This is a genomic window from Cyanothece sp. BG0011 (assembly GCF_003013815.1).
In the GTDB taxonomy this organism is placed as follows: domain Bacteria; phylum Cyanobacteriota; class Cyanobacteriia; order Cyanobacteriales; family Microcystaceae; genus Crocosphaera.
In genome coordinates this window covers 1-57,671 of record NZ_PRLH01000004.1, presented here as the reverse complement: position 1 = coordinate 57,671, position 57,671 = coordinate 1, and the positions used below count along the sequence as shown (strand labels likewise).

Annotated in this window: 55 protein-coding genes, 1 tRNA gene and 2 pseudogenes (1 of these 58 running past the window's edge); 33 read left to right on the top strand and 25 right to left on the bottom strand. The window is 38.7% G+C overall.

Going from position 1 to position 57,671, the window contains the following annotated elements:
• Positions 1 to 617: the 5' portion of an adenosine kinase gene (locus C4E06_RS01620; RefSeq protein ID WP_107666481.1), read on the bottom strand. The gene continues 373 nt to the left of window position 1, outside the view; 617 of the gene's 990 nt are visible here — the first part of the coding sequence; its start codon is at positions 615 to 617; the stop codon falls past the left edge of the window.
• 205 nt (positions 618 to 822) lie between these two features.
• Between C4E06_RS01620 and C4E06_RS01615 the strand changes: the two genes are divergently transcribed.
• From C4E06_RS01615 to C4E06_RS01600, 4 genes are all read left to right on the top strand, one after another.
• Entirely contained in the window at positions 823 to 1,506 is a 684-nt protein-coding gene (locus C4E06_RS01615) for a Crp/Fnr family transcriptional regulator (protein WP_107666480.1), read from the top strand.
• A gap of 2 nt (positions 1,507 to 1,508) precedes the next feature.
• Positions 1,509 to 3,287 (top strand): M61 family metallopeptidase, encoded by a 1,779-nt coding sequence (locus C4E06_RS01610; protein WP_107666479.1) that lies wholly within the window; start codon positions 1,509 to 1,511, stop codon positions 3,285 to 3,287.
• Positions 3,288 to 3,460: 173 nt separating this feature from the next.
• Positions 3,461 to 5,710: a glycoside hydrolase gene (locus tag C4E06_RS01605; protein WP_107666478.1), complete on the top strand. Its 2,250-nt coding sequence runs from the start codon at positions 3,461 to 3,463 to the stop codon at positions 5,708 to 5,710.
• A 75-nt stretch (positions 5,711 to 5,785) separates the two neighbouring features.
• Positions 5,786 to 6,472 (top strand): glutathione binding-like protein, encoded by a 687-nt coding sequence (locus C4E06_RS01600; RefSeq protein ID WP_107666477.1) that lies wholly within the window; start codon positions 5,786 to 5,788, stop codon positions 6,470 to 6,472.
• 11 nt (positions 6,473 to 6,483) lie between these two features.
• On the opposite strand, the gene C4E06_RS01595 is transcribed toward C4E06_RS01600, so the two are convergent.
• Positions 6,484 to 7,026, bottom strand: coding sequence for a DUF4126 domain-containing protein (locus tag C4E06_RS01595; protein ID WP_107666476.1), 543 nt, complete (start codon positions 7,024 to 7,026; stop codon positions 6,484 to 6,486).
• 83 nt (positions 7,027 to 7,109) lie between these two features.
• On the opposite strand from C4E06_RS01595, the gene C4E06_RS01590 reads away from it, so the two are divergent.
• Positions 7,110 to 7,850 (top strand): DUF1995 family protein, encoded by a 741-nt coding sequence (locus C4E06_RS01590; protein ID WP_107666475.1) that lies wholly within the window; start codon positions 7,110 to 7,112, stop codon positions 7,848 to 7,850.
• 192 nt (positions 7,851 to 8,042) lie between these two features.
• Here C4E06_RS01590 and C4E06_RS01585 read toward each other — a convergent pair whose 3' ends face one another.
• The 4 genes from C4E06_RS01585 to C4E06_RS01570 form a co-directional block, all read right to left on the bottom strand.
• Positions 8,043 to 8,864 carry a hypothetical protein gene (locus tag C4E06_RS01585; RefSeq protein WP_198648214.1) on the bottom strand — a complete coding sequence of 274 codons (822 nt, stop codon included), beginning with the start codon at positions 8,862 to 8,864 and terminating at the stop codon, positions 8,043 to 8,045.
• A 655-nt stretch (positions 8,865 to 9,519) separates the two neighbouring features.
• A complete protein-coding gene (tadA, locus tag C4E06_RS01580) occupies positions 9,520 to 10,011 on the bottom strand; it encodes a tRNA adenosine(34) deaminase TadA (RefSeq protein ID WP_107666473.1) in 492 nt (163 codons plus the stop codon).
• Between the two features lie 60 nt (positions 10,012 to 10,071).
• The gene (locus C4E06_RS01575) at positions 10,072 to 11,199 is read right to left on the bottom strand and encodes a 5-(carboxyamino)imidazole ribonucleotide synthase (protein WP_107666472.1); all 1,128 of its coding nucleotides are present in this window, start codon (positions 11,197 to 11,199) and stop codon (positions 10,072 to 10,074) included.
• A 62-nt stretch (positions 11,200 to 11,261) separates the two neighbouring features.
• Positions 11,262 to 11,765: a pentapeptide repeat-containing protein gene (locus C4E06_RS01570; protein WP_198648213.1), complete on the bottom strand. Its 504-nt coding sequence runs from the start codon at positions 11,763 to 11,765 to the stop codon at positions 11,262 to 11,264.
• 254 nt (positions 11,766 to 12,019) lie between these two features.
• Here C4E06_RS01570 and ftsH2 point away from each other — a divergent pair, with 254 nt between their 5' ends.
• Both ftsH2 and C4E06_RS01560 read left to right on the top strand, forming a co-directional pair.
• The gene (gene ftsH2, locus C4E06_RS01565; protein ID WP_107666471.1) at positions 12,020 to 13,906 is read left to right on the top strand and encodes an ATP-dependent zinc metalloprotease FtsH2; all 1,887 of its coding nucleotides are present in this window, start codon (positions 12,020 to 12,022) and stop codon (positions 13,904 to 13,906) included.
• 128 nt (positions 13,907 to 14,034) lie between these two features.
• Entirely contained in the window at positions 14,035 to 14,346 is a 312-nt protein-coding gene (locus C4E06_RS01560; protein WP_107666470.1) for a hypothetical protein, read from the top strand.
• A 9-nt stretch (positions 14,347 to 14,355) separates the two neighbouring features.
• Here C4E06_RS01560 and C4E06_RS01555 read toward each other — a convergent pair whose 3' ends face one another.
• Positions 14,356 to 15,399 carry an AI-2E family transporter gene (locus C4E06_RS01555; protein ID WP_107666469.1) on the bottom strand — a complete coding sequence of 348 codons (1,044 nt, stop codon included), beginning with the start codon at positions 15,397 to 15,399 and terminating at the stop codon, positions 14,356 to 14,358.
• Positions 15,400 to 16,154: 755 nt separating this feature from the next.
• On the opposite strand from C4E06_RS01555, the gene nth reads away from it, so the two are divergent.
• Entirely contained in the window at positions 16,155 to 16,793 is a 639-nt protein-coding gene (nth, locus tag C4E06_RS01550; RefSeq protein WP_107666468.1) for an endonuclease III, read from the top strand.
• A gap of 21 nt (positions 16,794 to 16,814) precedes the next feature.
• Complete coding sequence (locus tag C4E06_RS01545; RefSeq protein WP_107666467.1) at positions 16,815 to 17,579, top strand: SDR family NAD(P)-dependent oxidoreductase; 765 nt, start codon at positions 16,815 to 16,817, stop codon at positions 17,577 to 17,579.
• 450 nt (positions 17,580 to 18,029) lie between these two features.
• Here C4E06_RS01545 and C4E06_RS01540 read toward each other — a convergent pair whose 3' ends face one another.
• Positions 18,030 to 18,257, bottom strand: a complete 228-nt coding sequence (locus C4E06_RS01540; RefSeq protein ID WP_198648212.1) for a phosphatase PAP2 family protein — start codon at positions 18,255 to 18,257, stop codon at positions 18,030 to 18,032.
• Positions 18,258 to 18,347: 90 nt separating this feature from the next.
• Between C4E06_RS01540 and C4E06_RS01535 the strand changes: the two genes are divergently transcribed.
• Entirely contained in the window at positions 18,348 to 19,109 is a 762-nt protein-coding gene (locus tag C4E06_RS01535; protein WP_107666466.1) for a histidine kinase, read from the top strand.
• A 23-nt stretch (positions 19,110 to 19,132) separates the two neighbouring features.
• On the opposite strand, the gene C4E06_RS01530 is transcribed toward C4E06_RS01535, so the two are convergent.
• Positions 19,133 to 20,695 (bottom strand): metallophosphoesterase, encoded by a 1,563-nt coding sequence (locus C4E06_RS01530; RefSeq protein ID WP_107666465.1) that lies wholly within the window; start codon positions 20,693 to 20,695, stop codon positions 19,133 to 19,135.
• Positions 20,696 to 21,020: 325 nt separating this feature from the next.
• On the opposite strand from C4E06_RS01530, the gene C4E06_RS01525 reads away from it, so the two are divergent.
• Positions 21,021 to 21,857, top strand: a complete 837-nt coding sequence (locus tag C4E06_RS01525; RefSeq protein ID WP_107666464.1) for a DUF1206 domain-containing protein — start codon at positions 21,021 to 21,023, stop codon at positions 21,855 to 21,857.
• The gene (locus tag C4E06_RS01520; RefSeq protein WP_232826115.1) at positions 21,844 to 22,659 is read left to right on the top strand and encodes a hypothetical protein; all 816 of its coding nucleotides are present in this window, start codon (positions 21,844 to 21,846) and stop codon (positions 22,657 to 22,659) included. Before C4E06_RS01525 ends, C4E06_RS01520 begins: the two co-directional genes overlap by 14 nt.
• Before the next feature lie 121 nt (positions 22,660 to 22,780).
• Here the strand turns inward: C4E06_RS01520 and C4E06_RS01515 are convergent, their stop codons facing one another.
• Complete coding sequence (locus C4E06_RS01515) at positions 22,781 to 24,109, bottom strand: alpha-amylase family glycosyl hydrolase (protein ID WP_107666463.1); 1,329 nt, start codon at positions 24,107 to 24,109, stop codon at positions 22,781 to 22,783.
• A 146-nt stretch (positions 24,110 to 24,255) separates the two neighbouring features.
• Between C4E06_RS01515 and petL the strand changes: the two genes are divergently transcribed.
• Positions 24,256 to 24,357: a cytochrome b6-f complex subunit PetL gene (petL, locus tag C4E06_RS01510; protein ID WP_008276699.1), complete on the top strand. Its 102-nt coding sequence runs from the start codon at positions 24,256 to 24,258 to the stop codon at positions 24,355 to 24,357.
• Between the two features lie 165 nt (positions 24,358 to 24,522).
• Here the strand turns inward: petL and C4E06_RS01505 are convergent, their stop codons facing one another.
• The 7 genes from C4E06_RS01505 to C4E06_RS01475 form a co-directional block, all read right to left on the bottom strand.
• The gene (locus tag C4E06_RS01505; protein ID WP_107666462.1) at positions 24,523 to 25,881 is read right to left on the bottom strand and encodes an MFS transporter; all 1,359 of its coding nucleotides are present in this window, start codon (positions 25,879 to 25,881) and stop codon (positions 24,523 to 24,525) included.
• A gap of 179 nt (positions 25,882 to 26,060) precedes the next feature.
• Positions 26,061 to 27,008, bottom strand: a complete 948-nt coding sequence (locus C4E06_RS01500) for an NAD(P)H-dependent glycerol-3-phosphate dehydrogenase (protein ID WP_107666461.1) — start codon at positions 27,006 to 27,008, stop codon at positions 26,061 to 26,063.
• 196 nt (positions 27,009 to 27,204) lie between these two features.
• Complete coding sequence (locus C4E06_RS01495; protein WP_107666460.1) at positions 27,205 to 28,533, bottom strand: cytochrome P450; 1,329 nt, start codon at positions 28,531 to 28,533, stop codon at positions 27,205 to 27,207.
• An 88-nt stretch (positions 28,534 to 28,621) separates the two neighbouring features.
• A complete protein-coding gene (locus C4E06_RS01490; RefSeq protein WP_107666459.1) occupies positions 28,622 to 30,670 on the bottom strand; it encodes an NAD(P)H-quinone oxidoreductase subunit 5 in 2,049 nt (682 codons plus the stop codon).
• A 227-nt stretch (positions 30,671 to 30,897) separates the two neighbouring features.
• A complete protein-coding gene (locus C4E06_RS01485; protein ID WP_107666458.1) occupies positions 30,898 to 31,188 on the bottom strand; it encodes a hypothetical protein in 291 nt (96 codons plus the stop codon).
• A gap of 258 nt (positions 31,189 to 31,446) precedes the next feature.
• Positions 31,447 to 32,496 carry an ABC transporter permease gene (locus tag C4E06_RS01480; RefSeq protein WP_107666457.1) on the bottom strand — a complete coding sequence of 350 codons (1,050 nt, stop codon included), beginning with the start codon at positions 32,494 to 32,496 and terminating at the stop codon, positions 31,447 to 31,449.
• 170 nt (positions 32,497 to 32,666) lie between these two features.
• Complete coding sequence (locus C4E06_RS01475; RefSeq protein WP_107666456.1) at positions 32,667 to 33,185, bottom strand: adenine phosphoribosyltransferase; 519 nt, start codon at positions 33,183 to 33,185, stop codon at positions 32,667 to 32,669.
• 234 nt (positions 33,186 to 33,419) lie between these two features.
• On the opposite strand from C4E06_RS01475, the gene C4E06_RS01470 reads away from it, so the two are divergent.
• From C4E06_RS01470 to C4E06_RS29415, 3 genes and pseudogenes are all read left to right on the top strand, one after another.
• Complete coding sequence (locus tag C4E06_RS01470; protein WP_107666502.1) at positions 33,420 to 34,463, top strand: dipeptide epimerase; 1,044 nt, start codon at positions 33,420 to 33,422, stop codon at positions 34,461 to 34,463.
• A gap of 46 nt (positions 34,464 to 34,509) precedes the next feature.
• A complete protein-coding gene (locus C4E06_RS29420) occupies positions 34,510 to 34,641 on the top strand; it encodes a hypothetical protein (protein WP_198648210.1) in 132 nt (43 codons plus the stop codon).
• Positions 34,631 to 34,753, top strand: a pseudogene (locus tag C4E06_RS29415) (Mut7-C RNAse domain-containing protein); the annotation flags it as partial. The gene C4E06_RS29420 and the pseudogene C4E06_RS29415, both read left to right, overlap by 11 nt.
• Here C4E06_RS29415 and C4E06_RS01455 read toward each other — a convergent pair.
• Together C4E06_RS01455 and cbiT are read right to left on the bottom strand one after the other, a co-directional pair.
• Positions 34,717 to 35,604, bottom strand: a complete 888-nt coding sequence (locus tag C4E06_RS01455) for a phosphatidate cytidylyltransferase (RefSeq protein WP_107666501.1) — start codon at positions 35,602 to 35,604, stop codon at positions 34,717 to 34,719. The pseudogene C4E06_RS29415 and the gene C4E06_RS01455 sit on opposite strands and share 37 nt — an antisense overlap.
• A gap of 200 nt (positions 35,605 to 35,804) precedes the next feature.
• Positions 35,805 to 36,395, bottom strand: a complete 591-nt coding sequence (cbiT, locus tag C4E06_RS01450) for a precorrin-6Y C5,15-methyltransferase subunit CbiT (RefSeq protein ID WP_107666455.1) — start codon at positions 36,393 to 36,395, stop codon at positions 35,805 to 35,807.
• 133 nt (positions 36,396 to 36,528) lie between these two features.
• On the opposite strand from cbiT, the gene C4E06_RS01445 reads away from it, so the two are divergent.
• On the top strand, positions 36,529 to 37,083 hold the full coding sequence (locus tag C4E06_RS01445; RefSeq protein WP_107666500.1) for a Uma2 family endonuclease: 555 nt from the start codon (positions 36,529 to 36,531) through the stop codon (positions 37,081 to 37,083).
• Between the two features lie 8 nt (positions 37,084 to 37,091).
• On the opposite strand, the gene C4E06_RS01440 is transcribed toward C4E06_RS01445, so the two are convergent.
• Together C4E06_RS01440 and C4E06_RS01435 are read right to left on the bottom strand one after the other, a co-directional pair.
• Positions 37,092 to 37,946 (bottom strand): sulfotransferase domain-containing protein, encoded by an 855-nt coding sequence (locus tag C4E06_RS01440; protein ID WP_107666454.1) that lies wholly within the window; start codon positions 37,944 to 37,946, stop codon positions 37,092 to 37,094.
• Positions 37,947 to 37,960: 14 nt separating this feature from the next.
• On the bottom strand, positions 37,961 to 38,506 hold the full coding sequence (locus C4E06_RS01435; protein WP_107666453.1) for a Uma2 family endonuclease: 546 nt from the start codon (positions 38,504 to 38,506) through the stop codon (positions 37,961 to 37,963).
• 169 nt (positions 38,507 to 38,675) lie between these two features.
• On the opposite strand from C4E06_RS01435, the gene C4E06_RS01430 reads away from it, so the two are divergent.
• The 4 genes from C4E06_RS01430 (at position 38,676) to C4E06_RS01415 (ending at position 41,129) form a co-directional block, all read left to right on the top strand.
• Complete coding sequence (locus C4E06_RS01430; protein WP_107666499.1) at positions 38,676 to 39,476, top strand: pentapeptide repeat-containing protein; 801 nt, start codon at positions 38,676 to 38,678, stop codon at positions 39,474 to 39,476.
• An 85-nt stretch (positions 39,477 to 39,561) separates the two neighbouring features.
• Entirely contained in the window at positions 39,562 to 40,416 is an 855-nt protein-coding gene (locus C4E06_RS01425; protein ID WP_107666452.1) for a universal stress protein, read from the top strand.
• A gap of 175 nt (positions 40,417 to 40,591) precedes the next feature.
• Positions 40,592 to 40,684 carry a photosystem I reaction center subunit XII gene (gene psaM, locus C4E06_RS01420; RefSeq protein WP_008278427.1) on the top strand — a complete coding sequence of 31 codons (93 nt, stop codon included), beginning with the start codon at positions 40,592 to 40,594 and terminating at the stop codon, positions 40,682 to 40,684.
• Between the two features lie 112 nt (positions 40,685 to 40,796).
• Positions 40,797 to 41,129, top strand: a complete 333-nt coding sequence (locus C4E06_RS01415; RefSeq protein WP_107666451.1) for a hypothetical protein — start codon at positions 40,797 to 40,799, stop codon at positions 41,127 to 41,129.
• A gap of 188 nt (positions 41,130 to 41,317) precedes the next feature.
• On the opposite strand, the pseudogene ccsB reads toward C4E06_RS01415, so the two are convergent.
• Positions 41,318 to 42,324 (bottom strand): annotated as a pseudogene (gene ccsB / locus C4E06_RS01410) (c-type cytochrome biogenesis protein CcsB).
• A 103-nt stretch (positions 42,325 to 42,427) separates the two neighbouring features.
• Between ccsB and C4E06_RS01405 the strand changes: the two are divergent.
• Together C4E06_RS01405 and C4E06_RS01400 are read left to right on the top strand one after the other, a co-directional pair.
• A complete protein-coding gene (locus tag C4E06_RS01405) occupies positions 42,428 to 43,873 on the top strand; it encodes a bifunctional orotidine-5'-phosphate decarboxylase/orotate phosphoribosyltransferase (RefSeq protein WP_107666450.1) in 1,446 nt (481 codons plus the stop codon).
• 94 nt (positions 43,874 to 43,967) lie between these two features.
• Entirely contained in the window at positions 43,968 to 45,515 is a 1,548-nt protein-coding gene (locus tag C4E06_RS01400; RefSeq protein ID WP_198648208.1) for an NAD(P)/FAD-dependent oxidoreductase, read from the top strand.
• Here C4E06_RS01400 and C4E06_RS01395 read toward each other — a convergent pair.
• Positions 45,487 to 47,244, bottom strand: a complete 1,758-nt coding sequence (locus C4E06_RS01395; protein WP_107666449.1) for a chemotaxis protein CheA — start codon at positions 47,242 to 47,244, stop codon at positions 45,487 to 45,489. The two genes, C4E06_RS01400 and C4E06_RS01395, sit on opposite strands and share 29 nt — an antisense overlap.
• 244 nt (positions 47,245 to 47,488) lie before the next feature.
• Between C4E06_RS01395 and psbP the strand changes: the two genes are divergently transcribed.
• From psbP to C4E06_RS01360, 7 genes are all read left to right on the top strand, one after another.
• Positions 47,489 to 48,040, top strand: coding sequence for a photosystem II reaction center PsbP (gene psbP / locus C4E06_RS01390; protein ID WP_107666448.1), 552 nt, complete (start codon positions 47,489 to 47,491; stop codon positions 48,038 to 48,040).
• A gap of 94 nt (positions 48,041 to 48,134) precedes the next feature.
• Positions 48,135 to 48,758, top strand: a complete 624-nt coding sequence (locus C4E06_RS01385) for a nucleoside triphosphate pyrophosphatase (RefSeq protein ID WP_107666447.1) — start codon at positions 48,135 to 48,137, stop codon at positions 48,756 to 48,758.
• A gap of 111 nt (positions 48,759 to 48,869) precedes the next feature.
• Positions 48,870 to 49,718, top strand: a complete 849-nt coding sequence (locus C4E06_RS01380; protein WP_107666446.1) for a DUF4231 domain-containing protein — start codon at positions 48,870 to 48,872, stop codon at positions 49,716 to 49,718.
• Positions 49,719 to 49,801: 83 nt separating this feature from the next.
• The gene (gene cobO / locus C4E06_RS01375; RefSeq protein ID WP_107666445.1) at positions 49,802 to 50,419 is read left to right on the top strand and encodes a cob(I)yrinic acid a,c-diamide adenosyltransferase; all 618 of its coding nucleotides are present in this window, start codon (positions 49,802 to 49,804) and stop codon (positions 50,417 to 50,419) included.
• Between the two features lie 60 nt (positions 50,420 to 50,479).
• A complete protein-coding gene (rplS, locus tag C4E06_RS01370) occupies positions 50,480 to 50,842 on the top strand; it encodes a 50S ribosomal protein L19 (RefSeq protein ID WP_107666444.1) in 363 nt (120 codons plus the stop codon).
• Positions 50,843 to 50,943: 101 nt separating this feature from the next.
• Positions 50,944 to 51,016 (top strand) — tRNA-Trp (locus C4E06_RS01365).
• 54 nt (positions 51,017 to 51,070) lie between these two features.
• A complete protein-coding gene (locus C4E06_RS01360) occupies positions 51,071 to 52,282 on the top strand; it encodes an acetate kinase (RefSeq protein ID WP_107666443.1) in 1,212 nt (403 codons plus the stop codon).
• A gap of 20 nt (positions 52,283 to 52,302) precedes the next feature.
• Here the strand turns inward: C4E06_RS01360 and C4E06_RS01355 are convergent, their stop codons facing one another.
• Entirely contained in the window at positions 52,303 to 52,869 is a 567-nt protein-coding gene (locus C4E06_RS01355; RefSeq protein ID WP_107666442.1) for a DUF3611 family protein, read from the bottom strand.
• Between the two features lie 510 nt (positions 52,870 to 53,379).
• Here C4E06_RS01355 and C4E06_RS01350 point away from each other — a divergent pair.
• Positions 53,380 to 54,450 carry a Gfo/Idh/MocA family protein gene (locus tag C4E06_RS01350; protein WP_107666441.1) on the top strand — a complete coding sequence of 357 codons (1,071 nt, stop codon included), beginning with the start codon at positions 53,380 to 53,382 and terminating at the stop codon, positions 54,448 to 54,450.
• 92 nt (positions 54,451 to 54,542) lie between these two features.
• Here the strand turns inward: C4E06_RS01350 and rpe are convergent, their stop codons facing one another.
• On the bottom strand, positions 54,543 to 55,244 hold the full coding sequence (gene rpe, locus C4E06_RS01345) for a ribulose-phosphate 3-epimerase (RefSeq protein WP_107666440.1): 702 nt from the start codon (positions 55,242 to 55,244) through the stop codon (positions 54,543 to 54,545).
• 176 nt (positions 55,245 to 55,420) lie between these two features.
• Here rpe and C4E06_RS01340 point away from each other — a divergent pair, with 176 nt between their 5' ends.
• The gene (locus C4E06_RS01340) at positions 55,421 to 57,166 is read left to right on the top strand and encodes an ABC transporter ATP-binding protein (protein ID WP_107666439.1); all 1,746 of its coding nucleotides are present in this window, start codon (positions 55,421 to 55,423) and stop codon (positions 57,164 to 57,166) included.
• 120 nt (positions 57,167 to 57,286) lie between these two features.
• The gene (locus tag C4E06_RS01335) at positions 57,287 to 57,604 is read left to right on the top strand and encodes a 2Fe-2S iron-sulfur cluster-binding protein (protein WP_107666438.1); all 318 of its coding nucleotides are present in this window, start codon (positions 57,287 to 57,289) and stop codon (positions 57,602 to 57,604) included.
• Positions 57,605 to 57,671 lie beyond the last annotated feature (67 nt).

Sequence of the window (57,671 nt, the reverse complement as noted above, 5' to 3'; positions counted from 1 at the left end):
TCTAATAATCCCTCTTTAAAGAAGTCCACCATATTGGGATCAGAGAGAGAAAATGTAATTTTGACCCCCGAATTTTCAGCAATTTCCCTAGCTTTGATCGCTGCAGCTTTACCAGTTGGAGAGGGAACTAAATAACCTTCCATGTAAAGGTATTCAGAATCAGCAATTGCCTCTGGAACTAATTCCGCTTCTGATAAACTGCCACTAATTCCTAAGAAAGTGTTCATGGTGCGATCAGCATCAGGAGTGACCATTACTAAGCATTTTCCGGTGCTTCCTCCGACTTCTTTTTCATCATGAACATTGGTATCTAAACCACAGTTTTGTAAGTCTTCTAAATAGAAAAATCCCGCTTCATCTTTAGCCACTTTACAAGAGTAAAAACCCTTCGCCCCAAATTGACTTAAAGCAACCATGGTATTAGCAGCAGAACCCCCACCACTTTGTTTACAAAGATTACCATTAAATTTGGCAATAATGTCTCCTTGACGGACTTCATCCACCAACGTCATTACCCCTTTATCAATGTTTAATTCTTGTAATAATTCTGGAGTGACTTGAAACTCCATATCAACTAAAGCATTACCGACACCGTAAACGTGATACTTTCTACCCATGAAAATTTTCTAGCTGTGCTTGTGATCTTCACGATAATATAACAATTGTTTAGGTTTAGACAATTTACAACAGTTAACGATGCGCTAACCTAGACTTATAGTGTCTGTGGGGTTTATCATTAAAAGAAATGGTTGAACCATAAGGAAAAGTCAATCCATTGATATTCCTTAACCCCTTATTTAATGCCGTCCGAAAACCCCTTTAATGGAAACTCAAGCAATTGTCGAGCTATTCCCCCTGTTTAGTGTAGCGAATCCCGAAACCTTAGAATGGATACTGTCTGTGGTCGATGAAGAAAATTATGGTCAGTATGAAGAAATTATAAAAGAAAATGACTGGGGAAAGGCGGTTTACTTTATCGTGTCGGGTTGGGTTAAAATTCGTTCCCGTTATAACCATCAAGAAACAGTGTTAGAAATTCTGGGTAAAGGAGATTTCTTCGGAGAAATGGAGGTTTTGGACGAATCTCTTAAGGGTATAGACGTGATTGCCCTTTCTGATGTTCAATTACTCAGTATTTCAGCCCAACGTTTTTTACAAATGCTGTTTAAAGACCCCCAAGTTCATCATAAAATGTTGCAACTCAGTGTTAAGCGATTTCGTCATCTGTATCGTCGTTTTCAATTACATCAACAAACCCCGAAAATTAAACTCATTAAAACTTTAATTAAATTGGCAGAAGCTTATGGTAAATTGAGTGAGGAAGGGGCAGAAATTTTACAAATTCCTGCTCAAGATTTGGCAGACATTGCTGATATTTCTCTCGATGACTGTCAACAGATTATGACTCAATTACAACATCAAGGTTGTCTAGAAAGTGATCATTCTCGCCAGATTTTATTATTAACGAATCTTAAACAGTTAAATCATTTTGCTAAACAAATTTAATAATGACTAAATCAACGATTACTGAGAGTAAAAAACTCAATTATCCTGCACCCAGTTTAACTTATTTTGTGAAAATGCCCCATCCTAATTCCCATTTATTTGAGGTGGGTTTACAGATTGAATACTGGTCAAATCCTATCCTTGATTTAAAAATGCCAGTGTGGACACCGGGGTCTTATTTAGTGAGAGAATATGCTAGACATATTCAAGATTTTAAAGCCATTTCTAAAGATAAGCAAACCAAGCTACTCAGTCAAAAAGTGAGTAAAAATCATTGGCAAGTAGAAACCAAAGAAGTGGACAATCTTTTAATTACCTATCGCGTTTATGCCAATGAATTAACCGTCAGAACGAACCATTTAGACGATACTCATGGTTATTTTAATGGGGCTGCTTTATTTTATTATATTCCAGGGTTAGAAGCGACCCCCATCACCGTCGAAATTATTCCCCCCAATTCAACTTGGAAAGTTAGCACAGCTTTACCAGCAATTCCTGAAAAAGTCAACCAATTTTATGCCAAAGATTTCGACACCTTGGTAGATAGTCCTTTTGAAATTGGTAACCATGGCATTTATTCTTTTGAAGTATTAGGAAAACCCCATCAATATGCCATTTGGGGAACCGGTAATATTCAACCGAAGAAAGTGATAGAAGACACCAAAAAAATTATAGAAACAGAAGCTAAATTATTCAACGGATTACCCTACGACGATTATTTATTTATCCTTCATCTAACCCAAAATAATTTTGGAGGATTAGAACACAAAAATTCCTGTTCATTAATCTATTCTCGTTTTTATTTTAGAGATACAGATAAATATAACCGTTTTCTACAATTAGTTGCCCATGAATTCTTTCATTTATGGAATATAAAACGCATTCGTCCAAAAGCATTAGAAACCTTTGATTACGAACAAGAAAATTATACCCCTTCCTTATGGTTTTCTGAAGGAACCACCAGTTATTATGATATGGTAATTCCCATGAGAGCCGGAATTTATAATGCTCAAAAGTTCTTAGAAATTTTAGGTAAAGAAATAACTCGCTTTTTAAGCATTCCAGGCCGTAAAGTTCAACCCCTCAGTGAGTCTAGTTTTGACGCTTGGATTAAACTCTATCGACGAGATAATAATAGTGATAACTGTCAAATTTCCTATTATTTAAAAGGTGAATTAGTTTCCCTGCTGTTAGACTTATTGATTCGAGCTAAACATGAAAATAAACGCTCTTTAGATAACGTTATGGTTCAGATGTGGGAACAATTCGGAAAATCCGAAACTGGGTTTACCCCCCATCAACTTCAACGAGTGATCGAATCGGTCGCGGATATGGACTTACAAAGCTTTTTTAACCTATACGTTGATAGCACAGAAGAATTACCCTTTAATAAGTATTTAAACCCCTTCGGTCTCCAACTGAAAGCCATTATGGACGACGATAGTGTTCCCCACTTAGGGATTAAAGTTCAATCAGAAAATAACAAGCAAATCATTAAATTTGTTGAAAAAGGATCACCCGCTTTTGTGGAAGGAATTGACCCCGAAGATGAATTATTAGCCATTAATGGTATTCGCGTAACCGCCGATGACTTAAATCAACGTCTCAAAGATCATCAAGCTGATGAAATTGTCTCAGTCACCGTATTTCATCAAGACGAATTAAAAACCTTTTCCGTTACCTTAGGAAAGCCTCAACCGAGTCGATATGAAGTGGTTCAAATTGATAACCCATCACCCCGACAACAAGAAAATTTAAAGGGTTGGTTAGGAAAGATTTAAGACAGTAAAAAAGTCAAACTCTATAAGGGGAGCTTTCGGGGTAATCTATAAGGTATAGCAGTTCAAGTCTGGGTATTTAAGCAAGGTTGGTTCTGCAATTTTAGGTAAAAATACCTTCATGAATCCCTCACTTTTGCTACTACTCATCACAATTAAAGAGATTAAAACTGATAATGGCTCATCCTCTATACGTTGCATTTATTTGGCATCAACATCAACCTTTGTATAAATCCCGTGAAGCAATTGATGATCCTAATGGACAGTATCGTATGCCCTGGGCCCGCTTACACGGTATCAAAGATTATTTAGACCTAATTCTTGTTTTAGAAGAGTTTCCTAAGCTACATCAAACCGTTAACCTCGTTCCTTCTTTAATTCTACAACTAGAAGATTATAGCCAAGGAACCGCCCTCGATCGCTACATGGCCCTCACCTTAACCTCTGCTATTGATCTAACAGACGAAGACAAAGGATTTATTTTTGACCACTTTTTTGATGCTCACCATCGCACCTTAATTGATCCCTATTATCGCTATTCTGAATTGAATTTACAGAAGCATGATAAGGGCCGAGACTGGTGTATGGAAAATTGGACTGTCCATGACTATAGCGATCTTTTAGCTTGGCATAACTTAGCCTGGATCGATCCCATTTTTAGAGAAAAAGATCCCGAAATTGCAGCCTGGTTTGAAAAAGGGAAAGGCTTTTCTTTAAGCGATCGCCAAAAAATCATCGCCAAACACCGGGAAATTATCGGTCAAATTATCCCCCAACACAAAAAAATGCAGGATTCGGGGCAGTTAGAATTAATGACAACCCCCTACACTCACCCCATTCTGCCGTTACTGGCCGATACCGATTCGGGACGGGTGGCCATTCCTGAGATGCAGTTACCGGAAAAACGGTTCCAATATCCTCAAGATATTCCCCTCCATCTCCGCAAAGCCAAAGAAATGTATCGCGATCGCTTTGGCTGCGAACCCAAAGGACTCTGGCCCTCAGAACAGTCCGTTAGCCCTGCTATTTTACCCTATGTTGCCCAAGAAAAGTTTAATTGGTTATGTTCCGATGAGTCCGTCTTAGGGTGGAGTGTGGAACATTATTTCTATCGCGACGAAACCGGGAACGTTTGTGATCCCCATCGGATGTATCTCCCCTACCGTCTTAAAACAGACTACGGAGACTTAGCCATTGTCTTCAGGGATCACCGTTTATCCGATTTAATTGGCTTTAGTTATAGTGGCATGGAACCCCGTCATGCGGCCTCTGATTTCCTGGGCCATTTACAAGCCATTTCTCGATCTTTAGTTGAACGTCAAGAAAGCGAAGAAACCACCCTCGAAGATCCCTGGTTAGTCACCATTGCCTTAGATGGGGAAAACTGTTGGGAATATTATCCCGATGATGGGTTACACTTCCTTAGAGCCTTATATTCTCAATTGAGTGAAATTGATGATATTCAATTAGTCACCGTTTCTGAGTTTCTCGAAAAATTCCCCCCCAAAGCCGAAATTCCGGCCCACAAGTTACACAGTGGGTCCTGGGTTGATGGTAGCTTTAGCACTTGGATCGGTGATCCGGTGAAAAATAAAGCCTGGGATCTCTTAACCGAGGCCCGGGACATGATGGAGAAACACCCTGAAGCCACCGAAAAAAGTAACCCTGAAGCCTGGGAAGCCTTATATGCGGCCGAAGGTTCGGACTGGTGTTGGTGGTTCGGAGAAGGGCATTCTTCAAGTCATGGGGCCCTATTTGATGAACTCTACCGCGAACATTTACGGGGGGTTTATTCGGCCTTAGGGGAACCCATTCCTAAAAATTTATACGAACCCCTAGACGATCATACCAAGAAAGGCGATCGCGCCCCAGAAGGGTTTATTCAACCCGTGATCAATGGTTATCCCGACGAAGAAGACTGGGAAAAAGCCGGACGCATCGAAATCGGCGGATCAACCGGAACCATGCACAAAGCTAGTACAGTGCAACGGATCTATTATGGTACGGATCACATGAATTTGTATCTACGGTTTGATGTGAAAATGGGGACGCAACCGGGCAGAGATTTACCCAATGAGTTACATTTACTCTGGTACTATGCCGATACGGATGTGTTTACCAGTACGGCACCGTTAGCGGAGGTTCCTGATGAAGCCCCAGTTAACTATACATTCCATCATCATGTCGGTATTAATTTAGTGACTCAGTCGGCTTGGTTACAGCAAGCTTGGCATAGTAATGATTGGCATCCGAAAAACCATCGCATTGAGGTGGCGTTTAATCAATGTTTAGAAATTGCCATTCCCTGGGGTGATTTACACAAAGAACCGGATGCTTGGTTACATTTAGTGGCTGTATTTGCTGATCACGGTAAGTTCCGCAGCTTTTTACCAGAAAACAAATTCGTCGAGTTGAAAGTTCCTTAAATCTTCAATAAATTGGTAGGGACAATTAAAATTAATTGTCTCTACTGATTCGATTGAACTTAAACACGGTTGATTATGATTGATCTTTACTATTGGACCACCCCTAACGGCCATAAAATTACTATTTTTTTAGAAGAAGCCCAACTCGACTATGACATTAAATTAATTAATATCGCTAAAGGCGAACAATTTGCCCCTGAATTTTTAGAAATTTCTCCTAATAATCGTATTCCTGCTATTGTCGATCATGCGCCACAAGATGGGGATCAGCCCCTTAGTATTTTTGAATCGGGGGCAATCTTATATTATTTAGCCAAGAAAACTCAACAATTTTTGCCCACAGATATACGGGGTGAAATGGACGTTATGCAATGGTTATTTTGGCAAATGGGAGGACTTGGCCCCATGTTAGGTCAAAATCATCATTTTAGTCAGTATGCTCCCGAAAAAGTCCCCTATGCCATTCATCGATATGTTAAAGAAACTGAACGACTTTATGGGGTATTAGATGACCAGTTGAAAGATAGAGAATATATAGCCACAGACTATTCTATTGCAGACATGGCCGTTTATCCTTGGATAGTACCCCATCAACAACAACAGCAAAATTTAGAAGATTTTCCGAATCTTAAAAGATGGTTTGAAACCATACAAAATCGTTCGGCTGTTCAAAAAGCTTATGAAATAGCGAAAAACTTAAAAACAGAAGCCACCATGACAGAAGACTCTAAAAAAATATTATTTAATCAAGGAAGACGATGATTAATTAATAATTATTGAACATACCATTTACGCCAAGCTGTAGAACTTCTAATGGCTATCCATAACAACATTAAGGCAATTAATCCCCCATTTTGGGGGGCATCAAAAGCAAATAAAACTAATAAAATACAAATAATATCTTCAATGCAAATCACCCAAATAGGTAAACCCCTTAAACGAAAAAACCAACCCACTTGAACCAACTTTAAAACAAAAGCTAAGACTCCCCCAATCACACCCATTAACCATAAGGGACTCACGTCTAAATTAGCCATTTTCACCACAGCAACCGCTAATAATCCGCCCACTAAAGGACTAAAAACTAATTGTATAATCTGTAAAATACGCTGACCGAGTAACTTTTTTGAGCCGAATAATTCAAACAAAGACCAACTGGTTAAAACCCCAATTAAAACTTTAGGAGGAATGGCAGCCAGTACAGGAACTTGTGACCATAAATCACTACGAAGCAAGCCAATCATTAATAAAGGTAACGCAATTCTCATTCCGGCTGCTGCCGATGCAGAAAGGATCGCTAAAATACCAATAATCATCTGACTGTTACCATAAAGTCGTCTATTTTCTATTGTCTCGTACTCTTGTACAATAAAAGCGATCGCCGTTTACTAGCCCTATCATGGTTGAAGTTCCCAACACTTTAGAACAAGCCGTAACCCAAGCCAAACAAGCCGCTAAACTCGCCCTAGAAGCAGGGGTAGGACGCATTTGCTTAGAAATTGTTATCCCAGAGATTGCCCTACAAGCCCAACCCTTAGCCTTAGAGTTTACCACCTTATTCGAGGGCCAAGAATCAGGGTTAAAAGTGATCTTTCCCGATACCGGGGCCGCTGCCTTAGCCAGACGAGACTGGGGAGAAACCCCTTTTCAGGTAACTGACTTAGGGAGTCGGGCCACTTCTGTCGAAAAGAAAATTTCTGAGGCTGACGAAGCCTTTTTATTAGTCAGTCCCTCGTCTGTAGAAGTGGAAACGGTAGAAAAACTATGTAATTTAGCCGGCCATCGCCCGGTTATTCTGCTGATTCCCCAGTTAGAAGATGTGTCTATTGTGGGTATTGGTTACGCAGCCCGTCAACTTAGAGAACGGTTTATTAGTACCTTAGAATCGGTTTATTATTTTCGACCGTTAGATGGGGTGGTGGTGTTGCGTTCTTATCCTTCTCCTTGGTTGGTGTATTTAGAAAAAGAAGAGGGTTATGAGTTAATCGCAGAACAAAGCCAAAAACCCATGGGAGAAGCATTGGACATTTTAGTTAATAATGCGTTGAAAGGAGAAGAGGATAATAGTGATCAACCTCAATCTAAAAAATCAGGAATTTTTGCTAGTATGCAAAGTTTTTTGAAGGCATTGAGTCAATAAATCTGAGGAGACTGACATCTTGCATCAGTACAAGAAAACTTAATAATTATGAGAAGGTAATTAATTGTGAATAAGTTAGCGTCACAATGAAATACGATTGCCTCTGGCCAACCCCCCTGCTCCCCTTTGAAACAGCCCTGCCCTTTCAAAGGGGAGCAGAGGGGTCAATGTTAGGAAAGAACTCTCGATTTTTTAACGGTGAATAAAGACCCCTAGTCCGATTAAAATAATCCCCCAGAGTTTCTGTTCTCTAATGTCTTCTTTTAGGATAAGTTTAGCCCCTAACATACTAATAATATAAGTTAAAGCTGTAGCGGGACGGACAAAGCTGATATCTGCCCAACTTAAGACAGAGATGAAACTAAAAAACGCAATTCCTTGACAAGCAATTCCACTGATGATAATGGGATTAGTGATCACTTTGATCACCATTTTTGTTACTTCTACAAAAGTTATTTTTTTGAGTTCTCCTATTCTTTTCATTCCTAGGGCTAACAATAAGTCTCCACTGGCATCAGAGATAGAACTAATCATAATTGCTAACCAGGTTTTAGACACCGCTAGACTAAAGGGTAGAAAAAATAAGGGTAAATTACGAGACTTCATATTACCGTGATAATCTTGAGAAAATTGTGAGGTTTGACTATCACTTAATCCCACAAATAATACACCACAGGAAATGACTAATGTGCTTATCCAGCGCATTCCGGTGACATCTTCTCCTAAAATAGCCCAAGCAAATAATCCGTTTAAAACATAACTAGAGGCATGAATCGGTAGAACATAACTCAGGTCTAATTTAGAAATGGCGGTAAGATAAAGACTTAGAGAAACAATCAGAATTCCTAAGCCCATCAAAATCCAATAATTCGTTAAAATATAAGCTATTAAGTAAAAAATGATAGTTGGACTAGAAAAATCAAAACCGACAAAATCTTTCATTCCTCGACTCAGAAGGATATCGCCCAATACCTGAGTGATTGACAAAGATGCTAATAATAGAAAAGTTTTCACAGTGCTTAATAGTTACTCAATGAGTTTTACTGCCTTGTTTAATTGTCTCCTGGTTCTTTGTTAGGTTTCTATTAATTATTTATTAAACCTCCTGTTTCTATTGATGTTTATGTTATGGTTATTACAAATTTAAACCAGAAATGTTAACATTTTTTTCAGACATTATGGCCTTATCATAACAAAAATAAACAGAAAAAACTAATTTTTTGCTATTTTATAAATAAAACTAATCAATAACGCTACAAGCTTTAAATTACTCTAGCTAGGTATCTGAGATGAAGATCACTAAACTGAACGTCTGGCCATTTCTCAAACCTTGATTAGTTTGAGGGAGGAGTAAGAATAGGGAGTCAATACTACTCGGTTAAGCGCAAAACCCTAGCTGAGACTGCAAGGGAGACGAGCGACCCCGGTCGGGTTCCCCGACAAGCGTGAACGCGCGAGGAGAAGGGAGCTTTCTTGCGGGGGAGAAAACCGAAAAGCCCTCTCCTCAGCGAAGGTCTCCCTGCTCCTCTGCTTGCCTTAAAGAAAAGTCAAAATCCAAAACCTACGCAGTATTGGATAGGGAGTGACTTAGCCAAGCGATCGCATCGTAAAGGGATGACTGAGTTAACAGAGCAAAATGTTTCCTAGTATAGATTTATTTCTACACTGTTCAGCTTTTTTTAAGTCTTTTCTCTATAAACCAGTGTTTTAATTGCTGACGACACTCTCCTTCAAGAATTCCTGACAGCACCGAAAGACGATGATTAGAGGCTGCACTATCGGGTAAATTTAATACAGTGCGAATACTTCCCGACTTGAGATCATCGACCCCATACACCAATAATCCTAACCGAGATTGAATAATGGCACCAGCGCACATAATACAGGGTTCTAAGGTAACGTAGAGGGTACATTCTTCCAAGTGCCACGATTTCAGTGTTTGACTAGCTTGACGAATAGCGATGATTTCGGCGTGACCCGTGGGATCATGATGACATTCTTTACTATTATAGCCTTCAGCAATGATCTTGCCTTGACCATTAATCATCACCGCACCGACGGGAACATCTCCTAACTTGGCGGCAATTTCTGCCAATCTTAACGCTTGTTTCATCCAGTGACAATGGGTTTGATAGTTTCCCCAAGGATCAGGTTTTCTCATTGAATTATCTTTAAGCGATCGCATCTCTCTTAATAATTGTTGGGGACTGATCACTCTCTATCACTGATTACGATACCAAATGGATTCTATTTCTTTGGCAATGGTTTCTGGCGCAATTTTATGATCTTTAATTAATCGAGTAACATGACCTAATTTACGACCGACACGAGACTCGGTTTTCTCATACCAATGTACATAAGTATGAGGAAGATTAGCTATTTTCTGGCGTTTTTCTTGATAGTCATAATGGGAATTTTCATATCCTAATAGGTTCACCATCACTGCCCCTAAACAATTCAATTGAGTTGATCCTAATGGGTGATCGGTTACTGCTTTTAACTGCATTTCAAACTGAGAAATATCACAAGCATCTAGAGTATAATGCCCAGAATTATGGGTTCTAGGGGCTATTTCATTGACTAATAATTGCTCATCTGAAGTTAAAAAGAATTCAATGCCAAAAATGCCAACCACGTCTAATTGAGTTACTAAATGTTCAGCAATCTGCCGAGCTTCTTTTTGTACTGTTTCAGAAATATTGGCAGGGGCAATCACCCAATGGCAAACTTGTTCTTTTTGATAGGTTTCTACCACTGGATAGGTAACAATTTCTCCCTTAACATTACGAGCAACCATCAGGGCTAATTCTCGCTCAAAGGGAATATAGTCTTCTACCATTAAAGGGATATTATTGACCTTTTCTAATAGGTGGTTTAATTCTTCTGAATTCTTAATAATAAATGTCCCTTGACCATCGTAACCATGACGACGGGCTTTAATCACTAAAGGAAAGTTAAAATCAGTTAAAGATAATGCTTCTAAAGTGGTAAATTTGGGAACAGGAATATTGATACTTTTTAAATAACTTCGTTGTTGATATTTATCTAATAAAGGGGATAAAGCTGATAATTTAGGACGAAAACAAACCCCCTGACTTTCTAACTTTTTTAAGGCTTCTAAATTAATAAACTCGTTTTCAAAGGTAATAACGTCACATTTTTCTGCTAATTGTTGGGTGGCGTTAGCATCATCAATAGGGGCTAAAATCACCTCATGGGCGATCGCTACAGCCGGATCATCTTTGTGGGGGGTTTGTATTAATAAATCTATGGCTAATTTTTCCGTAGCGGTAGCCATCATCCCGGCCAGTTGACCCCCACCAATAACACCAACACGCTGATTACTCATTCTTTCTCTAACTTAAATAATAGACTGGGCGGTGGGCAAAGAACGCCCACCTAATCATTAATTTATTGACATCCTAGGGACTCACGGGTGCTAACCCCAGTTTTCGAGTTGACCCCTTCAGCGCGATCGCAGAGTTTATCCACTTCATAAACATCTAAAACCGCTAAACTAAAATCGGCCCCTGTAATTTTAGCATCATCAAACTTAGTCCGCATCATAATCGCTTCGGTTAACACGGCGTTGGTTAAATCAGCCCCTTTAAAACTGGTAAGATAAGCTAGACCATTGGTTAAGTCAGCCCCATGAAGATCAGCCCCGATCAAGGCAGAGCCATTAAAAACGGCCCCCCTGAGATCCGCTTCACTAAAATTAGAATCGGTGAGATCCGCATTGGTAAACTGGGCGTAGGTGAGGCTTTTACCCGAAAAGTCTTCCCCGATCAGTTTAACATCTTCGTAGGAGGCACTCGCCCCAGTGACGGCCGTCGAACTAGCAGCGTAAGCGGTAGGTGTTATTAACCATAGTAAGGAAAAGAGAACAACTGTTAATCTTAATAAGTATTTCATCCAAATAAACCCTAAATCATCTCTCGAAATCACTATTTTAGATTTTATCTTAATGGTTGAAGGTTAGGGTAATGGGATGACGAAGACGAAGAAATCGGAAAAACTTGCAACTAATCTGAGAATTACGTTAAATTTAGTTAAGTTGGATCTGCGATTTGAGCAAAATTCCGACATTTTATGGTTAACGTCTTGACAAAAGACCCATTTTGTATTAAAGAAACCAATTTTTGATAACCTACGAGAAACTTTAACCTATGAAAATATCTTGGAGAACCCTATTACTCTGGACTGTACCACTATTAGTGGTGGGTTTTTTCCTCTGGCAAGGGGCATTTCCTTCGGCTTCGACCCAAATGGGAAACAACACAGCTAACACCCGTATGACCTACGGACGTTTCCTAGAATATTTAGATTCAGGTCGTATTCTGAGCGTTGATCTCTACGAAGGGGGACGCACGGCCATTGTACAGGCGGTAGACCCGGAAATTGAAGATCGAGTGCAAAGATCACGGGTTGATCTTCCCATGAACGCCCCCGACTTAGTGGCTAAGTTACGAAAGTCTGATGTTCAACTAGAATCTCACCCGATTCGTAATGAAGGCGCGTTATGGGGCTTTTTAGGCAATTTATTATTCCCTATCCTCCTCATCGGGGCTTTATTCTTCCTCTTCCGTCGTTCGAGTAATTTACCCGGTGGTCCAGGACAGGCCATGAATTTTGGTAAGTCTAAGGCTCGTTTCCAAATGGAAGCCAAAACCGGCATTATGTTCGATGACGTGGCTGGTATCGATGAAGCCAAAGAAGAATTACAAGAGGTTGTCACCTTCTTAAAACAACCGGAACGGTTCACTGCTGTTGGCGCACGCATTCCTAAAGGGGTGTTATTAGTGGGGCCTCCTGGAACCGGTAAAACCTTATTAGCTAAAGCGATCGCAGGAGAAGCCGGTGTTCCTTTCTTCAGCATTTCTGGGTCTGAGTTCGTAGAAATGTTCGTCGGTGTGGGTGCGTCTCGGGTTCGTGATTTATTCAAAAAAGCCAAAGAAAACGCTCCTTGTCTCATCTTTATCGATGAAATCGACGCAGTGGGCCGTCAACGGGGTGCTGGTATCGGTGGCGGTAACGATGAACGGGAACAAACCCTGAACCAGTTATTAACGGAAATGGACGGGTTTGAAGGCAATACTGGCATCATCATTATTGCTGCCACTAACCGCCCTGATGTGCTTGACTCTGCCTTAATGCGTCCTGGCCGGTTTGACCGTCAGGTGATTGTCGATGCCCCTGATTTCAAAGGACGGATCGAAATCTTAGAAGTTCACGCTCGCAACAAAAAATTAGCACCGGATGTCTCGATTGAGTCCATCGCCCGTCGTACCCCTGGGTTTAGTGGAGCAGACTTAGCGAACTTACTCAACGAAGCAGCCATTTTAACCGCCCGTCGTCGCAAAGAAGCCATTACCTTACTGGAAATTGACGACGCAGTAGACCGGGTGGTGGCCGGTATGGAAGGAACTCCCTTAGTGGATAGCAAGAGTAAGCGTCTCATTGCTTACCATGAAGTGGGCCATGCGATCGTGGGAACATTAGTTAAGGATCATGATCCCGTTCAGAAAGTCACCTTAATTCCCCGTGGACAGGCCCAAGGGTTAACCTGGTTCACCCCCAACGAAGAACAAGGACTAACCACTAAAGCACAGTTAATGGCCCGCATTGCTGGCGCGTTAGGGGGTCGTGCAGCGGAAGAAGAGGTGTTTGGCTATGATGAGGTAACAACCGGCGCTGGTGGCGATTTACAACAGGTGACGGAAATGGCTCGTCAGATGGTAACTCGTTTCGGGATGAGTGAGTTAGGACCGCTCTCCTTAGAAAGTTCTTCCGGGGAAGTCTTCTTAGGGGGTGGTTTAATGAACCGCGCAGAATACTCCGAAGAAGTGGCCATGAAGATTGATAGTCAGGTTCGTACTTTAGCTGAAGAGGGCCATCAACTCGCCCGTCAACTGATTCGTGATAACCGTGAAGTGATTGATCGCTTGGTGGAATTATTAATTGAAAAAGAAACCATTGACGGCGAAGAGTTTCGTCAAATTGTGGCTGAATACACCCATGTTCCTGAAAAAGAACAGTTTGTCCCTCAGTTGTAAGTTAGGTTAGAAACCATAGAAAAAAGGCGCGAGCGATCGCGTCTTTTTTGATGTCAAAACTATCTAAAGGATGATGAATTTAAATAGTTTGTTAAGTATATTGAATGTAAGCGTAATTAATTTGAATAATGAATTTAGAGAATATTCCTCAAAAAAGTCAGAAGCTAATGAATCGAGTTGCTAATACCGTCGAACAAACAGGTAAAAAAGTCGCTCATCAAGTTTCTAATGTCGCCAACGATAAAGCAGAAGAGGTTACCGAAGAAGCCATTCAAACCGCCGTTGACCAAGCTTTAGATATTATACAAATAGCTGAAAAAAAAGTAAGAGAAAAAAATATTAATGGGGAGAGAGTTAGGCTAGAAGTGGGTGTCGGGGTGGTTAACGTCGCTCATCTGACCATAACCACCGATGTACCAGGAAATAAAAAATCTCCTTAATTTAAGTAATTATTGAAAGCGATCGCTTTTTTGATTCCAGTTACTTAAAATGTCTTTAATTAACACTTCTTCAATCCATACCTGAGCCACCACAGTTAATGGTAATGCCAAAAATAAACCAATAAAACCAAAAAAGATGGCAAATGAGGCTTGAGCGAGTAAAGTCACTGCTGGTAACAAAGATACCTGCTGCTTCATGACTAAAGGAGTCAAGATATTACTTTCTGCCTGTTGAATCAGAATATAAAGTATCAATACGGCTACCGCTTTCCAGGGTGCATCAATTAAAGCCAAAACGATTGGGGGAATACAGCTTAAAGCAGGGCCTAAATTCGGAATAAAGGTTAATAAACCAGCTAAAAGGGCATTAGCTAAAGAAAGTTTAACTTGCAGAATTGTTAATCCCAACCAGCTAAGAAGAGTAATGACCAGCATATTAAACAAAATTCCCTTAGTCCACCCCACTAAAGCAATCTCGCTTTTTTTGAGAATTTTGGCAGCACGGCGACGATAGAAAGAGGGGAAAAAAGCGATAAATAAGCGTATATAGGGATCGGGACTGGCAAGTAACATAATCATTACCACCGTCATCAGCAAAATATTTAACAAAACACCCAACGAACTTGAAAAAATACTATAGAAATTGCTGACAACTTGGGTGGCAATACCGGGTAAATCGCGAGTCAGATTTTCTAGCTTTTGAATTTCTCCGACAAGCTGTTCTGGAACTGTTTCTTGTAACCAGGTTAACCAAACCTGAATCTTATCTACAACTAGAGGTAATAAAGAAAGAGATTGTTGTAACTGATCGATAAAAGGCGGAAAAATTAGCCACAGAAAAACTGCAAATATTAACAAGAGTAGACATAAAGCCACAAAAATTGATACACCACGCTTTTTGATTCCTAACTTCATTAATAATTGAACTAAATAATTAATGGCCGTTGCCAAGGCTACGGCCGCAAACGTTAGCAAAATAATAAAGCGAATTTGCCATAAAATATAAATGGCGATTAGCAGCGCAATGACACCGACAAAGTTACTAAAATACAAAATATTACCTACTTGATTTCATCAAAAAGTTATTTTAGTTGTTATAAAAGCTTACCAACGTTCACGGACATCTCACAGTAGCGCAATGGTTTGCCACCCCTGTCCTCCAGAGCAGACTCCGTCGTTGTACGGTGAGTCCAGTGCGGTTTTGGGATTTCCCAAATGAAGCAACTGGCGAACCCGAAGGGCGGAGTAATCCCTGACTAAAAACATCAAATTATTTTAGACAATTAATATAGATATCATTATTAGATTATTTTCACATCGTCCAGAAGATAGATAATATTATAGCCAGTTTAAATGAGTTGTGAAAATTTTCTGTTTCTCGTTTCGGCGTTCTCTCCTCTCAACCAGTACCTTCACGATTTCAATAGACTAGCTATATTAGCTATTCGTAATAATCATATTCCTAAAACACAATCTTTATCTAACTCTTTAATACAATCTTCTAATTTTTTTTGTTACCAAGCATAAACACCTTAATATATTGATTATTATTATCATAATACAGGATAATAATAATTAAGTAGAATCAAGAATTAATTAAATTAAATAATTGAAATTGATTAATATTAGTATCTCAGAAAATAAAAAGATGTTCACAAAGTTACTCATTCAAGACTAAAAAGCAAGGCCCATGAGACAGGAATGATTTGTAATAAGGAAAATATATACTTTATACTATAGTTATTTCTAGGAAGTTTATCCTCAAAGGTAATTTCTTTCCTCCTTTAACCTAAACTCAGGGTTTTATCATGAAAACATCCAATCAGCAAAAAAAAGCCTTAGAAATACTAAAAATTCTCAAACAATTATATCCTGATGCTACTTGTAGTTTAACTTATGATAGTCCTGTTCAATTATTAGTTGCAACTATCTTATCAGCCCAATGCACCGATGAACGGGTTAATAAAGTAACCCCTGAATTATTTACTCGTTTTCCTGATGCTCAATCTTTAGCCAATGCTGATCGAGAAGTATTAGAAACATTGATCCGTTCTACAGGATTCTATCGTAATAAGGCTAAAAATATTCAAGGGGCTTGTCAAAAAATTATGCAAGATTTTGATGGAAAAGTTCCTCAAACCATGGAAGAATTATTATTATTATCTGGTGTGGCCAGAAAAACAGCTAATGTGGTCTTAGCTCATGCTTTTGGTATTAATGCAGGGGTGACAGTTGATACCCATGTTAAACGATTAAGTCAACGATTAGGGTTAACAAAAGCCACTGATCCCGTTAAAATAGAAAAGGATTTGATGGCTTTATTACCTCAAAAAGACTGGGAAAATTTTTCGATTCGGATTATTTATCATGGTCGTCAAATTTGCAAAGCAAGAACGCCTAATTGTCAAGATTGTCAATTAGCTAATCTCTGTTCTTTTATCTCTTAATAAATTATAGTACATAATATAATGAATACTCAAAAAATCAACAAAAATATTCTCATTATTGGTGCTTCTAGGGGAATCGGTGTAGGATTTATCAGACAACTTCTTGAACGAGAAGAAAGTGTTAAACTTTATGCAACTTATCGACAAAAAGAAACAGCACAAGAGTTATTTAAGTTACAGATTCAATATTCTAACTCTCTAAAACTATTACAGTTAGATATTACGGAAGAAGAACAAATCAGCAATTTAGCTAAACAGTTAAAACAAGAAATATCAGAACTCCATTTAGTGGTTAACTGTGTGGGTATTCTTCATGAAGATACTATTAAACCAGAAAAAAGTCTGAGACATATTAATACTGAAAATTTATTAACTTATTTCCAAGTTAATAGTATCGCTACTGTTTTATTAGCTAAACAGTTATCACCTTTCTTTCGTCATTCCCACCAGAGTGTTTTTGCGGCTATTAGTGCTAAAGTCGGCAGTATTGAAGATAATTATCTGGGAGGTTGGTATGGTTATCGCGCTTCAAAAGCAGCCCTTAATATGTTCCTAAAAACCATTTCTATTGAATATAAAAGAACTTGTCCCCATACGATTGTTGTTGCATTACACCCTGGAACAACAGACACTCATTTATCTAAACCGTTTCAAAAAAATGTCCCCCCAGAAAAGCTATTTTCTGTCGAAAGAACCGTTAAACAGTTATTAACTATTATTGATAACTTAACAGAAAATGATACAGGAAAATTCTTTTCTTGGGATGGTAATTGTCTTCCTTGGTAATTTTTACTTATCTTCTTTTTACTATAAAGTTTTGTAAAGAAAACGAGGCATTTTTCTCAGGTTGATGCTATTATCGAGACAGGCACAAGGAAGTACACCAAACTTCTAAAAAGGTATCGATTGGAGTCTGTGCCATCTGCTCTAGTCGACGCAATATTTTTAACACCAATGTCCTAAAAAGACACGATGGTATTACCCACAGCTTTTTAAATTAATGGTTTAAGAAGGTGTTAGGGTGAGAACCATGATCAACACCTGAGTCGGAAAGAGGATGTTGAGTTGCTTAACAAATATTGTGAGTTCAGTGTTCACTTTAGTTAGTCACTATCTAACCAATTCATTTATATTTCTAGGAGTCCATATCCTTTGTACACTGATTAAACCCGCCTCCGAAGGCGGGTAACTTGTTGTTAGGGTTACATCATTGTTCAATAACTTTTCCAGGCAATGCTATCGAGTTCTCTGAAGTTTTGAATGCTTATTGATCTCGATTTCGGCTCTGATAAAAGCCAAAATAACGAAGATTAACCAGAGTAGGGCGATCGCCAAACCGACAATGACATCACTGGGCCAATGGGCGCCCAAGACTAAACGAGACATGGAGATCAAACCCACCCAGACGAAGGCAAATATAATGACAAAAATAATATTTAAAAGTCTTTCTTGAGACTGATGCAACTATGAAAAATATTGATTACCATGCAAAATGTGATTGATTAAAAAGATTATTATCAATTATTCTTTTAGAAAAATTATTTTTGGAAAGTTATGTCTAGTTCTTTAAAAGAAAAAATCATTACAGCCCTTCAGGAAGCAAAAAAAGAAGAAAAAAGTCGCCCTGGAAATGTCAAAGAAATTGTCAAATCAACCCTTTCGCAAACTAATTTAGAAGTCAAAGAAGATTCTCAGGGAATTCGTTCTTTAGTTCAAGATGTTGTTTCGGCTGTTATTGAAAATTCCCCAAATGAGGGAGAAGACATTAAGGAAGAAATTACCGCAACTGTTGAGGGAATTATTGAAGGACTCAGTTATTCTAAACGTCAGAATATTTCTAAAACTCAACAAGAAGTTCAACAGCTAGAGTCCAAAATCGTCGAAGAAGAAAAAGATTTGGAAAACAACATTGAGATGGTACTCAAGGAAGTTAACGAAACTGCAAAAAATCATTCAAGCAAAATTCAGGAAACAATAGAATCCTCTATTAAGTTAATCCAAGATAGTGAAGAATTTGCTCTAATGAAAAGGCGTTACGCACAACTAAAAGCTAAATTAGCGGTTATTAGAGCTAACTTAGTTAGTCGTTATAGTGAACAGTTTGAAGATATAAAACCCTACTTAGACGAGGCTAAGTCTTGGTATCAGCAAAGTCAAACAGAACCTGAATTATTCAACGAAAAAATAACAGAGCAGCAGACAAAGCTAGAAAGCAAAATAGAAGAATCTGCCCGTACCCTGGCTAAAAAAGAGCGACATATTAAACAAGTTTTACGGGAGTTGTGGCAATCTTTTTCCACCGAAAAATCTGATTAGATACCTTGCTATTCTATGAATCATTATTCATTGATAACCATAGGGTCTAGTTGGTAATTATGCCAGTGGTGTTGATAGAGTTCAGCAATATGATAATGAATAACGTATTGAGGAGGTTTACCCCCTTTAACTTCAATTTGTAGAAAAGAATAAGGCCGTTTTTTATGAGAACCATGGCCATTACGACCTATAAATTTTAATGAGCGAGCAACTTGATGTTCAACACCTTGTTCGTCAGTTTCTTTGAGAATGGAACCTTCACGACGTTGACGGCGAAGACTGTGGCCACTTCCCCCACAAACGAGCCAATGAATAAAAGAATCAGCTTGTTGTTTATTTTCAGTATAGAGATGTTCTAAACAGTGAGCATGACCAGATAAAACTAAATCAACAATACCGGTGTTTTGGGGAATGTTGCCGATGATTTGAGCCACCTCATTAAAAACATAACGCAGACGATGACGCACTGCTAGGGTTTGTCCTTGGTCCCATTTGGTCTTTTCTGTCACATAGGGGGGATGATGTAAATAAATAACTCGTCCTCGAATTTCAGGATTTTGCCAAGATTTGATCAATTGATCTCTGAGCCAATGAAGTTGCTCAAAATCAATGGTAACTTGATGTTTATCGAGTCTTTTATCGATATCTAATTGTTCTTCTTCAATTTGGTTGATTTGTCCCTCTTTATCATCTAGCATTTCTGCTTCTTCTGTTTTTTCAGGATTAAGGGATTGCATTTCTGTGAGAATTTTTTCTTTTCGTGTTTCTAACTCTTTACGTCGTTTCACCAGTGAATGACGCATTAGTTCCCCTGCTTTCGTATCGGGTAAAGGAGAGGGTGCATTAAAGGTATTAGAATCAAGGGCAAAAAAATCAATGCCACCGTAAGAAAAAGTATAGTAACGATTTGGCAAACGAGTAAAGTGTCCGGGTTGATAGGATAAACAACGACTCCCATCAGGAGTGACACCATAATGTTTATCCAAATGTTTAGCTAGAGAATGGGAGGATTTAATGTCAGCTAAATAATCTAAAAAAGCTTTACTATAGGCTTTTCCTTTAAAAGAACCGTGCCAACCCACATCAAAATCAAATTTAATGGGTAATAGACGACGAACTCCCCAAGTGAGTTGAGAAAGGACTCCATAAACTAAGGGAAGATCATAATAATCGTGGTTACCAAGAACAGGCAAGAAAGGCAATTTAAAAATTAACTCATCATAGGCAATTTGTTTAGGCGAGTCACCCCCTACTAAATATTCTTTGTAAGGCTTAATAAAGTTTTTGTAGTAATATTCTTTTGAACCCACTTGATAAACCACATCTCCTGTATGAAGAATAAAATTAGCTGATTGTTTCAGCATCAATTCAGCAATTTGTCTTTGAGGGTGATTGTCATAATGCTGTCCACAACCGCTATCACCAATCACTAAAAATGAAAAGTCTGGATTATCTCTATTGCTGTCTTCGATGAAAAGTTTTGTTTGGTCAATGGCACGTTCTTTAATGACCGATTCTTGCCATCGGACTCTTTGTTTCATTTCGTTAATCTTAACCGAAATTGAGGGATCTTTAACAAATTGCATATTATAAAAGCTTCCTAAAATAAGGTGAAGGATTTATAGTTGATGAGTAGTGTATATTCTCATACCCAATTAAGTTATCAAACCTATCTAATCGTTGAGATAAGACAGAATTACTCTTATACTTAAAAGATATCAAGTTTTAAATAAGATATCAACTTTTAATACTAAGTCGTCAAATAATGTTTAGGAGTCAATTGAGCTTAAAAAGAAGAGGTTAACTTAAATTCGGTTATAATAAATTCATCGGTAATTAAAACTAATTGTTGTGCGACTTTTGATTAATTGAGTTAATTTTAATCCTTAAGGTTGATCACGTCTTATCATAATGCAATGGTTCGATAAAACACAACGACTGCTACAAAATAAAGTCTTAGCTAATCCTTGGATTAGACGATACATTTTAGTGGGATATATAGGCAAAGGTGCTTTATATCTATCCATTGGTATTTTAGCGGTTCGGGCCTCAATCATGTCGAATCACCAAGCCTCCGGAACCTATTTGACCTTAACTTTCGTTACTCATCAACCCTGGGGAAGAGGATTTGTCAGCCTATTGGCAGTAGCATTAGGAGGATATGTTTTGCGAAGATTACTTCAGGCAGTCCAAGTGTTAGAATCCTCTAACTTCTGGAGTGTGAAAAGTATTGTTCAACGTCTTGGTTATCTGATGAGTGCGTTTACTTATGCTGGGGTGATTTATTCAGCGTTTAAAATTGTCTTACAAATAGGAGAATATGATGACACCATTCAAGATTTAGCGAATGAAATTTTTGAGCAGCCCATTGGAGAATGGCTTATTCTTTTAGGGGGAATTATAGTGACAATGATTGGTGGTTTTTATATTTATGGTGCTTACACAGGTTCTTATATTAGTGAATTGCGATCGGTGGATATTAATTACCGCTTAGAAAAATGGACAATTTATATCGGTAAACTGGGCGTATTATCTAGAGGAATTGCTTTTATTTTAATCGGTATTTTCTTAATTCAAGCTGCCATTTATGGGACTGCAGACTTAGCAGGCGGTTTACAAAATGCCTTTCGCGAAATCGCAACTCAGCCATTAGGATGGTTGTGGTTAAGATTAATGGGTATGGGTTTAATGGGTTACGGACTCTATATGTTTGTTGCTGCTAAATATCGACGTTATGCCATTAGATAAAGTTTATTGGAAGCTAAAAAAGGTGAAAAAATTATTGACGATTCTATTGGTTTTACACTTATTGATTACCTTATCAGCTTGTCAAAATAGTGACGAAGTTGTAACCAAGGAAAATGAATTCGTTGATGTTGCTGCCATTAGTCCCAATATTAATCATTTTATGGGAAAATCAGTGTTAGTTCGCAATGATATTGTAGAAACCATTGGAACGAGAGGATTCGTTTTGGATAAAGATCATGTGTTTAGTGGAGAAAGAATTTTAGTCATTGATCCTTCAAAAAATCTTTTAACTTTTTCTAATAATAAAACCCCTGAAGTCTTAGTTAAGGGGACAGTTACAAAATTAAATTTAAACGAAATTGAAACAAAATACGGCTTAAAGCTTGATGCAGACGGTTATAGAAAATACGAAAAAAAACCTGTTATTATCGCTGAGTTTATGATGCTGTCTCCTGATCCTGGAGATATTAATGATAACGTTGACTTTTATAATAATCAGCCTTTAGCCATTAAAGGAGAAGTCGAAGCCGTCACAAATTATGGTTTAGTTATACTAGACGAAGAAAAAATCTTTAGCGCAAAAGATTTAATTGTGGTACAACCGAAACCCAGAATTGAACTTCACGAAGATGCAATAGTGATTGTTTATGGGGTATTACGTCCCTTCATTCCAGGTGAATTAGTACAAGCTTATAATTTAGATTGGGATTTATCAACTCAAGAAGAAATTGAAATTGAATACTCCCAAAAATACGTTTTAGTCGCTAATAAAATTCAACTGCTTGAACAAGAATCAGACTGAAACAATATAAAAGACTATTGCCTCTTGTCCCTAACCCCCCCCTGCCCCCTACCCCCCCTGCCCCCCTTTTAAAGGGGGGTGTTGGGGGGTGTGGGAGATGGAGGGAGGTGTAAGATATGAGTTATTCAGATAACCACATTTGAGCCGTTCTAGGGTTAATGGATAGGGTAAAGCGATCGCCGTCTAGGGTCATTTGGTGGTTATTCAGGCAATCTTCATAGAGACTGGGATTTTTTAAGCCCGAAGTGCTGAACTCCACCGAAGCATGATCCCCCCCTTTATTAATGGCAACAATGCCACAATCTCCCCGTCTGAAGACTAACACCAAGTCACTTTCGTATAAGATAGTCATCTGTTTGCCTTGAACCTGATTGTGAAAGCGGATCATCCGTTTAATATCGTCTCGTTTAAACGCATCACACCAGCGATCGTGGTCTTCAGGATATCTGTGAACGGATTCGTTATGATCGGAGTAAATTAAAGGCAGTCCGCCATCTTTACCCACAATATAGGCATAAGCTAAATTTTCATCGGTGCGATCGAGTAACAAGTTACGAAAATCCTCATTATGAGGAAGATCATGATTGACCACAAAAGTAACGGACCTCGTCCAAGGTAAACCATTATTCTCGTTTTCAGGGCGGGCCAGTGTTCTGAGAGATCCGCCCATCTCAAATGCTTTTCGGATGGTTTGAAACAAACGGAAATCATAGGCAGATATCCAAGTTTCTTCAAGAAAGGGATCTAAAAAGGTTTTTTCTTCATGATCATTGGTGGTCAACACTTCCCCAAACAAATAGCGTCCGGCCAATGAATCACTATCAGCAAAATTATCAATCATCCGCTTGCTGATATGTTTGATGGCATCAATACGGAATCCATCAAAGCCCATTTTTGCTAGAGCTGCTAACATGGTTCGTTGCTGCAACAACACCCAAGGAGAGTCCATTAAATCGGGTAAATCACTGATATCTCCATAGACAACCCGATGCCGGTCGGACCATTCATGGTCTTGAATATTTCCTGAACGATTAAAATCATGACCAGAAAATAAGCCCTCATTCAAATCCCCATACAATTTATTGGCTTCAAATAAGTCTCTCTTGTGTTGATAGTTCGCCAGTTCAGCGTTCCCTGGAAAGTTTAACCGATCTTCCCTATTTTCATTAGCCATATGATTGATGACAATATCGGCATAAACTTTTAGTTTAGGCTCACCGGTATGACATTGTTTAATCAACTCCTCTAGTTCTTTTTTCCCTCCCAGATGAGACAAAAGCACTCGATAATCTTTAGGTTGATAACGTTGCCACCAGTCCTGTGAGTTCACATCTGAATAAAGAATAGGTGGAATTAGTAGCGCACCATAACCTGCTTCTCGTATTTCTCCTAGTCTGTCAATAATTTCTTGATACTTCCAATTAAAGACATGAAGTACGACATCACTCATAACAATTTTTTCCTTTCGCGGGGTATTGCCTTCAGTTGCAATAACCCCATTGTACCTGACAATGACCCTCTAACCTAATTCTGACATCTTGCACCAATAGAAGTAAAATAGCAAAGAATTAGTAAATTTAGGAGTCGAGGAAAATTATGTCAGGAGTTGCTATTGCTGCTTTTGCTGGATATATTGTGATCTTTACAGCGATCGCCCTTGGATTATATTTCGGTCTTCGTACGGCCAAAATTATCTAATTGAGATAGGGGTTAAGGACAATTTAACCTTAACCCCTTTGGTTATACTGACATCTTGAACGTCTTACAAGAAGAGTCGGACTCAACATAAAATCCTGTTGCCTATTGCCACCCCCTCTAACTCCCCCTTTTGTTAGGGGGAGAACCCTTGCCTGTTGCCTATCTTCACACAGTGGCTTGAACTTCTAATGACTGGTTATCAGTTTTCACCGTTTCTATGTCATCTACCCAATGAATACAGATGGCCGCTAAAAGAATCGAAACCCCTCCTAAAACCACCACTAATAAGCGATTATTATCGAGAAAAGAATCCATAATTGATCCTAACCCCAAGGCTGCAATAATTTGGGGGATGACAATAAACGCATTAAACAGTCCCATATATAACCCCATATTTTTCTCAGGAATGATATGGGATAACATTGAATAAGGAATCACTAAGGTACTCGACCAAGCAATACCAAAGCCAGCCATAGACAATAAAGCGTAAATCGGTCGATGAACCCATAATAAACTGATTAATCCCAGGCCACCACAGATTAAACACAGAGAATGGGTCATTTTTCTTCCCAGTCTAGCCGTGAGCATGGGTAATACCCAAGAAAACAGAAAACAAACCCCATTATAAACAGCAATACAAATACCTGCCCATTCAATCCCTTCAGTATAAAGGGCTGAATTTTCTTCTACGGCACCAAAAATATTATGAGCCACTGCCGGGGGAAAGTAGAGAAACATACAAAAAACCCCTAACCAAGTAAAAAACTGCACCAAGGCTAATTGTTTCATGGTTTTGGGTGTGGCTTTGATTAAATCGACAATTTCCCCTAATTTATCTCCTGCATCTTTGTTTTCGTTTGCCTGTTGCATGGCTTCTAAATTTTTGGGGGGTTTCTCTTCTGTGGTAAACACCGTCCACAGTACCGTAAATAAAAAGACGGCCGCCCCGATGTAAAATGACACTTTAACGGTAAAAGGAACCCCTTCTGCTGCGTTGCTGGTATTACTCAGCCCAAAAACATGGGTTAATATCCACGGGGAAACCGAAGCCACTACCGCCCCAAAACCAATAAAGAAGGTTTGCATTGAAAAGCCCTGGGTGTGCTGTTTTTCGGGCAATAAATCGGCAATAAATGCCCTAAATGGTTCCATGCTGATGTTAACAGAAGTGTCTAAAATCCACAGTAACCCTGCGGCCATCCATAATGTGGATGAGTTGGGCATTAATACTAAAGCAATAGAACTTAAAATGGCACCCACCAAAAAATAAGGCCGTCTTCTGCCTAATGGTCCCCAAGTGCGATCGCTCATATAACCGATGATCGGTTGAGCAATTAAACCACTGACTGGGGCTGCTAACCATAATAAAGGAATTTGTTCGGGACTGGCTCCTAAATATTCATAAATTGCGCTGGTGTTGGCCATCTGTAGGGCCCAACCATATTGAATACCAAAAAAGCCAAAACTCATATTCCATAATTCAAAAAAGTTTCGGGTTCTATTGGGTTTCTTTTCTGTAGTCATCACGATTTTTTACTAACAACAAGCTGGCTATTAATCTGTTTAATAGCTTCGTATAATTGCGAGAGTAAAGTTAACCCAAAGAATTTCATTTTATTGATGTTTTAACTATCTTCTTTATTAGTCCAAGTTGCTAAATTTTTGGGGTCTTTTTACTCTCAACAAAACCTAAAATTTTCTAATTAAGCAAAGTCTAAATCATCGAATTCTGCTTTTAAATCCCTCGCCATTAACTCTTGAACCGCTTCTTGAGGGGTTGTTTTTCCATTAAGAAGGCGATACACTTGACGAGAAATCGGAATCGCTATTCTATATTTTCTAGCTAATTCTACGAGAACATTGGCAGTGTTTACCCCCTCGGCGGTACTTTGTAATTCTTCTAAAACTTGCTCTAAGGTTTTACCTTCTGATAAACCATAACCCACTCGATAATTACGAGACAAAGGACTATCACAAGTAGCAATTAAATCTCCTAATCCTGACAGTCCAAAAAAGGTTTCTGGAGAGGCTCCCATCTCATTACCAATGCGAATCATTTCGGGTAAAGCACGAGTTAATAGAGCAGATTTTGCATTGGTTCCTAACTGCAACCCGTCGCAAACCCCAGAAGCAATGGCCATGACATTTTTTAAGGTTCCTCCTAATTCTGTGCCGATGGGGTCGTTATTAAAGTAAACCCGAAAAATATCAGAAGAAAAGATTTCTTGTGCTTTACCGGCGGCTACTGTATCGTCACTAGCGACAACAGTGGCTGCAGGTAATCCTTTATCAATTTCTTTCGATAAATTAGGTCCGGATAAGACGACAACGGGATGGTTAGGAAAGCTTTTTTGCCATATTTGTGAAGGGGTAAGAATACTTTTTGTTTCTAATCCTTTGGTAGCAGTAATAAAGATAGTTTCTTCGGGAATGTTTAGAGCGAGTAATTTTTCAACGGTTGGCCGAACCCCTTTCATAGAAACAGCCGAAAGAATAACATCTGCTTCTTTGACAACTGAAGCTAAGGATTCACTACTACTTCTTGACCAAATTCGGACGTTATTTTGATCGTTATATTTTGCTAATTTTGCTAACGCTTGTCCCCATAATCCTGCGCCGATAATCGTTAAGTTGGTGGTTTGATTGCTCATTCTTTTATTATGTATATGTTGACTAATAAACTATCTTGACTTTGCTTTAAGGCTCTTTTTTAATGCTCAATGTTAACTTACATCTGATATCTCGTTTATCATTATAGACAATGTTAAATTTTTTGTAAATTAACATTTATTCCTTGACAATTGATCTGAATGTTATCTAGATAGCCTAACCTCTTATGTTTCAGGGTTAAACTTCGGTAATTTTAACCTTTAAACCATCACGAGGACGGGGACTGGGAAGGGTTATCAGTTCTAAGTCTTGGTTGGGTAAGAGTTGCCAATGACAGTTACGAACTAACACACTGGCAAAGATTCTCATTTCTAATCTAGCAAATTCTTTCCCTAAGCATTCTCTTAATCCCCCACCAAAGGGAATATAACAAAAATTTTTCTGTTTATCTGCCATATTTTCAGGAGAAAATCGCTCAGGGTCAAAGGTATTATAATCAGGAAACGTATCTTTTTGTTGATGGGTTTGGGCAATTTGATATTGTACTGTCCAATCTTTAGGAATATGATACCCTTGAAATTCAAATTCTTTAATGACTTTTCTAAATCCGCCACCCACTGGGGGAATGAGTCTTAAAACTTCTTTTAACACCTGTTCTAAGTAGGTCATTTCTTTTAATTGTTCTGGGGTTATAGTATCAGTAATATTAAGACTTTCTTGTTCTTTTTTGACTTTTTCCAATATATCAGGATGTTGCGCCATTAATAAAACAAATGAAGAAATTGCAGAGGTTAATGTTTCGTGACCAGCAAATAAAAGTAATAAAATTTGGTCTTTGAGTTCTTCTATTGTCAGACTATTTCCTTCTTCATCTTTTGCATCTAATAAAATACCAAGAGCATCATTTTTTTCATTAGGTTGTTGTTGTCGATCAATAATAATTGTTTCGATTTCTTGTAATAGTTTTGCCCGACATTTTAACGCTTTACCAAAGTTTGTCCAAGGTAAATTAATGGGTAACGTAAATAATCCTTGACACCAGGTTTCAAAGTAGCTGGCTAATTTTGTTTGAGAGGCATTCTCGGTGCTAATTAATAGACTACAAGCAACATCAAAGGTATATTTTCTTAACTCAGGATACCAGGTTAATTCTTTTGTTTGTAACCATTTGTCTACATATTGTTGCGTTATTTCAGTCATTTTCGGAATATAGCTATTTAAAGCCCTGGGTTGAAATGCTTGGGCTAATAATTTGCGTCTGGATGTGTGAAACGTACCATCTTTAACTGCTAAAGATAATTTTCCTAAAAGAATTCGGGTACTTTTTGGCCAGGTTGAGACAACATATTTATTTCCATTACGAAATAAGAATTGATTGGCTTCTGCTCCAATCATGGTAACAGTATTATTGCCAAAGATATTGGTTTTATAAACTTGACCATATTTCTTTTTTCTCTTCTTGGCGAAGTCAGGATCGAATAAAAAGCTAAGGGTTTCACCGATAAAAGGTAATCCTGTTTCTCCAGGGGGTAAGGCTACAGATTTTTGACTGTTTAAATTGGTCATTGTTGATTAAAACTGGAAATTTATCTATTTTTATTGTAAACAAAAAAGGGGCAATTTTGCCCCTTAAAACTAACTAAGAAAAAGGTCTTTACACCACGCTAAAGACAACTACAAATCCTAATACAGCCCCGAAAATAATCAAGGCATAGAATTGGGCGCGACCATTTTCTAGGTACTTTAAACCTTCACCACTAACGAGGGTAGCTAAACCAGTCAAATTAACTGCGCCATCAATCACACGATAATCCACTTCCATAATTTGACGGGCTAACCGACGACATCCCATTACAAAAACGTTGTAATAAACATCGTCGAAATACCACTTATTGAGGGAGAATTTATACAACGCTGGAAACTTATCTGCGATCGCTTTGGGATCAATTTTGTGCTGTAAATACATCAAAGAAGCGATAGTAATCCCAATCAAAGCAATACCAACGGAATTCCCGGCCATAATACCAAACTCGGTCCAGTCAAAGTGAGAAACCTCTTCTATCATCTCTCCAGGAGCGTGTATAAACTCCTCAAAGGTATTATCCCAGGGTTTACCCAATAAACCGATGACCGTCGAAGGAATGGCTAAAATAAGCAAAGGTAGAGTCATGGTTAAAGGAGACTCATGGGGGGAGTCACTATGGCCATGTTCGTCGTGACCGTGATCTTCGCTATCATGGTCTAATTCTTTCACATCCATGGCCCCAGGACCAAAGACAGGGGCTGCCGCCATTGATAACTCATTCCGAATTTCCATATCATTGCCTCTGAAATCTCCTTCAAAGGTCATAAAATACATTCGGAACATATAAAAAGCGGTTAAACCGGCGGTAAACCAGCCCACAAACCATAATAGAGGGTTTGCTTCAAAAGCTAAGCCTAAAATCTCATCTTTTGACCAGAAACCAGCAAAGGGAGGAATCCCACAAATAGCCAGAGTTCCCACTAAAAAGGCTAAAGAGGTAAGGGGCATATATTTGCGTAATCCCCCCATTAAACGCATATCCTGTGCCAATACGGGGTCATGGCCCACGACTCCCTCCATTCCGTGAATAACGGACCCAGAACAGAGGAATAACATTGCTTTAAAGTAAGCATGGGTCATCAGGTGAAAGAGTCCGGCGGTATAAGCACCGATACCCATGGCCATCACCATATAACCCAGTTGGGAGATGGTGGAATAAGCTAACCCTTTCTTGATGTCGTTTTGAGTTAAAGCAATAGTTGCCCCTAAAAATGAGGTAACGGCCCCAGTCCAGGCAATAATTGTCATGGCCGTGGGGATATGTTCAAACACAGGATACATCCGCGCCACCAAAAAGACACCGGCTGCCACCATCGTCGCTGCGTGAATTAAAGCAGAAATGGGGGTAGGGCCTTCCATTGCGTCCGGTAACCAAACATGGAGGGGAAACTGGGCGGACTTGGCCACGGGTCCGAGGAACACTAAGACAGCGAATAAACCAGCTAAAGCAGGGGCTATCATTCCCGAAGAAACTAAGTTTTCTAGGCGTTCCCCCATGAGATCAAATTCAAAGGTTCCGGTGGCCCAGTAAATGCCTAACATTCCGAGGAGAAGGCCGAAGTCTCCGACACGGTTGGTGACAAAGGCTTTTTGGCAAGCATCGGCTGCTGCTTTGCGATCAAACCAAAAACCGATGAGAAGATAGGAACACATCCCCACCAGTTCCCAGAAGATATAAACTTGCACTAAGTTAGGACTGATCACTAATCCCAACATGGAGGCACTAAAGATACTTAAATAAGCATAAAAGCGCACATAACCGGGATCATGGGCCATGTAACCGTCGGTATATACCATCACCAAAAAGGCCACAGTGGTGACAATAACACACATTAAGGCACTAAGGGGATCAAGGGTATAACCCATTTGTAACTGAAAATTGCCGGCTGCTGCCCATTCGATCATGCGATTATAGTCTTCATGACCTTGTATTTGACTCCACAACAGGGCAAAGGATAACACCATCGATGCCCCTAGCAAGGAGATGATAAACACTGCATTAGCTTGTCTGAGGCGGTTGGTTACTTGATTAAAGGAAATTAGACCTAAGCCCACCACCATTGCCCCTAATAGGGGCAATACGGGGATAAGCCAGGCATATTGATAAAGGGGTTCCATAGGGTAATGCCTAAATGATTTGTTCTCTATTTAGTTGATAACGCTAACTTTATAGTTATAGACTTTTTTTAAGGAATTTGTAAGCGTTCACCTATCAGCCATCAGCCATCAGCTATTTTCTTATAACACTGACTGCTGAATGCTGACCACTGACTGCTTTTTATAACACTGAATGCTTAGCCTCTCATTATTTTTAAGTTTATTAGTTTCAGTGCAAGATATCAGTTTTACATTGACAAAAATTCAATTCTAGGGATTAAGGGATCTTTGACTAAGCCAATGCCTTGAAAATCCCATCGTTGCAAAATGGCTTTTAATTGGGTTCCTGAGGTCGATTCTACAATAAAGCGATCGCTCACCTCTGCACTATGAGTATTAAGATAACTCCGGGCTTCAAAATTTTCTGGAAATACTAATAAATAGCTCACCGGTCCTTCGTCTTCCCCTTTATTAATTCGGGCTACTAAATATTTTCCATCTGTTTTTGAACGAACAATATAATAAATTTGTGAGAGCATAGTCAATCAGAATGTAGAATTTAGAATGTAGAATTTAGAATTACATCCACCTTAATTTGGAGGCTTGAAACAAGGAAAACTCTTCTTCTCTTGGTCGAGGGATGGCGAGGTTTCCTCGCCATCCCTCGACCGCTTTCATCCCCTTGAAATAGGAGGCGTAGAACCCTTTTTTTCGGTCATATCTTGCACTTTTGATAACATTAGTTAGTCATGATAGGCAATAGGCAATAGGTTTTTATTCATTATTAATTAATGAATTTATTTTAGGTTTTCTAATTTAATGCGAGGATCAACGGCTTTTAATAATAAATCCGCTAATAAATTCCCTATGATTAACATGGTAGCACCCATGGTTAAACTTCCCATCACTAAATATAAATCTTGTGCTGTCACGGCCTGCAAAACCAGTCGACCTAACCCCGGCCAATTAAAGAAAAATTCGGCAATAAATGCCCCTCCTAATAAACTAGCAAATTCAAATCCTAATAAGGTGATTAAGGGGTTCACTGCATTGCGTAACGCATGAACATAAATTACTTTATCTTCTGGGAGTCCTTTTGCCCTAGCGGTTTGAATATAATCTTGTCTCATTACGTCTAACATTTGCCCTCGCATTAAGCGCATTAAACCGGCAAAGCTGGTAATACTTAAAGCGATGGTGGGTAAGATCATGTGCCAGCCAATATCTAATATTTTACCAATGGGAGATAATTCTGCATGGTTTAAACTGGTCATATTTCCTACGGGTAATAAGGGGGATAAATATTGCGCTAAAATCAATAACACTAAGGCCGTAATAAAACTAGGAAATCCTTGCCCTAAATAACTAATTACCCTGAGAATTTTGTCTGTCAAACTACTTTGTTTAACTGCGCTTAAAATCCCTAACGGAATAGCAATCAACCAAGTTAAGATAATAGATGAAATAGCTAACAATAAGGTTGCAGGTATTCTTTCAGCTAGTAAAGAGGCAACGGAACGATTATAAACAAAGCTAGTGCCAAAATCTAATTCAGTGACAACCTGTACCAACCACCGCCAATATTGAACATACCAAGGTTGATCTAAGCCAAATTGCTCTGTTAACTGTTTAATGGTGTCTTCGGCAATTTTCGGATTTTGTTTGAGGGTATCTAAGTAATTTCCTGGGGCAATTTGAATAATAATGAAACTGAGCATCGAGGCTAATAATATTGTCAATAATCCTTGTAAAACTCGTTTAATGATATATAAAACTGTTTCAGCATCAAAGAAATTTATTAGCTTATTGAATGGGTTATTTTTTTTTGGAGATACAGTTTGAGTCATAATAATTATCAAGGATAGTTTTATTTTTTCTCGAAACAAGAGTAATTAAGATTACTGATAGTTGGTTGACTACAATAATCTCCTCATGCTCATCAAATTATTTCAAACATAAGAAAAATTTTTAACAAAACAGTGATTAAAATATTCCTTAGTTATTAAATTATTCATCTTTAATATTCCACTAAATTGATAATGGGAAGATCAGGCAACTTTTGACGACCTTTTAACGCTTTTAATTCAATAATAAAGGCAAATCCTAACACATTACAACCAATTTTTTCTAATAATTCGGCTGTTGCTTTGGCGGTTCCGCCGGTTGCCATTAAATCGTCTACAATTAAAACACTGTGGTGATTTTCTAGGGCATCTTGATGGATTTCTAAACTATCTGTACCATATTCTAATTCATATTCTACCTGATGCACGGCAGCCGGCAATTTACCAGGTTTTCTCACAGGGACAAACCCTGCATTTAATTGATAAGCTAAAGGGACTCCAAACAAAAAGCCACGGGACTCCATTCCCACAATATAATCAGGAGATAAATTGGCAGCTTGACATTTTTCGGTTAAGGTATCAATGGTATAGCGTAAGCCCTCAGCATCACTGAGTAAGGTGGTAATATCTCGAAAAACAATGCCAGGTTTAGGGAAGTCAGGAATATCACGAATTAACCCTTTTATGTCCATTTATTCTCCTTTATCAGATTTCTCTATCGATTATATATTAAACTGAGTTCAAGATAAGCTCAAAGCTTGATGAAATTGTTGAAATACAATGCTATTTTCTCATTAATAATCTTTCAACTCTAAATTTCTAATTTAGCTTACAGCAAATTGCAATAAGCGTGACAATAAAAATTGGTAGGGGCATAATATATTATGCCCCTACATCCTATTCCATTAAGAGGTTTAATTAATTGTATGCGTCTAACTATTCAACCGTTTACTGTTCATAAACGTTTTCCGTTAACCATTAGTCGGGGAACCACCGCTAGTAATACTAATTTATGGGTAAAAATCGAGTCAGACGGAATTGAAGGATGGGGAGAAGCGTCTCCTTTTTCTGTGGTTAAAGGAAATAAAATAAATAGGGAGCAATTACAACAAGAATTAACACAAATTATTCCGAGTTTATCAAAATTTCATCCTTTAGAAAGACAAGAAATAGAAATAGTTTTATTAGACAATAATCTTAATTCCTCTCTTCGGGCTGCTATTGATACTGCTTTATATGATTGGTTAGGAAAAAAGGTCAATTTGCCGCTATGGAAACTATGGGGATTAAACGGCGATCGCTTATTTTCTACTTCGGTTACCATTGGTATTAGTTCCCCAGAAAATGCAGTCAAAAGAGTTAAAAATTGGCTTGATTTTATGGAAGTTAACCTATTAAAAATTAAGTTAGGTTCTCCAGAGGGAATAGAGGCAGATAAAGCCATGATTTTAGCCATCCGTAAAGAAACCCCTCATCTTCCTTTAACAGTAGATGCCAATGGAGGATGGACGTTAAAAGAGGCTATCCATATGAGTGACTGGTTAAAAAAACAAAATGTTAAATATATAGAACAACCTTTAAATGTAGGAGATGAAGGCAATTTACCTAGTTTATATGAGCGATCGCCGTTACCTATTTTCGTTGATGAAAGTTGTTTTAATAGTCACGATATTATCAAACTTTCTCCTTATATTCATGGCATTAATATTAAACTAATGAAAGCCGGAGGATTAACTGAAGTGATGCGAATGATTTCCATTGCAAAAGTCTGTAAATTACAAGTCATGTATGGTTGTTATTCTGATAGTGGTTTAGCCAATACCGCCATGACTCATTTAGCTGCTTATGCAGACTATTTAGACTTAGATAGTCATTTAAACTTGATTGATGATCCCTTTCAAGGAGTAATCTTAAAAGAAGGAAAATTAATGCTTAGTCATTTACCCGGATTAGGGGTAAAATATAATTAGTAGTCAAAAAAAAGTATTGGTTATAATTATTTAGCAAAGAATAAAAATGGTTGAATTATATCCTGTCAATTTTCGATTTTATGGTTCTTTAAATGACTTTTTACCCACTCACCAAAAACAAAAACCCCTAACCCATTGGGTAAAAGGAAATCCCTCCATAATTTTATCAATGTACTGAATGTGAGCAAGTTTATTGGAAAGGTTCCCATTATCCTAAGTTAGAAACATTCATTAAACAACTCACTCAGCTTGACTATTGCAACAATGGCAAGAATAAAGTAACAAAATAATAGACTAATGGGGCCGTAAACACATAACTATCGGTTCTATCTAAAATACCACCATGACCCGGAATTAATTGACCCGAATCTTTAACTCCGGCATCCCGTTTCATCATCGATTCAGTGAGATCACCCAATAAACTCACAATACCAATTAATACCCCTAAAATCATTCCGGTTACATACCAATAGGGCCATTCTAAATACCAAGCCCCAATTTCTCCAATGAGAACACTGCCTAATAAGCCAAAAAATGCCCCTTCCACTGTTTTTTTAGGACTAATATCCGATAAGCGAGTTTTCCCTAACCATTTTCCCATAATATAAGCCCCAATATCCGCAGCCCAAATGCAACCAAAGGCTAAACAGGTGACGGTTAAAGCCGGGGGAAATAATTTCGGTTCGTTCCACGATTCAGGCCAGTAACCCATCAGGGGTAAATTAATACTGGCCACATTAACCGTTGGGGCCGTATGGGCAAAGCCTACTCGTAATCTTACCCAATAACTGGGTAAATATCCGCCATAAAATAACCCTAATACCGAGGTAGAAATATCAGCGATAGTGGCTGGTTTGGGTTGAAATAAGAGGTAAAAACAAATTAAAGCCCCCGTTAAGGGGAATAACGCATCCGTTAGGGGTGAAGCGATCGCCGAACTGATCAGCAGGATTTGAGACACCACGAGAGTTGTTTTAGCGGCCGGGGCGATCCCTTTGGCCCTAACTAACTGGAAATACTCCAGTTGTCCTAAAAAAACGATCACACAGAGTCCGAGGGTGAAGTACCACCCCCCAATAATTAACATCCCTAAGGCAAAGACAATGGCGACAATGGCCGTAATAATTCGAGTCCAAGGCATAACAATAGAAAAAGAGTAAGGTGAGGAGTCACAAGGCAAAAACATTAAGGATTCCTTATGAAAGGTTAACAAATTTCTTGTCCTTTATTCTAGAAATTTTCGAGAATTTATAGTAATCGCCTCTTTTCTTAGCATACAAAAGACTCAACTATCTTAACTATACCAATAGGTTAGTGAATGTTTGCTCAGAGGTATTCTCGTTAAAATTTTTCACCACTGAGAATAAAAATGGGATCAACGGCGGCTAAGGTTTGATAGATGCCTTTGGTTTCTAACCGATTCACCCCCCCTTGTACTACCTCTATATTCCGCGCTTGTAGGGCTGCTAACCCCTCTGAAATCAGATAAAGGTTTTCTAGGTTAGAAGCAGTGGCCACTAGCCGTCCTTCGGGCTTTAATCGTTGCCAAACTTCCGTTAAAATCTCTTTGATGGGTCGCCCTCCTTCTAGGCAAACGCGATCGGGTAAGGGGTCTAACTGGTTAAAACAGTCGGGGGCCTGTCCTTCAAGAATCTTTACATTTTGGACTTCAAAGCGATCGCAGTTACGACGAATGAGATTAACAATATCTTTATCTCGTTCTACGGCAATAATCTGACTATCGGGACACAATAACCCCACTTCAACGGGTATGGTTCCGGTTCCTGCGCCAATATCCCACAAAACTGAGTCTGGTTTTAATCTTAAGGCAGAAATGAGTAGTAAACGCACTTCTCGTTTACTGAGGGGAATACCTGGTAACCGTTCAAAGAGATCATCAGGAATACCAGGGGTTTTATATGGCCAAAGCATAATTTTACAACCGTTCGGTAGTTAAACAGGATAACAATGTGTAGCAATATGGGAATTTGTTTTTATTAATCTTTATTATTATAGAGTGAAAGAAATACTATTTTTATTAACCCCTTCTCTCAATTTTAATGATATGACTACATACACTTTAGTTAAATGGACAGTCGAAGATTATCACCGCATGATTGACGCAGGAATTCTCGATGATCGTCATGTAGAATTAATAGCAGGGGAAATTATTCAAATGAGTCCTGAAGGAAGCTTTCATCGTTTTTTGAATCATCGAGGGGTCAAATATTTACGATCAATTCTAGCAAATAAAGCCGAAGTGATGGAAGCTCATCCCATTACATTATTAGATTCAGAACCTGAACCAGATATTACTATTGTACGTACTCCTGATACTTTATATCTTAATCGTCATCCCTATGCTAAAGATATTTATTGGATTATTGAAATTGCAGACAGTACCCTAAAAAAATATTTAATTGATAAAAAGACTTTATATGCTAAATTTGATATTCCTGAATACTGGGTAATTGATATTAACAATAAAATATTATATGTCTTTCAAAATCCCCAGGAAAGTGATTACACCATAACTAAAACCTATCAAGAAGGCAAAATTTCTCCCCTTGCTTTTCCAAAAGCAGAAATTGATGTTAAAAAATTAATAGCTTTAGAATAGTCAATGATTTAAAAGAACCAGAGAGGTTTTAAATCTGTTCCAGCCGTTCTTATCATAAATTTATCTATTAATCTTTGCTGTTGTTCAGATGAAAAATAATTTTTCCAATCTCCCACTTCTCCTTTACGTACAAAAGAAGGCATATTTTCAGGACGGTTACTAGACCAACGCTGCTGCTCCTTTTTCATATTTTCTAGACTACTGTTAATTATAATCTTATTGAGAGTATGTTCATTTTTTATACAGTTTAAATAATCTCCTCCTAAAAAGTTTGCTATTTTTATAATTATCATTTTGATGTTATTTTTCATCGCTTCGTATGTCAAAAATAAAATATTTTCATCGTTTTTATGTTCATACCAAGAAAGTAAATGATCAAAATAATCTCCAAAGTCAACTTCTCCGCTTATAAAGCATTCAAAAAAATCATCAAAGGTTCCATCGGCAAAATTATAATGTTTAATAAACCCTCTTGTATGATGATAAAAAGAAACCACACAATCAAAAGGATTTCTCGCCACATAAATATATTTTGCTTCTGGATGATAAGGGGTCAACTCATAAGGAAAGTGGGTTTTTATAACTCTTGGTTGAGGTAAGTTTTCTATGGTTTCTTTACCTACTTCTTCTAAGTGAGGGATATAAGTTTCTAACTTTTCTGATGCCGACAAAGGTTCTCCTTGATGTTGCATTAACCAGAGAATATATTGTGTCCAAGTTGTGCCACATTTAGGATAAGTGACAAGAAAAATATCGGACGGTTGTGCTTGGTAATTTAGGGCAGATGTAAACCCTTCAATGGGAAATCCCATGGGCATTAAAAAGCCATTATGATTATAATAACTCGGTTTTTTCTTACTCATTGATATTATTTTTTTTACTTTCCTAAAAGGGTTTCAATTGAAAGATTAATTTCAGGAAATGATAAAGGAGAAATGATTCCAGTTTGATAGTCTTTTTTGATTTTATAATCGTTTTCTTTAGGATTTTGGAAGACTTTTAGGGTTTTAGAAGTCAGAGCAATGACCCAGTATTCTTGAATATTAGCATTAGCATAAATTGTTTTTTTGATCCCTAAATCTTTGCTTAAGGTACTATCAGCAATTTCAATCAACCAATAAATATCTTCGGGGTAAGGATGGTGATCAAAATATAAGGTAGACGGAGAACGAACCACAGCAATATCTGGTTCAGGTTCTGAGTCTATTAAGGTAATAGGATGAGCTTCGCTAATGACAGCTTTTTTCCCTAACAGTGAGCGTAGATACTCAGCAATACTGAGATTAATATAGTGATGTAATGGACCTTCTGGACTCATTTGTAGTATTTTTCCTGCCATTAATTCAACGGGGCAACCATCAAGAATTCCCGCTTCAATCATTTTGTGATAATCTTCTACAGACCATTTAGCAAGACTGTACATAATTGTTATTAATTCCCATCAAATAGTAGTAACTTTAAATCTTTATTGTGATCATATTAGCATATCTCTCTAAAGTAAGAATAAAGGGTTTAGATGAATTGAAAAAACTAACCTGTCCCCATAGTTTGCTAAACTATTAACAAAGCGCATTAAAAGAGTAAATATGGTCATGGCAAATCAAGAACATTTAGCCCTTTTAGAAAAAGAAAAAAACTGGGTAAGCTGGCGTGAAAATAACCCTCAAATCAGTCCAGATTTACAAGAGATTGATTTAAGAGGAAAAAATCTGAAACAAGCTCATTTATGTGGAGTGAATCTGAGTAAAGCCAATTTAGAAAACGTCAATTTGAGCCAAGGAAACTTAGAAAAAGCTGATTTAACTCAAGCCAATTTAACTGCAGCTAATCTCAGTTATGCTTACCTCGAACGAGCCAACTTAATTGGGGCAAATTTACGACAAGCTAACTTAATTCAAGCCCATTTATCCCAAGCCAATTTAATTGGAACCTCCTTAAGAAATAGCCAAATTCAAGCAGCTAATTTTAGTCGCGCTCAACTCAATCGTACCAATTTAAGCGAAGCTTATGGACGAAATACTAACTTTTGTGAAGCGGATCTTTCCCAAGCTAGTTTATACGAAGCTGAACTACAAGGGGCTTATTTTTATCGAGCCAATTTATTTCAAGCACAAATGATTCAAGGGCATTTATATCATAGTTATTTATCTTATGCTAACCTACAAGAAATTAAAGGCGATCGCCTCGATTTAAGATGGAGTAATTTAAGCAAAGCAAATCTACAAGGCTCTAGTTTACAAGGAGCAAACTTAAGTTATGCTAATCTGAGCTATGCCAACCTAGAAGGAGTCAATCTACAAGGGGCAAACTTGAGAGGGGCTAATTTAATGGGAACGAACCTAGAACAGACTAACTTAAGTGAGGCCGACTTAACAGACACCATCACTGCTTAATAATTTGTTAAATATGAGCAAAAAAAAACGCAGTATTCTAATATTTATAGACAGCTAATCACGGTTAATAATTGAGTTTCAATTCATGCTGGAAAAAATCTTATACGCTGACTCAGGAACCGGAACCACCCAAGAAATGCTTAAAGTTTTGATGGATCTTCCTGCCATTAAAAAAGCATCCCTCAACATCCTCCATGTCGTTCCTCCCCAAATTACCACCGATGAGATCGCGACCAAATGGGAAGAAGGAGGCAAATTAATTGCAGGTATCCTCGATAACCTCAAACTTGATCCCACCCATGTCTCAACCATGTTACGGCAAGGAGACCCCAAAGACACAGTCTGTCAGGTAGCTGATGAGATCAACGCAGATTTAATCATTATGGGGTCAAGGGGACTCAAACGCCTCGAAGCCATTTTAGAAAAATCCGTCAGTCAATACGTCTTCCAACTTACCAACCACCCCATGTTGTTGGTTAAGGATGATGTTTACGTCAAAAAGATTAAACGGGTCATGGTTGCCCTTGATAAGTCTCCTGCCGCCCAATATGCCTTAGATTTAGCCTTGTATTTACTACGGGACTATTCAGAAGCTGAGTTAATTCTCGCACGGGTGAACCCTGACATTAAACCGGAACTGCTGCCCCTTTCCAAAGCAGAGATGGAGAATAACCCCATCGTGGCAGAAGCAGCCACTAAAGTGAAGCGTATGGGAGTTCCCTATCGTTGCGCGGTAACAGGGGGTCGTCCAGGGGAACAACTGTGTCAGTTGGCAGAAGACTACAACATCGACTTATTGTTGTTAGGATCACCTGATCGCCGTCCTTCTGTGGCCAAAGCATTACCAGACTTAGATCGCCTCTTAGGAACCTCTTTATCTGATTATGTCAGGGTTAATGCGAATTGTCCCATCCTCTTGGCCCGTAAAGAAGGCATTTAATACATCCCCCTGCCCCGACCCCCCTCTAACTCCCCCCTTTCAAAGGGGGGCAGGGGGGTGTGGGAGGTGTGGGAGATCCAAGAAAGTTAAATCTTTGTAACAAGATGTTTCACAAACGGTCAATGATGATGCAAAGTAATGGTTAAATCAGTCATATTCTAGGAGATTACTGTCCATGTTATCTGATACCCAAGTGTTAGTTGCTTTAGTTATTGCTTTAGTTCCTGGGATTCTTGCTTTTCGCTTAGCCACGGAACTTTATAAGTAACTGTTTCGTTTAATAAAACAGATACCGATTCATCCCGACAGAAACAATAATTTAATGTTTTTGTTTGGGGTGAATGGTCTATTGTAGATGAGTTATCTGTTTAACTATGTCCATGTCTAGACAGCGTCGTTCTTCTCGTAAAACCGTTTCTACCACTCATCCAGAACATCAATGGGTAGCCACAGAAATTACCATTAAATTAGCTATTAACGGCATTTTATCAGCCGTGGCACTATTTAGCTTGTTCAAATTAATTCCCTATCAATGGTCTCAACAAGCGCAGTTAAAAGAAATTAAAGTCGAAGTTGAAGAAACAGAAAAACGAGTTTCTCAGTTAAGAAATGATTTTCGTCATAATTTTGATCCCCATCAAATTGATAAAGTGATGCAAGAACAAAGTCCCCGTTTACAACCGACACAAAGGCGGATTTTTTGGTTGAATTAAATTAGAAAATGGGGAACAGTAATATAAAACAATGGTTTTTATAGAAAATAAGATAGGGTTGAAAGCGGGATTTGGTATGAGAAGGGTTTAAAAACTTTCTTTTGTTGTATATTTCTCACCTGTTCAATGTCTAACTCTTGTGCAAAATGGTAACAATAAAAAAGGTGGGCAATGCCCACCGGACAATATTAGAAAAACCAGCCGTAAGAATGTAAGCCTTTTCCTAATAAATTAACCCCTAAATAACACACCCAAACTACGACAAAACCACTGGCAGCTAAAAGTGCCGGTTTACGGCCTTGCCACCCTTTGGTAATGCGAGCATGAAGATAGGCTGCAAATACCAACCAAGTAATCAACGCCCAGGTTTCTTTAGGGTCCCAACTCCAATAAGACCCCATGCTTCATTGGCCCAGACCGCACCGGCAATAATACCAATGGTCAGCAGAGGAAACCCTAAACCAATGATACGATAACTAATATTATCGAGGGTATCGGCTAAATTTAGCCGTTGAGGAGACAGGGTCATGGTTTCAGGTTTAATAGCAACGGTTTCTAACACGGCTGTTCCACCATTACCGTTACTTTGGGCTACATTAACAGTAGGTTGTTTATGATTATTGTTGAGTAATGAACGTCCTAACTTATCGCGATAACTACCGGTTCCCACGGAACTGCCTTTAAGTTCAATGTCTTGGTTGCGAGTGACGACTAGAAAAGCGATCGCTAATACTGAACCCACCATTAAAGTGGCGTAACTCAACATCATCACGCTCACGTGCATCATTAACCAGTTCGACTTTAACGCAGGCACTAGAGGGGCAGAGGTTTGCATTTCTGGGGGTAGAGACAGGGCTGCAAAAGCAGTAATACCCATCGCTACGGGGGTTGTTACCACTCCAACCAAGGCACTGCGACTCATTTGTTCAGCCACTAGGTGCATGGCGGTTACACCCCAAGCTAAGAAGAATAAAGACTCATAAAGATTACTGAGAGGAAAATAACCGGCTTCTAACCATCGCGCCCCCAACAAGGTCCCCATACATAAATTAGCGATCGCCACCCCGGTTGTGCCGAGGGTGGGTAACCAGGTTAAACCCGGAAAAGCTGCCCCAGCCCAGTAAATGAGCATGGTTAAGAATAAAATGAGAAAAGAACTATTATCGAGAAAATTTTGTAACGTTATTAAATCCATAGGTTCGATACTTCCAATCAGGAGTTATTTTCTTAGATCAATGATAAGTTAGAGGTACAATTAAGGTAAAATTGGCCATTTTTTTTAGAGCTAACTTCCTCTTATGAATTTTTTTGAGAAATTAACCCAACGGATCACTAATTGTCAAACGTTATTGATCCTTGGTCTTGATCCTAACCCAGAAATGATGCCCCTAGCTCAGAATACCCAATCAGAGCAACAAAGTTTAATTATTAGCTTAGAAACTTGGTTAAAAGGGGTGATTGAACAAACATCAGAGTTAGTTTGTGCTTATAAACCGACTTTGGGCTTTTATGAAGCGTTGGGACCAGAAGGCTTAGACTTATTGTTAAAGGTTATTGATGCTATTCCTGATGAGATTCCGATTATTTTAGACGCAAAACATGGGGATCTTAATACTAGCACCCTATTTGCCCAAACCATTTTTGAACAGTGGCAAGTGGATGCTGTTACAGTCAGTCCTTATGCAGGACAAGATCATGTTGCTCCTTTTTTAGTTTATCCCGATCGCGGTGTTTTTGTCCTCTGTCATACCTCTAATCCTTCGGCGGTTATGTTACAAGAATATCCCACGGAGCAAGCCCCCTTTTATTTACAAGTTATCAAAGAAGCGAGAACTTGGGCAACCCCAGAACAGTTATTTTTAGAAGTCGGAACTACCAATTTAGACGTTATCCAAAAAATCCGTTCTCTTGCCCCTGAAAGATTACTATTAATGCGTAGTATTTGGAGTAAGGGTAATGATCTTTATGAGATATTAAAAGTGGCTTTAAATCCGACAGGCGATGGGGTATTAATTCCTGTTCCTCAAGATTTTTTGAAATCTAAAAATTTGAAAGAAGAAGTTAAAAATCTCAACCAAGCAATTAATGAATATCGACAAAAGATTACTCAAAGTTCACAAAACTGTGACCTGTGGAGTCCCAATGTCTGTTTATTAAATTCCCATCCTCACCAAGATTTAATTTTACAACTTTATGATATTGGTTGTTTATTATTTGGGGAATATGTGCAAGCTTCTGGGGCAACGTTTTCTTATTATATTGATCTTAGAAAAATTATTTCTCAACCTCAATTATTCCATCAAGTTTTAACGGCCTATGCTGATATTTTAAAGACTTTAAATTTTGATAGAATTGCAGGGATTCCTTATGGATCTTTACCCACCGCTACAGGATTATCTTTAATGTTACATCATCCGATGATTTATCCGAGAAAAGAAGTTAAAGCACACGGAACCCGTCGTTTAATTGAAGGGAATTTTCAAGCAGGGGAAAAAGTTGTGATTGTTGATGATATTTTAATCACAGGAAAAAGTGTTAAAGAAGGAGCCGAAAAATTAACCTCTTCTGGATTAGTTGTCAACGATATTGTGGTATTTATCGATCATGAACAAGGGGTTAAAGATAAACTGAAAATAGAAGGATACAACGCTTATTCTGTGTTAACTATTTCTGAAATTACAGAAACGTTATATGAAGCCGGAAGAATTAATGAACAACAATATAAGAGCTTTTTTAAACATTAAGGCAAAAGGCAAAAGGCAAGAGGCAAAAGGCAAGAGCCAAGAGGCAAGAGGGAAAAAATTGTTAAGATTAAAAACTAAATAAACAACTCTACTTATGGAAACTTTTGATGTCATTATAATTGGTGCAGGTCATAACGGCTTAGTCTGTGCATCTTATCTTCTCAAAGCAGGGTATCAGGTGCTGGTACTTGAAAAACGAGCCGTACCCGGAGGGGCAGCTACCACCGAAGAAGCCATGCCAAAAGAAGCCCCAGGGTTTAAGTTCAATCTTTGTGCGATCGATCATGAATTTATCCATCTAAGTCCTGTCGTCGAAGAATTAGAACTGAATCGTTTTGGGTTAGAATACCTATACTGTGATCCCGTTGTTTTTTGTCCTCATCCTGACGGAAAATACTTTTTAGGTCATCGTTCCGTTGACCAAACTTGTGCTAATATTGCTCAATATAATCCTCAAGAAGCGCAACGATACCGAGAATTTACCGAATATTGGCAACAGATTATTAATGCTTTAACTCCCATTTTCAATGTACCGCCAAAATCAATCCTTGAGATTGCTGGTGGTTATAACATTAATGCCCTTAAAGATGTGCTTAAAGTAGTAGGAAGCCCTAATAAAGCCTTAGACTTTGTTCGTACCATGCTCACCAGTGCTGAGGATCTTCTCGATGAATGGTTAACCGAACCTTGGTTAAAAGCCCCTCTAGCTCGTCTCTCTGCTGAATTAGGGATGGCCCCGTCTCAAAAAAGTCTGGCCATTGGTGCGATGATGATGAGCTTACGGCATAACCCTGGCATGGCGCGTCCGAGAGGCGGTACAGGGGCTTTAGTTGATGCTTTAGTCAAATGTGTTCGCCATTATAACGGGGTGATTTTAACTGAGCAAACCGTAGAAAAAGTTCTAGTAGACAATGGTAAAGCAGTGGGTGTGAGAATTGCTAATGGTAAAGAATATCGGGCAAAACATGGGGTTATTTCTAATATTGATGCCAAACGTTTATTTTTAAATTTAGTCGATCCGGCTGACATTGACAGTGCAGACCCCAAACTACGTCACCGTCTCGATAAACGTATTATTAACAATAACGAAAGCCTCTTAAAAATTGACTGTGCTTTATCCGAACCCCTAAAATTTGAACAATATAACCATCAAGATGATTATTTAATCGGCTCTATTTTAATTGCTGATTCTGTTGAACAGGTAGAAACCGCTCACCATGAAGCCTCTAGGGGTCGCATTCCCGATCAAGATCCTTCCATGTATGTGGTAATGCCCACTCAGTTAGATCCGTCTATGGCACCGGAAGGAAAGCATACCTTATGGATCGAATTTTTTGCCCCTTATCAAATTGCTGGAGCGGAAAATACCGGGTTAAATGGGACAGGGTGGACCGATACCCTTAAAAATCAAGTGGCTGACCGGGTGTTAGAAAAATTAGCCGATTATTCCCCTAATTTAAAGCATTCAGTCATAGCCCGTCGGGTGGAAAGTCCGGCGGAGTTAGGAGAAAGATTAGGAGCTTATCGAGGTAACTACTATCATGTAGATATGTCCCTCGAACAAATGGTATTTCTGCGCCCGTTACCAGAAATTGCTAATTATCAAACCCCTATTAAGGGACTGTTAATAACGTACGAATAACCGATAAAGTCAAAGGCAGTTGAAAATGGAAATTCATCCCCTTTCCTGGCTTAGAAATAGCCTGGAGATTACCCCCTACCTCCTGAACCATGGTTTTAGCAATATTTAAGCCCACCCCTCGCCCTGAAATTTCCGTCACTTGATTAGCGGTAGAAAAGTTCGGTAAAAAGATAAATTCCATTAACTCTGCTTCATTTAATTGTCTCGCCATTTCTTCGGTGACTAACCCTTTTTTAACAATGGATTGTCGCAATTTATCTAATTCAATTCCTTTGCCATCATCAGAAATGGTAATCGACAACATTCCGAAGCGATGGGCTGCTTCTAAATAAATGGTTCCTTCTGGGGGTTTTCCTTTAGCCACTCGCTCATCAGGAAACTCAATACCATGATCGATCGCATTCCGTAAAATTTGGGTTAAAGGGGCTTCTAATTTCCTGAGAATATCCCGATCCACCATAGTGGCTTTCCCAATAATTTCTAATTTCACCCGCTTATTTAATTGTCTTGCTAAGTCCCTAACCATGCGAGGAAAACCACTAACTCCTTCTTCAAAAGGACGCATATGGGTGGCAATGACTTCTCGATATAAACGATCGGATAAATTGAACGATCGATAACTAAACTGTTCTAAAGCATTTAAGCGATCATTTAAAATCCCTCGACATTCCCGTTCTTTATGAACTAACTCAGAAAAATAGTTTTCTGCTTCTTTGGGAAGAGCGGTTTGTACTAAATTGATTTGTAATTGTTCTAATAATTGGGAGAGTTCTAATTGACTTTTTTTGAGTTGTAAAAAAGACTCCGATAAAGGCACTAATGCCGTCGCTTCGACCAAGGATTCTCCTGCTAAACCCATAAGGCGGTTGAGGTTATCGGTACTTACCCTGACAAAGCGATCTTTCGAGGTTCCCATTCCTGAGGCCGACATCAGGGAAGTTGCCGGGGTGATTTCTTCTTGATCGGTGGCAAAATTATCTGAGGTTAACAGGTTTAAATCTTTACTCGTTTCTGGTTCGTCATCAACCCAAGTCATGACTTGTTGATCCGTATCGCAGAGGGGACTGTCTGACAGCGAATCATCCTGAAGATTCCGAGGCTGTTTAACATCGTGGCTAAAGAGAAGGGTCTCTTCTCCATCTTCAGGAAACACATCGTCTATAGATAGATCAAACTCAGGTAACGTCTCATCCTCGGTTTCTTGCTCATTCTCTTCCACTTCAGCCACACTGACGGGGGGTTCCACAGGGGGAAGGGTTTCGGGTATTTCAGGGGAATCTGGGGTTGAAGGGGGTTGAGGGTCCATGATCGAGGCGATCGCCTCAACTATCCCCTGGGCCTTGGTTTGTTGTTCGGTTAACCACTGATTAAAGTGATCTTGTTCAACCTCTGCAATGGACTGTAAAAAATCGACCCCTTGCAAGAGAAAATCGATATGATTCGGGGTTAAGGTAATGGTCCGTTCCATGGCCGCCATGAAACAATCTTCCATAACGTGGGCAATTTTGACCGCCGGTTCAATTTGCACAATTCTGGCCGCCCCTTTAATGGAATGGGAAGCCCTCATTAATGCTTCTAATAAAGAAATAGACCCTTTTGCCTCCGAAGAGTCTTGTAGTTGGCTTTCAAGGGTGAGAAGGTGATCGTTGAGGACTTCTCCTTGAGTTTCGACTTCCAAGCTAAACAGATCCAACATGGAAAAATCGCTCAAATCCATTTGCTCGTTCACTGCTTACCTCCTAAAAAATGCTTTGAACCAGGTTTTGACCATTTTCTTACCCTTTTTTAAGGTTCCCTAAAATCAAGATAAATTTGTAACAAGTTGCAAATTTGTTACAAAGAAGATTAGGATTACTGAACACAAAAACCGATAGCAGTACAAAAAGACAAGTATCTCAACTCTCACTTAATTTTAAGATGACAAGATTCCCACTGCAATGAGACAATAGAACCGCTAAAGTCAGGCAAAGTTTATGTTTAAGTCTCTAAGAATCGTTGTCCTTACCCTAATCAGTTTAACTCTATTTAGTTGCTCGATTGGGTTAGGTGGTTTACAAAGTTATGTCGATGCCGGTGACGGGTATCAATTTTTGTATCCTAATGGTTGGGTTGGAGTCGATGTCAAGCAGTCGTCTCAAGGAGTAGATGTCATTTTTCGCGACATCATCGAACCCACTGAAAACTTAAGTGTCATTGTTAGTGATGTGGATAAAGAAAAAACCTTATCCGACTTAGGAACTCCCACGGAAGTGGGATATTATTTATTAAAACAAATGAATAATAATCAAGAAACTGGCCGTCAAGTTGATTTGATTAATGCTGAATCACGGGAAGTTGAAGGACAAACTTATTATAATTTAGAATATGAAGTCACCTTACCTAATCAAGAGCAACGCCATAATCTTGCTAGTATTGCCGTAAGTCGTGGTAAACTATTTACCTTTAATTTATCGACTTTACAAAAACGTTGGGATAAAGTTAAAGATTTGTTTGAAACTTCAGTCAATTCTTTTTCAGTTTATTAAAAAAGCAATCAGCAATCAGCAGTCAGTATTTTTAAACTGATAGCTGATTGCTAGTTAAATATTAGAATTAATTAAACTTGAAATCCAGTAAAAAATGCAACAATCTCCCCCTTTTGTTCTTGCTTCTGCTTCTCCTGCTCGTCTAAAACTTCTCAAAACCGTAGGTATTAATCCGATTGTTTGTTCGAGTGATTTTGATGAATCTCAAATCACCGAAACTAACCCCCCTAAATTAGTTCAAGTTTTAGCACAATGTAAAGCAGAAATTGTTGCTCAGAAGTACCACGATTGTTTAGTCTTAGGATGTGATTCTGTCTTGGCTATTGATGGCCAAATTTATGGAAAACCCGACTCTCCAGAACAGGCGATCGCTCGTTGGCAAATGATGAGAAATAATCAAGGGATATTATACACCGGTCATGCCCTTTTAGATGGAAAAAAACAAAAAACTTTGCTCTCTTGTGGGGTCACAAAAGTCTATTTTGCTGATATCGATGATCCCACAATTGAAGCTTATGTTAATACAGGAGAACCCCTAAAATGTGCCGGCAGTTTTGCTCTAGAAGGCAAAGGAAGCGTATTGATTGAAAAAATAGAAGGCTGTCATAGTAATGTAATTGGCTTAAGTTTACCGTTATTACGGGAAATGTTACAAAAATTGGACTATTCGATTCAAAGTTTTTGGCAATCTGATAAAATTGAAGACATTGATAAGTAAGAAATAAGTAAGGCGTGATAAAAGTCCTAGTTTTCAAGCAATGATTATTCCTTACTTATCGATGACCTAAGTCATTAGTTATTCCTATTAACAAGAAAACCGTAATTAATTATGACAGTAAGCGAATCTATAACCCCTAAGAGTGGAGAAGAAAAAACCAGTTCTCTGGTTGGTCTTCGTCGATTCTTGAAAGTATTAGAATACATCTGTTTAGATTCTTTTGCGGCAGGTGTTATTATTACTTTAGTGATAAAGAATAAACAACTTTTTGTAACTTTAGATGCAATATTTTTGGCGGGATTTATATTCCTATTACTTTTCAATTCTCAATATTTTTCCGCCAAAGATAGAGCAGAAAGAGAACAGAAATATGAGGAACTTTTAGAAAATCCAGAGTTATCAAATGCTCGCTTACAGTTAGAACGAGAAAATGCCTTACGGTATTGTCAACAGTTAATTGTGGATTATAGTTCAACGCGAAATAATGCGAGAAACCTTTATTATTTCTTACAAATTTCTACCATTATTTTTTCGGGTGTTACTCCAGTATTAGTATTAGTTGATAAACTTGATACGGGTCCAGGATGGTTAAACTGGCTACCAGTTGTTTTGCCGGCAGCTGCTTCCATTTTTGCTAGTTTTTCTACCTCTTTTCCTTTAGAAGCTCGTTGGAAAGAAGCCAACGGAATTGTTGAAAACTTAGAAGCAGAACAAGAAAAGTTTAGTCTAAGAATTACTAAATTAGATATGGAATCGATAAAAACAGAACAAGACGGTAAAAAACAACAAAAAACAGAAGAACAAATACAAGAGCTAGAAAAACAAGCGATCGCCGCGTTTATTAATAAGGTCAATGATATTCATTTGAACCAAGTTCAATCAGAAGTAGAAAAAATTAAAGAACCTGATGAGAATGAATCTTATGGCGATGGAAAAAACCCTATAACTCAAGAGATATAATTCTCAAATTATAAGATAGGCTGAGGAATTATTATCTTAGCCACTTATTTATCAATATTGAATACCTGAAATACCTGATTAAAATGACCACTGATACTAATCTTTCATCAGAACAATATCAAAAAAAAATGCAAAGACGGAAAGAAATTCAAGAAAAACGTCTTGCAGAAGCATCAAAAGAAAAAGGACTCACTATTGTTAACACCGGTAACGGTAAAGGGAAAACCACCGCAGCCTTAGGAATGGTTGTGCGATCGCTGGGCCATGGTTTTCGAGTAGCCATTGTTCAGTTTATTAAAGGGGCCTGGGAACCAGCCGAAAAAGCCGTTTTAAGTCAATGGGAAAATCAGCTAGACTTTTTAGCTATGGGCGAAGGGTTTACCTGGGAAACTCAAGATCGAGAAAGGGATATTTTAAACGCCCAAAAAGCTTGGGAAAAAGCTGTTTCTTTTATCAATAACCCAGACTATCAATTAGTGTTACTCGATGAGGTCAACGTGGCTTTAAAATTAGGGTATTTAAACGTTGAAACTGTTATTAAAGCCCTGCAAGAAAAACCCCAATCTACCCATGTTATTCTAACCGGAAGAGGGGCGCCCACCGAACTGATAGAAATCGCTGATCTCGTCACAGAAATGAAATTAATTAAACATCCTTTCAAAGAACAAGGGATCAAAGCCCAAGCCGGAATTGAATTTTAAGACCTTGATTTTAATAGAAAAGTAGGGTAAGATAGTCAATTGTGAGTTTTTGCAAAAGCCATGAATGTTCAAGCCATTATAAAAGATATAGAATCGGAATATCTTAAAACAGACTTACCCACTATCCATGTGGGAGATACCGTTCGCGTGGGTGTCCGAATTCGAGAAGGGGGCAAAGAACGGGTTCAGCCTTACGAAGGGACCGTTATTGCCATGCGGAATGGAGGCATTAACGAAACCATTACCGTGCGAAAAGTCTTCCAAGGTGTAGGAGTCGAACGGGTGTTTCTTCTCCATTCTCCTCGTGTCGCTGATATTAAAGTAATCCGTCGTGGTAAAGTCCGTCGGGCTAAACTATACTATCTCCGTAACCGAGTGGGTAAAGCCACCAGAATTCGCCAGCGTTTTGATCGTCGCGTTTAAAATGAGTTTAAAAATAGCGCACCTAACCTACAAAAAAAGGATCAAACTGCGCTATAATAGTTAAGGCTTAGACCATAGTCCTTGACTATGACTCCTACCATGCGCTCTTAGTTCAGTTGGTAGAACGCAGGTCTCCAAAACCTGATGTCGGGGGTTCAAGTCCTCCAGGGCGCGTTAATCATCAATTTTCGAGGTATCATAAAAACATGATTTGACTCAGAGAAGATCATGAAAATTTTGGTACTCAACGCCGGCTCGAGCAGTCAAAAAAGTTGTCTATATAATATAGAAGGAAACAGTCTGCCTAAGCATCCTCCTGAACCTATTTGGACAGCAAATATTGATTGGACCGTGTCAGAAAAGGAAGGAATTTTAACCGTAAAAGCCAAAGAAATTAAACAAACCATAACCTTAGATAGGAACAATAAAGCACAAGCAATTCCTCAAATGCTCGAGACCTTAACCCAAGGTGAAACAAAAGTGATTGGGCAATTAAATGATATCAATGTTGTGGGACATCGAGTGGTTCATGGCGGCATCAAATATTCTGAAGCGACCAAAATAACCCCTGACGTTAAAGCTAAAATTGCTGAATTAATTCCTTTAGCCCCTAATCATAATCCCGGTCATATTGAAGGAATAGAAGCCATAGAAAAAGTATTAGGAAATGTGCCTCAAGTAGCTCTATTTGATACAGCCTTTCATCAAACCATTCCCCTAGAAAATGCAGCTTATCCCCTACCCTTTGAATGGTTAGAAAAAGGAATTCGTCGTTATGGATTTCATGGTATTAGTCATGAATATTGCGCCCATCGGGCAGCGGAAATTGTCAATCGACCCTTATCTTCTCTAAAATTAATTAACTGTCATCTGGGTAATGGTTGCTCCTTAACCGCTATCAAAGATGGTCAAAGTATCGATACAACCATGGGATTTACCCCTCTAGAAGGGTTGATGATGGGAACCCGTAGTGGTTCGATTGATCCGGCTATCTTAATTTATTTAATGGGAGAATATGGCTTAACCCCAGATGAATTAAATACCCTTTTAAATAAAGAATCAGGGTTAAAAGGCGTGTCAGGAATATCTGCGGATATTAGGGCTATTTTACAAGGAATCAAAGAGAATAATTTTCGCGCTCAATTAGCCTTTGATATGTATATTCATCGTTTGCGATCGCAGATAGGTTCGATGTTAGCCGTCTTGGGGGGATTAGACGTTTTAGTCTTCACTGCCGGGGTAGGAGAAAACGCCTTTTTAGTTAGGGAAAAAGCTTGTGAAACCTTTGAATTTTTAGGACTCAAATTAGACAAAACCAAAAATCAAGCCTCTCCGGTCGATGAAGATATCGCCACTGAAGACTCATCGGTGAGAATTTTAGTGATTCATACCGAAGAAGATTGGGCAATAGCCCAACAATGTTGGCATCTTTGTCACTGATAACTATTATTTTGTATAGTTTAGTCTCGCGTAATCCAGTTGAGCAATCCTAAAGAATTGATCGTTCCCAATGCGTGGGCACCTAAAATAGTGACGTTGACAAAATCCAAAAACAAATCTGCTGTTTCAATTGCTTGCTGTTGTTCGTATACTCTAGGACCCTGGGGTTGAGCGATCGCTTGAGCAATGATACTGATTACTGTCGTTTCTGAGGCTAAAAATGCCAAAATTAGTCCTGTTAAACTAACAGTTAGAGCAATTCGTAATAAATTAGCAATCTCTAATCGATTGGGTTGCATGGGAGTCGCTGATTGCAGTTGCTTAGCTATACGGCCATAACGCCAAGCAAAGAAGATTCTAATTCCCAACGCCACCAAGCTAGCAATGGTCAAGAAAATACTAATATTAATGGCTGTACTATTAGCAGGTGTGCCTAGTTTACGGCTAAATAAAATTAATCCCAAAATGAGGGCTGAAACTGCACCCAGAATGAGATGAATCCAGTAACTGATTTGACCTAAAAGGCGTAAGACACCCGCAAATTTACCTTTGTCAGGAAGGTTAGGAGAATTTAATTTATTTTGCATTACAAATATTTAGGTAGCTTTACTATTTAAATAGCAAAATATTATCTTTTTTCGACTCTGCCGAAAGAGACAAATAACATAACACTACGCATTATGGTGTTTGTGTTTGACTGACATCTTGCACCAGTACATAAAAACCAAATAATAAACTGGAGAGAATCAATTCTCAATCAGTTACAGTCAAAAATAAATACCATTGCCCATTCCCTATTCCCTATTCCCTCTCTAAACTAGCCAATTTAATCGAAGGTGCAAGATATGAGTTTGACATTTCCCAATCCTGAAACCCTTTGACAGCCTACCATTGCCACCCCCTCTAACTCCCCCTTTTGTGAGGGGGAGAACCCTTGCCTATTCCCCATTCCAAGCGTGCGTAGCACTATATAACGTTCTATTTCTTTACATTCTGGCAAACTGTGTTACCATCTTGGGTGATTGACTCATTAACTAACTGATGCAGAGGCGAGACAATCAAACTTGGTGGAGGAGTTTACAGGAGCAACCCAGACAATGTCAGATACACAACAACCCCTAACATCCCATAGAAGCATTTTCGATCCCATTCGTATTGGTGTGATTGGAGTGGGTAATATGGGACAACATCATAGCCGAATTCTCAGTTTACTCAAAGATGTGGAATTAGTCGGCGTGTCTGATGTAAATGTGGAACGGGGTATCGATATTGCCAGTAAATATCGAGTCCGTTTCTTTGAAAATTATCAGGATCTTCTACCCCATGTCGATGCAGTTTGTATTGCGGTTCCCACTCGCTTGCATCACTCGGTGGGGATGGACTGTTTACGGGCAGGGGTTCACACCCTGATTGAAAAACCCATTGCTGCTAGTATCGCAGAAGCAGAATCGTTAGTTAATGCGGCTGCGAGTTCCCATGGTATTTTGCAAGTGGGTCATATTGAACGGTTTAACCCTGCTTTTCAAGAACTGAGCAAAGTCTTGAAAACAGAAGAAGTGTTAGCTTTAGAAGCCCATCGCATGAGTCCTTATTCTCAACGGGCAAATGATGTCTCTGTGGTCTTGGATTTAATGATCCACGACATTGATTTACTCTTAGAGTTAGTGGGATCTCCTGTGGTCAAACTCACCGCCAGTGGCAGTTGTGCCTCTAATTCCGGTCATCTCGATTATGTCACGGCTACTTTGGGGTTTGCTAATGGCATTGTTGCCACCCTAACAGCTAGTAAAGTCACTCATCGTAAAATTCGTCGTTTAGCAGCCCATTGTAAAAACTGTTTAACCGAAGCGGATTTTCTCAACAACGATATTTTAATTCACCGACAAACAACCGCTAACTATAGCACCGACTACGGACAAGTTTTATATCGTCAAGATGGATTAATTGAAAAAGTCCATACCACCAAAATCGAACCCCTACACGCTGAATTAGAACACTTTGTCCATTGTGTTAGAGGAGGGGATCAACCCTCTGTGGGAGGCACTCAGGCCTTAAAAGCGTTACGTTTAGCCAGTTTGATCGAGCAAATGGCCCTAGATGGTAAAGCGTGGCAAGACTCTGATCTGAGTTATCAATATCTTAATCCGTCTCAAATGACTTTTTCATAAATAAGTAAAATAGGGAGCAATTCCTGTTGACCCCCATCTTACTGATAGTGGGAAAAAGCGATCAAAAGCGATCGCTTTTTCTCATCAGAGAATTATACAGTTGCTAACTCAGGCTCAGGACGTTTGCTGTTACGAATCCCTTCAATAGCTTCTGAATAGTCATCCGCTTTAAAGACGGCAGAACCAGCGACAATGGCATTAGCACCAGCTTCTAACACCTGCCAAGTATTACCAGGCTTAAGACCGCCATCCACTTCAATCCAGGGATCAAGTCCTTTTTCGTCACACATTTGACGTAATTTGCGAATTTTATTCGTCATTTCAGGAATAAAGCTCTGACCCCCAAAACCAGGGTTAACACTCATAATCAAAACTAAATCACACAATTCTAGAGCATATTCGATTAAGTCCAAAGGAGTAGAAGGATTGAGAACCACCCCTGCTTGTTTACCTAATTCTCGAATTTGCCCTAAAGTACGGTGTAAATGGGGGGAAGCGTTATGTTCTGCATGAACGGAGATAATATCAGCCCCGGCTTTAGCAAAGTCAGCGACATATTTTTCAGGTTCAACGATCATTAAATGAACATCGAGGGGTTTTTTTGTATAGGGGCGAATGGCATCAACAATTAATGGACCGATGGTGATGTTAGGCACAAAACGACCGTCCATGACATCTACATGAATCCAGTCTGCGCCTGCTTTATCCACTGCCTCAATTTCTGCACCTAAACGGCTAAAATCCGCCGAAAGGATGGAAGGGGAAATAACAGTAGATTTGGTCGATTGAGTCATAATAATCGTGTTTCTCCGTCGGATTGCTTATGTCAATAATATTAACAAAGTATTTAGATTACTTTATAATTTTTTGGCTTTAATTACCATCAATTGATGGATCGGGGCATTAAGATATAATAAGTTTCTTAAGAAACCTACTCGTTACTCGTGATCAATTATCAATTACTGACTTCATGGCACTTGCAAGAATCCGACAACTAGCCACCTATCTCCGGCCCCATTGGCGCGTTATTACTTATGGTATGGTAGCGTTGCTGGTGGTCAATGGGTTAGGGGTCTATATTCCCCTTTTAATTAGAGACAGCATTGATAATCTGAGACAGGCCTTTAGTTTTGAGGAAATATTACGGGCTGTTATCCTTATTTTTATTTTAGCTTCCATTTCTTGGGGAATTCGGATGGTGTCTCGTCTCTGTATTTTTGGAGTGGGACGGGATGTGGAGTTTAGTTTAAAACAAGGCATCTTTGAGCATTTATTGACCCTAGAACCAGCTTACTTTTCGCGAAATACATCGGGAGACCTGATTAACCGTGCCACCAGTGATGTGGACAATATTCGTCGTTTGGTGGGGTTTGCTTTACTCAGTTTAGCTAATACCATTTTTGCTTATGGACTCACCCTACCTGCCATGTTAGCTATCAATGTAAAGTTAAGTTTATTAGCGGTGGCCGTTTATCCTTTGATGTTAATTACGGTGCAAGTCTTTAGCCGAAAATTGCAACAACAACAGTTGGACGTACAAGAAAAACTCTCTGAGATTAGTCAACTCATTCAAGAAGATATGAGTGGCATTGCTTTGATTAAAATTTATGCTCAAGAAGAGAATGAAAGACGAGCTTTTGCTGATAAAAATCGTCAGCTTCTTAAAGCCAATTTAAAACTTGCTCAAACCCGCAATTTATTATTTCCCTTAATTGAAGCCTTATCCTATATCAGTCTTTTATTACTATTAGCTTTTGGGACATCAGCTATTAATCAAGGTATTATTAGTATCGGAGATTTTGTGGCATTACTAATATTAGTAGAAAGATTAGTCTTTCCCACCGCTTTACTCGGATTTACCATTACAGCCTATCAACGGGGAGAAGTGAGTGTTGATCGAGTACAAGCTATCTTTCAAACCGAACCTAAAATTCAAAACTCAGACGATAATCTTGTTTTACCAATAGATTCAATCCAAGGAAAAATTACGGCTCAACATTTAACTTATACTTATCCAGGAGAGCAAAAACCAGCCCTCAAAGATGTTAATTTTTTGATCGAACCAGGAGAAATTATTGCGATTGTTGGCCCTATTGGCTCAGGAAAAACAACCCTAGCTAATAGTTTGCCTCGTCTATTAGATATTGACAAAGGACAACTATTTCTAGATGGTTATGATATCACGGAACTCGACCTAAAAACCCTACGACAAGCCATTGCTTATGTGCCTCAAGATAGCTTTTTGTTTAGTACCACTATTCTCAATAATGTTCGTTATGGTGATCCCCTACAAGAACCGTTTGAAGTAGAAAGCGCAGCCAAACAAGCGCAAATTCATGAAGAAATTTTCAATTTTCCTCAACAGTATGAAACCATCGTCGGTGAAAGAGGAATTACCTTATCCGGGGGACAACGTCAACGCAGTGCATTAGCTAGAGCTTTGTTAATTAATTCTCCTGTCTTAATATTAGATGATGCCCTGTCGAGTGTGGATAACAAAACAGCCACCAATATTCTCAACAGTCTCTCTAAAAATCGACAAAAAACCATCATTTTTATTTCTCATCAACTGTCTGCTGCTGCACAAACCGATCGCATTTTTGTTATGGATCATGGCCAAATTATACAGATAGGAACCCATCAAAATTTAGTGAATCAACCGGGTCTTTATCAACAGTTATGGCAACAGCATCAACTAACAGAAACCGTTAGCTAAAAAAGAAAACTCAATGCTTTTTCATGTTAAATGTTCAATTGATCCCTTATTTGGGGAACATTGGTAATAGATAGGTAAAGCCTATTATGTCTCCATCTCAATTGAGGATTTTAACCTAACATGAACAGTCAACCACAAGAATTTTCTGTTACCTTGATCAACCCTAAAACTCAAACCCAAACAACCATTCAAGTTGCCTCAGACCAGGTTATTCTAGATAAAGCGAAACAAGATGGAATTGAGCTTCCTGCCTGTTGTTGTGCAGCAGCTTGTACAGTTTGTGCTGGAAAAGTGCTTGAGGGAACTGTCGAACAAACTGCCCAAGCCATTCAGTTTTTAGGTTATCCTCTAGTCGATGCTGGTTATGTCCTCACTTGTGCTGCTTACCCTACGTCTGATTGCACAATTTTGACGTATCAAGAAGAAGAAATCTTCTAGATTTTATCCATAAATAGTGTGAGGTGGGAGTTTCCCACCTCATCGATCAAACGGTTTGATACGTTAT

Coding starts and splice junctions, on each gene's coding strand:
- C4E06_RS01615 (WP_107666480.1), top strand. CDS start 823: ATGGAAACTCAAGCAATTGTCGAGCTATTCCCCCTGTTTAGTGTAGCG.
- C4E06_RS01610 (WP_107666479.1), top strand. CDS start 1,509: ATGACTAAATCAACGATTACTGAGAGTAAAAAACTCAATTATCCTGCA.
- C4E06_RS01605 (WP_107666478.1), top strand. CDS start 3,461: ATGGCTCATCCTCTATACGTTGCATTTATTTGGCATCAACATCAACCT.
- C4E06_RS01600 (WP_107666477.1), top strand. CDS start 5,786: ATGATTGATCTTTACTATTGGACCACCCCTAACGGCCATAAAATTACT.
- C4E06_RS01595 (WP_107666476.1), bottom strand. CDS start 7,026: ATGATTATTGGTATTTTAGCGATCCTTTCTGCATCGGCAGCAGCCGGA.
- C4E06_RS01590 (WP_107666475.1), top strand. CDS start 7,110: ATGGTTGAAGTTCCCAACACTTTAGAACAAGCCGTAACCCAAGCCAAA.
- tadA (WP_107666473.1), bottom strand. CDS start 10,011: ATGAGAAAACCTGATCCTTGGGGAAACTATCAAACCCATTGTCACTGG.
- C4E06_RS01575 (WP_107666472.1), bottom strand. CDS start 11,199: ATGAGTAATCAGCGTGTTGGTGTTATTGGTGGGGGTCAACTGGCCGGG.
- C4E06_RS01570 (WP_198648213.1), bottom strand. CDS start 11,765: ATGAAATACTTATTAAGATTAACAGTTGTTCTCTTTTCCTTACTATGG.
- ftsH2 (WP_107666471.1), top strand. CDS start 12,020: ATGAAAATATCTTGGAGAACCCTATTACTCTGGACTGTACCACTATTA.
- C4E06_RS01560 (WP_107666470.1), top strand. CDS start 14,035: ATGAATTTAGAGAATATTCCTCAAAAAAGTCAGAAGCTAATGAATCGA.
- nth (WP_107666468.1), top strand. CDS start 16,155: ATGAAAACATCCAATCAGCAAAAAAAAGCCTTAGAAATACTAAAAATT.
- C4E06_RS01545 (WP_107666467.1), top strand. CDS start 16,815: ATGAATACTCAAAAAATCAACAAAAATATTCTCATTATTGGTGCTTCT.
- C4E06_RS01535 (WP_107666466.1), top strand. CDS start 18,348: ATGTCTAGTTCTTTAAAAGAAAAAATCATTACAGCCCTTCAGGAAGCA.
- C4E06_RS01530 (WP_107666465.1), bottom strand. CDS start 20,695: ATGCAATTTGTTAAAGATCCCTCAATTTCGGTTAAGATTAACGAAATG.
- C4E06_RS01525 (WP_107666464.1), top strand. CDS start 21,021: ATGCAATGGTTCGATAAAACACAACGACTGCTACAAAATAAAGTCTTA.
- C4E06_RS01520 (WP_232826115.1), top strand. CDS start 21,844: ATGCCATTAGATAAAGTTTATTGGAAGCTAAAAAAGGTGAAAAAATTA.
- C4E06_RS01515 (WP_107666463.1), bottom strand. CDS start 24,109: ATGAGTGATGTCGTACTTCATGTCTTTAATTGGAAGTATCAAGAAATT.
- petL (WP_008276699.1), top strand. CDS start 24,256: ATGTCAGGAGTTGCTATTGCTGCTTTTGCTGGATATATTGTGATCTTT.
- C4E06_RS01505 (WP_107666462.1), bottom strand. CDS start 25,881: ATGACTACAGAAAAGAAACCCAATAGAACCCGAAACTTTTTTGAATTA.
- C4E06_RS01500 (WP_107666461.1), bottom strand. CDS start 27,008: ATGAGCAATCAAACCACCAACTTAACGATTATCGGCGCAGGATTATGG.
- C4E06_RS01495 (WP_107666460.1), bottom strand. CDS start 28,533: ATGACCAATTTAAACAGTCAAAAATCTGTAGCCTTACCCCCTGGAGAA.
- C4E06_RS01490 (WP_107666459.1), bottom strand. CDS start 30,670: ATGGAACCCCTTTATCAATATGCCTGGCTTATCCCCGTATTGCCCCTA.
- C4E06_RS01485 (WP_107666458.1), bottom strand. CDS start 31,188: ATGCTCTCACAAATTTATTATATTGTTCGTTCAAAAACAGATGGAAAA.
- C4E06_RS01480 (WP_107666457.1), bottom strand. CDS start 32,496: ATGACTCAAACTGTATCTCCAAAAAAAAATAACCCATTCAATAAGCTA.
- C4E06_RS01475 (WP_107666456.1), bottom strand. CDS start 33,185: ATGGACATAAAAGGGTTAATTCGTGATATTCCTGACTTCCCTAAACCT.
- C4E06_RS01470 (WP_107666502.1), top strand. CDS start 33,420: ATGCGTCTAACTATTCAACCGTTTACTGTTCATAAACGTTTTCCGTTA.
- C4E06_RS29420 (WP_198648210.1), top strand. CDS start 34,510: ATGGTTGAATTATATCCTGTCAATTTTCGATTTTATGGTTCTTTAAAT.
- C4E06_RS01455 (WP_107666501.1), bottom strand. CDS start 35,604: ATGCCTTGGACTCGAATTATTACGGCCATTGTCGCCATTGTCTTTGCC.
- cbiT (WP_107666455.1), bottom strand. CDS start 36,395: ATGCTTTGGCCATATAAAACCCCTGGTATTCCTGATGATCTCTTTGAA.
- C4E06_RS01445 (WP_107666500.1), top strand. CDS start 36,529: ATGACTACATACACTTTAGTTAAATGGACAGTCGAAGATTATCACCGC.
- C4E06_RS01440 (WP_107666454.1), bottom strand. CDS start 37,946: ATGAGTAAGAAAAAACCGAGTTATTATAATCATAATGGCTTTTTAATG.
- C4E06_RS01435 (WP_107666453.1), bottom strand. CDS start 38,506: ATGTACAGTCTTGCTAAATGGTCTGTAGAAGATTATCACAAAATGATT.
- C4E06_RS01430 (WP_107666499.1), top strand. CDS start 38,676: ATGGCAAATCAAGAACATTTAGCCCTTTTAGAAAAAGAAAAAAACTGG.
- C4E06_RS01425 (WP_107666452.1), top strand. CDS start 39,562: ATGCTGGAAAAAATCTTATACGCTGACTCAGGAACCGGAACCACCCAA.
- psaM (WP_008278427.1), top strand. CDS start 40,592: ATGTTATCTGATACCCAAGTGTTAGTTGCTTTAGTTATTGCTTTAGTT.
- C4E06_RS01415 (WP_107666451.1), top strand. CDS start 40,797: ATGTCTAGACAGCGTCGTTCTTCTCGTAAAACCGTTTCTACCACTCAT.
- C4E06_RS01405 (WP_107666450.1), top strand. CDS start 42,428: ATGAATTTTTTTGAGAAATTAACCCAACGGATCACTAATTGTCAAACG.
- C4E06_RS01400 (WP_198648208.1), top strand. CDS start 43,968: ATGGAAACTTTTGATGTCATTATAATTGGTGCAGGTCATAACGGCTTA.
- psbP (WP_107666448.1), top strand. CDS start 47,489: ATGTTTAAGTCTCTAAGAATCGTTGTCCTTACCCTAATCAGTTTAACT.
- C4E06_RS01385 (WP_107666447.1), top strand. CDS start 48,135: ATGCAACAATCTCCCCCTTTTGTTCTTGCTTCTGCTTCTCCTGCTCGT.
- C4E06_RS01380 (WP_107666446.1), top strand. CDS start 48,870: ATGACAGTAAGCGAATCTATAACCCCTAAGAGTGGAGAAGAAAAAACC.
- cobO (WP_107666445.1), top strand. CDS start 49,802: ATGACCACTGATACTAATCTTTCATCAGAACAATATCAAAAAAAAATG.
- rplS (WP_107666444.1), top strand. CDS start 50,480: ATGAATGTTCAAGCCATTATAAAAGATATAGAATCGGAATATCTTAAA.
- C4E06_RS01360 (WP_107666443.1), top strand. CDS start 51,071: ATGAAAATTTTGGTACTCAACGCCGGCTCGAGCAGTCAAAAAAGTTGT.
- C4E06_RS01355 (WP_107666442.1), bottom strand. CDS start 52,869: ATGCAAAATAAATTAAATTCTCCTAACCTTCCTGACAAAGGTAAATTT.
- C4E06_RS01350 (WP_107666441.1), top strand. CDS start 53,380: ATGTCAGATACACAACAACCCCTAACATCCCATAGAAGCATTTTCGAT.
- rpe (WP_107666440.1), bottom strand. CDS start 55,244: ATGACTCAATCGACCAAATCTACTGTTATTTCCCCTTCCATCCTTTCG.
- C4E06_RS01340 (WP_107666439.1), top strand. CDS start 55,421: ATGGCACTTGCAAGAATCCGACAACTAGCCACCTATCTCCGGCCCCAT.
- C4E06_RS01335 (WP_107666438.1), top strand. CDS start 57,287: ATGAACAGTCAACCACAAGAATTTTCTGTTACCTTGATCAACCCTAAA.